At 66.2% G+C, this 55,249-nt stretch carries 56 protein-coding genes and 2 tRNA genes (2 of these 58 cut by a window edge); 35 read left to right on the top strand and 23 right to left on the bottom strand.

The window, feature by feature from the left end:
- From ASF32_RS08845 to ASF32_RS08780, 15 genes are all read left to right on the top strand, one after another.
- Window positions 1–377 carry the 3' portion of a helix-turn-helix transcriptional regulator gene (locus ASF32_RS08845; protein ID WP_056426549.1) on the top strand. 316 nt of this gene lie to the left of the window's left edge, so 377 of the gene's 693 nt are visible here — the last part of the coding sequence; its start codon lies beyond the left edge, outside the window; it ends in the stop codon at window positions 375–377.
- 2 nt (window positions 378–379) lie between these two features.
- Complete coding sequence (locus tag ASF32_RS08840; protein WP_156467736.1) at window positions 380–694, top strand: hypothetical protein; 315 nt, start codon at window positions 380–382, stop codon at window positions 692–694.
- 204 nt (window positions 695–898) lie between these two features.
- Window positions 899–1,243, top strand: coding sequence for a hypothetical protein (locus ASF32_RS08835; RefSeq protein WP_056426542.1), 345 nt, complete (start codon window positions 899–901; stop codon window positions 1,241–1,243).
- Window positions 1,243–1,428 (top strand): hypothetical protein, encoded by a 186-nt coding sequence (locus ASF32_RS08830; RefSeq protein ID WP_056426538.1) that lies wholly within the window; start codon window positions 1,243–1,245, stop codon window positions 1,426–1,428. Before ASF32_RS08835 ends, ASF32_RS08830 begins: the two co-directional genes overlap by 1 nt.
- Entirely contained in the window at window positions 1,428–1,775 is a 348-nt protein-coding gene (locus ASF32_RS08825) for a hypothetical protein (RefSeq protein ID WP_056426535.1), read from the top strand. The genes ASF32_RS08830 and ASF32_RS08825 overlap by 1 nt, the downstream gene beginning before the upstream one ends.
- Before the next feature lie 62 nt (window positions 1,776–1,837).
- Entirely contained in the window at window positions 1,838–2,284 is a 447-nt protein-coding gene (locus tag ASF32_RS08820; protein WP_056426532.1) for a hypothetical protein, read from the top strand.
- Between the two features lie 66 nt (window positions 2,285–2,350).
- Window positions 2,351–2,578, top strand: coding sequence for a hypothetical protein (locus tag ASF32_RS08815; protein WP_056426526.1), 228 nt, complete (start codon window positions 2,351–2,353; stop codon window positions 2,576–2,578).
- Complete coding sequence (locus tag ASF32_RS25220) at window positions 2,575–2,736, top strand: hypothetical protein (protein ID WP_156467735.1); 162 nt, start codon at window positions 2,575–2,577, stop codon at window positions 2,734–2,736. Before ASF32_RS08815 ends, ASF32_RS25220 begins: the two co-directional genes overlap by 4 nt.
- A complete protein-coding gene (locus ASF32_RS08810) occupies window positions 2,733–3,035 on the top strand; it encodes a hypothetical protein (RefSeq protein ID WP_056426522.1) in 303 nt (100 codons plus the stop codon). The genes ASF32_RS25220 and ASF32_RS08810 overlap by 4 nt, the downstream gene beginning before the upstream one ends.
- A gap of 5 nt (window positions 3,036–3,040) precedes the next feature.
- Complete coding sequence (locus ASF32_RS08805) at window positions 3,041–4,015, top strand: PD-(D/E)XK nuclease family protein (protein ID WP_056426519.1); 975 nt, start codon at window positions 3,041–3,043, stop codon at window positions 4,013–4,015.
- Complete coding sequence (locus ASF32_RS08800) at window positions 4,012–4,989, top strand: AAA family ATPase (RefSeq protein WP_056426516.1); 978 nt, start codon at window positions 4,012–4,014, stop codon at window positions 4,987–4,989. Before ASF32_RS08805 ends, ASF32_RS08800 begins: the two co-directional genes overlap by 4 nt.
- A complete protein-coding gene (locus ASF32_RS08795) occupies window positions 4,989–5,396 on the top strand; it encodes a hypothetical protein (protein ID WP_056426513.1) in 408 nt (135 codons plus the stop codon). Before ASF32_RS08800 ends, ASF32_RS08795 begins: the two co-directional genes overlap by 1 nt.
- A 5-nt stretch (window positions 5,397–5,401) precedes the next feature.
- The gene (locus tag ASF32_RS08790) at window positions 5,402–5,683 is read left to right on the top strand and encodes a hypothetical protein (protein WP_156467734.1); all 282 of its coding nucleotides are present in this window, start codon (window positions 5,402–5,404) and stop codon (window positions 5,681–5,683) included.
- Complete coding sequence (locus ASF32_RS08785) at window positions 5,680–5,925, top strand: hypothetical protein (RefSeq protein WP_056426505.1); 246 nt, start codon at window positions 5,680–5,682, stop codon at window positions 5,923–5,925. The genes ASF32_RS08790 and ASF32_RS08785 overlap by 4 nt, the downstream gene beginning before the upstream one ends.
- 10 nt (window positions 5,926–5,935) lie before the next feature.
- A complete protein-coding gene (locus ASF32_RS08780) occupies window positions 5,936–6,949 on the top strand; it encodes a tyrosine-type recombinase/integrase (protein WP_244483610.1) in 1,014 nt (337 codons plus the stop codon).
- Window positions 6,950–7,037: 88 nt separating this feature from the next.
- Here ASF32_RS08780 and ASF32_RS08775 read toward each other — a convergent pair.
- Both ASF32_RS08775 and ASF32_RS08770 read right to left on the bottom strand, forming a co-directional pair.
- Window positions 7,038–7,122: transfer RNA gene (locus ASF32_RS08775), tRNA-Leu, on the bottom strand.
- Between the two features lie 115 nt (window positions 7,123–7,237).
- Entirely contained in the window at window positions 7,238–7,543 is a 306-nt protein-coding gene (locus ASF32_RS08770; protein ID WP_056426499.1) for a FliM/FliN family flagellar motor switch protein, read from the bottom strand.
- A gap of 137 nt (window positions 7,544–7,680) precedes the next feature.
- On the opposite strand from ASF32_RS08770, the gene lipB reads away from it, so the two are divergent.
- Window positions 7,681–8,334, top strand: a complete 654-nt coding sequence (gene lipB / locus ASF32_RS08765; RefSeq protein ID WP_056426704.1) for a lipoyl(octanoyl) transferase LipB — start codon at window positions 7,681–7,683, stop codon at window positions 8,332–8,334.
- A 378-nt stretch (window positions 8,335–8,712) separates the two neighbouring features.
- Complete coding sequence (locus tag ASF32_RS08760; protein ID WP_056426497.1) at window positions 8,713–9,873, top strand: PepSY-associated TM helix domain-containing protein; 1,161 nt, start codon at window positions 8,713–8,715, stop codon at window positions 9,871–9,873.
- Between the two features lie 274 nt (window positions 9,874–10,147).
- Here the strand turns inward: ASF32_RS08760 and ASF32_RS08755 are convergent, their stop codons facing one another.
- The 5 genes from ASF32_RS08755 to ASF32_RS08735 form a co-directional block, all read right to left on the bottom strand.
- A complete protein-coding gene (locus ASF32_RS08755; RefSeq protein WP_056426494.1) occupies window positions 10,148–10,882 on the bottom strand; it encodes a helix-turn-helix transcriptional regulator in 735 nt (244 codons plus the stop codon).
- A 13-nt stretch (window positions 10,883–10,895) separates the two neighbouring features.
- Complete coding sequence (locus ASF32_RS08750; protein WP_056426491.1) at window positions 10,896–11,798, bottom strand: alpha/beta hydrolase; 903 nt, start codon at window positions 11,796–11,798, stop codon at window positions 10,896–10,898.
- A 370-nt stretch (window positions 11,799–12,168) separates the two neighbouring features.
- Window positions 12,169–13,971 (bottom strand): calcium-binding protein, encoded by a 1,803-nt coding sequence (locus tag ASF32_RS08745; RefSeq protein ID WP_056426490.1) that lies wholly within the window; start codon window positions 13,969–13,971, stop codon window positions 12,169–12,171.
- Between the two features lie 143 nt (window positions 13,972–14,114).
- Window positions 14,115–15,002: a cation diffusion facilitator family transporter gene (locus ASF32_RS08740; RefSeq protein ID WP_056426488.1), complete on the bottom strand. Its 888-nt coding sequence runs from the start codon at window positions 15,000–15,002 to the stop codon at window positions 14,115–14,117.
- Window positions 15,003–15,131: 129 nt separating this feature from the next.
- The gene (locus ASF32_RS08735) at window positions 15,132–15,398 is read right to left on the bottom strand and encodes a hypothetical protein (protein WP_056426701.1); all 267 of its coding nucleotides are present in this window, start codon (window positions 15,396–15,398) and stop codon (window positions 15,132–15,134) included.
- A 290-nt stretch (window positions 15,399–15,688) separates the two neighbouring features.
- On the opposite strand from ASF32_RS08735, the gene queA reads away from it, so the two are divergent.
- Entirely contained in the window at window positions 15,689–16,777 is a 1,089-nt protein-coding gene (gene queA, locus ASF32_RS08730; RefSeq protein ID WP_056426485.1) for a tRNA preQ1(34) S-adenosylmethionine ribosyltransferase-isomerase QueA, read from the top strand.
- A gap of 77 nt (window positions 16,778–16,854) precedes the next feature.
- On the opposite strand, the gene ASF32_RS08725 is transcribed toward queA, so the two are convergent.
- A complete protein-coding gene (locus ASF32_RS08725) occupies window positions 16,855–17,649 on the bottom strand; it encodes a DUF4239 domain-containing protein (protein WP_056426483.1) in 795 nt (264 codons plus the stop codon).
- 203 nt (window positions 17,650–17,852) lie between these two features.
- On the opposite strand from ASF32_RS08725, the gene tgt reads away from it, so the two are divergent.
- Both tgt and ASF32_RS08715 read left to right on the top strand, forming a co-directional pair.
- The gene (tgt, locus tag ASF32_RS08720; protein WP_056426480.1) at window positions 17,853–19,031 is read left to right on the top strand and encodes a tRNA guanosine(34) transglycosylase Tgt; all 1,179 of its coding nucleotides are present in this window, start codon (window positions 17,853–17,855) and stop codon (window positions 19,029–19,031) included.
- A gap of 359 nt (window positions 19,032–19,390) precedes the next feature.
- Window positions 19,391–19,466 (top strand) — tRNA-Lys (locus ASF32_RS08715).
- 141 nt (window positions 19,467–19,607) lie between these two features.
- Here the strand turns inward: ASF32_RS08715 and ASF32_RS08710 are convergent.
- From ASF32_RS08710 to ASF32_RS08700, 3 genes are all read right to left on the bottom strand, one after another.
- A complete protein-coding gene (locus ASF32_RS08710; RefSeq protein ID WP_056426476.1) occupies window positions 19,608–20,669 on the bottom strand; it encodes a DUF3445 domain-containing protein in 1,062 nt (353 codons plus the stop codon).
- Window positions 20,670–20,795: 126 nt separating this feature from the next.
- Window positions 20,796–21,749: a PDR/VanB family oxidoreductase gene (locus tag ASF32_RS08705; RefSeq protein WP_056426473.1), complete on the bottom strand. Its 954-nt coding sequence runs from the start codon at window positions 21,747–21,749 to the stop codon at window positions 20,796–20,798.
- The gene (locus tag ASF32_RS08700) at window positions 21,746–22,315 is read right to left on the bottom strand and encodes a dimethylamine monooxygenase subunit DmmA family protein (RefSeq protein WP_056426470.1); all 570 of its coding nucleotides are present in this window, start codon (window positions 22,313–22,315) and stop codon (window positions 21,746–21,748) included. Before ASF32_RS08700 ends, ASF32_RS08705 begins: the two co-directional genes overlap by 4 nt.
- Window positions 22,316–22,506: 191 nt before the next feature.
- On the opposite strand from ASF32_RS08700, the gene ASF32_RS26835 reads away from it, so the two are divergent.
- The 3 genes from ASF32_RS26835 to ASF32_RS08690 all read left to right on the top strand — a co-directional run bounded on the left by ASF32_RS26835 (window position 22,507) and on the right by ASF32_RS08690 (window position 26,553).
- Entirely contained in the window at window positions 22,507–22,629 is a 123-nt protein-coding gene (locus tag ASF32_RS26835; protein WP_280136550.1) for a hypothetical protein, read from the top strand.
- Between the two features lie 838 nt (window positions 22,630–23,467).
- A complete protein-coding gene (locus ASF32_RS08695) occupies window positions 23,468–25,219 on the top strand; it encodes an APC family permease (RefSeq protein WP_056426697.1) in 1,752 nt (583 codons plus the stop codon).
- 200 nt (window positions 25,220–25,419) lie between these two features.
- The gene (locus ASF32_RS08690) at window positions 25,420–26,553 is read left to right on the top strand and encodes an aminomethyltransferase family protein (RefSeq protein WP_056426466.1); all 1,134 of its coding nucleotides are present in this window, start codon (window positions 25,420–25,422) and stop codon (window positions 26,551–26,553) included.
- Window positions 26,554–26,648: 95 nt separating this feature from the next.
- Here the strand turns inward: ASF32_RS08690 and ASF32_RS08685 are convergent, their stop codons facing one another.
- Window positions 26,649–27,707 carry a LuxR C-terminal-related transcriptional regulator gene (locus tag ASF32_RS08685; RefSeq protein WP_056426462.1) on the bottom strand — a complete coding sequence of 353 codons (1,059 nt, stop codon included), beginning with the start codon at window positions 27,705–27,707 and terminating at the stop codon, window positions 26,649–26,651.
- 425 nt (window positions 27,708–28,132) lie between these two features.
- On the opposite strand from ASF32_RS08685, the gene ASF32_RS08680 reads away from it, so the two are divergent.
- From ASF32_RS08680 to ASF32_RS08670, 3 genes are all read left to right on the top strand, one after another.
- Window positions 28,133–29,488, top strand: a complete 1,356-nt coding sequence (locus ASF32_RS08680) for an NAD(P)/FAD-dependent oxidoreductase (RefSeq protein ID WP_056426694.1) — start codon at window positions 28,133–28,135, stop codon at window positions 29,486–29,488.
- Between the two features lie 60 nt (window positions 29,489–29,548).
- A complete protein-coding gene (locus ASF32_RS08675; protein WP_056426458.1) occupies window positions 29,549–31,936 on the top strand; it encodes an aminomethyltransferase family protein in 2,388 nt (795 codons plus the stop codon).
- Between the two features lie 360 nt (window positions 31,937–32,296).
- Entirely contained in the window at window positions 32,297–34,372 is a 2,076-nt protein-coding gene (locus tag ASF32_RS08670) for a methyl-accepting chemotaxis protein (protein WP_056426455.1), read from the top strand.
- Window positions 34,373–34,475: 103 nt separating this feature from the next.
- Here ASF32_RS08670 and urtA read toward each other — a convergent pair whose 3' ends face one another.
- From urtA to ASF32_RS08625, 9 genes are all read right to left on the bottom strand, one after another.
- Window positions 34,476–35,726 (bottom strand): urea ABC transporter substrate-binding protein, encoded by a 1,251-nt coding sequence (gene urtA, locus ASF32_RS08665; RefSeq protein ID WP_056426452.1) that lies wholly within the window; start codon window positions 35,724–35,726, stop codon window positions 34,476–34,478.
- Between the two features lie 236 nt (window positions 35,727–35,962).
- Window positions 35,963–36,823, bottom strand: coding sequence for an urease accessory protein UreD (locus tag ASF32_RS08660; protein ID WP_056426449.1), 861 nt, complete (start codon window positions 36,821–36,823; stop codon window positions 35,963–35,965).
- 5 nt (window positions 36,824–36,828) lie between these two features.
- Window positions 36,829–37,464: an urease accessory protein UreG gene (gene ureG, locus ASF32_RS08655; RefSeq protein ID WP_056426691.1), complete on the bottom strand. Its 636-nt coding sequence runs from the start codon at window positions 37,462–37,464 to the stop codon at window positions 36,829–36,831.
- A gap of 14 nt (window positions 37,465–37,478) precedes the next feature.
- On the bottom strand, window positions 37,479–39,191 hold the full coding sequence (gene ureC / locus ASF32_RS08650) for an urease subunit alpha (protein WP_056426688.1): 1,713 nt from the start codon (window positions 39,189–39,191) through the stop codon (window positions 37,479–37,481).
- A 144-nt stretch (window positions 39,192–39,335) separates the two neighbouring features.
- On the bottom strand, window positions 39,336–40,031 hold the full coding sequence (locus ASF32_RS08645) for an urease subunit beta (protein ID WP_056426446.1): 696 nt from the start codon (window positions 40,029–40,031) through the stop codon (window positions 39,336–39,338).
- Between the two features lie 175 nt (window positions 40,032–40,206).
- Window positions 40,207–40,905, bottom strand: a complete 699-nt coding sequence (locus tag ASF32_RS08640; RefSeq protein ID WP_056426443.1) for an urease accessory UreF family protein — start codon at window positions 40,903–40,905, stop codon at window positions 40,207–40,209.
- Window positions 40,905–41,369: an urease accessory protein UreE gene (ureE, locus tag ASF32_RS08635; RefSeq protein ID WP_056426440.1), complete on the bottom strand. Its 465-nt coding sequence runs from the start codon at window positions 41,367–41,369 to the stop codon at window positions 40,905–40,907. The genes ASF32_RS08640 and ureE overlap by 1 nt, the downstream gene beginning before the upstream one ends.
- A 177-nt stretch (window positions 41,370–41,546) precedes the next feature.
- A complete protein-coding gene (locus ASF32_RS08630) occupies window positions 41,547–41,768 on the bottom strand; it encodes a hypothetical protein (protein ID WP_056426438.1) in 222 nt (73 codons plus the stop codon).
- A 371-nt stretch (window positions 41,769–42,139) separates the two neighbouring features.
- Entirely contained in the window at window positions 42,140–42,835 is a 696-nt protein-coding gene (locus ASF32_RS08625) for a GntR family transcriptional regulator (RefSeq protein ID WP_200919077.1), read from the bottom strand.
- 139 nt (window positions 42,836–42,974) lie between these two features.
- On the opposite strand from ASF32_RS08625, the gene ASF32_RS08620 reads away from it, so the two are divergent.
- Window positions 42,975–43,946: a ribokinase gene (locus ASF32_RS08620; protein ID WP_056426432.1), complete on the top strand. Its 972-nt coding sequence runs from the start codon at window positions 42,975–42,977 to the stop codon at window positions 43,944–43,946.
- A gap of 29 nt (window positions 43,947–43,975) precedes the next feature.
- Here ASF32_RS08620 and ASF32_RS08615 read toward each other — a convergent pair whose 3' ends face one another.
- Together ASF32_RS08615 and ASF32_RS08610 are read right to left on the bottom strand one after the other, a co-directional pair.
- On the bottom strand, window positions 43,976–44,752 hold the full coding sequence (locus ASF32_RS08615) for a hypothetical protein (RefSeq protein WP_156467733.1): 777 nt from the start codon (window positions 44,750–44,752) through the stop codon (window positions 43,976–43,978).
- 196 nt (window positions 44,753–44,948) lie between these two features.
- Complete coding sequence (locus tag ASF32_RS08610; RefSeq protein WP_056426686.1) at window positions 44,949–45,581, bottom strand: response regulator transcription factor; 633 nt, start codon at window positions 45,579–45,581, stop codon at window positions 44,949–44,951.
- Window positions 45,582–45,864: 283 nt separating this feature from the next.
- Between ASF32_RS08610 and ASF32_RS08605 the strand changes: the two genes are divergently transcribed.
- The 8 genes from ASF32_RS08605 to ASF32_RS08570 form a co-directional block, all read left to right on the top strand.
- Window positions 45,865–46,449 carry a hypothetical protein gene (locus tag ASF32_RS08605; RefSeq protein ID WP_056426427.1) on the top strand — a complete coding sequence of 195 codons (585 nt, stop codon included), beginning with the start codon at window positions 45,865–45,867 and terminating at the stop codon, window positions 46,447–46,449.
- 3 nt (window positions 46,450–46,452) lie between these two features.
- The gene (locus ASF32_RS08600) at window positions 46,453–47,547 is read left to right on the top strand and encodes an AAA family ATPase (protein ID WP_056426424.1); all 1,095 of its coding nucleotides are present in this window, start codon (window positions 46,453–46,455) and stop codon (window positions 47,545–47,547) included.
- Window positions 47,548–47,613: 66 nt separating this feature from the next.
- Complete coding sequence (locus tag ASF32_RS08595; protein WP_056426420.1) at window positions 47,614–49,560, top strand: AAA family ATPase; 1,947 nt, start codon at window positions 47,614–47,616, stop codon at window positions 49,558–49,560.
- A gap of 19 nt (window positions 49,561–49,579) precedes the next feature.
- The gene (locus ASF32_RS08590; protein WP_056426415.1) at window positions 49,580–50,959 is read left to right on the top strand and encodes a hypothetical protein; all 1,380 of its coding nucleotides are present in this window, start codon (window positions 49,580–49,582) and stop codon (window positions 50,957–50,959) included.
- Window positions 50,956–52,317 carry a hypothetical protein gene (locus tag ASF32_RS08585; RefSeq protein ID WP_056426412.1) on the top strand — a complete coding sequence of 454 codons (1,362 nt, stop codon included), beginning with the start codon at window positions 50,956–50,958 and terminating at the stop codon, window positions 52,315–52,317. Before ASF32_RS08590 ends, ASF32_RS08585 begins: the two co-directional genes overlap by 4 nt.
- Window positions 52,314–53,681 (top strand): peptidoglycan-binding protein, encoded by a 1,368-nt coding sequence (locus tag ASF32_RS08580; protein ID WP_056426409.1) that lies wholly within the window; start codon window positions 52,314–52,316, stop codon window positions 53,679–53,681. The genes ASF32_RS08585 and ASF32_RS08580 overlap by 4 nt, the downstream gene beginning before the upstream one ends.
- Window positions 53,682–53,690: 9 nt before the next feature.
- Window positions 53,691–55,016 carry a hypothetical protein gene (locus ASF32_RS08575; RefSeq protein ID WP_056426406.1) on the top strand — a complete coding sequence of 442 codons (1,326 nt, stop codon included), beginning with the start codon at window positions 53,691–53,693 and terminating at the stop codon, window positions 55,014–55,016.
- 117 nt (window positions 55,017–55,133) lie between these two features.
- Window positions 55,134–55,249 carry the beginning of a hypothetical protein gene (locus ASF32_RS08570; RefSeq protein ID WP_200919074.1) on the top strand. 619 nt of this gene lie beyond the right edge of the window, so only the first 116 of its 735 coding nucleotides appear in the window; it begins with the start codon at window positions 55,134–55,136; its stop codon lies off the right edge, out of view.

The following is a 55,249-nucleotide window of genomic DNA, read 5'->3' as shown; positions in this document are numbered from 1 at the left end:
AGATTGCTGTGAAGGTCGAAGGCGCGACTGTCGCCTATCAGGTTGTCGGCGAGTCCATGATGCCAGTTTACCGGCCCGATACCGTCGTAATCTGCAGAGCGCACACCCCCAATGTCGACAGCCTCCTCGGCCGAGAACTGGCGGTTGGCACGAAAGAGCATGGTCGCATGCTGAAGACCGTGCATGCCGGATCTAAGCCCGGCCTGTATGATCTGGAGAGCTTTAACGCGAAGCTGATGCGCGACGTTGAGGTCGTCTGGGCAGCGCGCATCGCCGCGATTATCCCGGCCGACGAGTGGCGCATCCTAGAGCGTAAGGCGCAGGTTCGTGAGCAGCTCAAGAAGCCCTCTCAGCGGCAGCGCAGGGCTTCGGTGTAGCGGTGCCGATCCGATTTCGGGCTAGAACACCTGCCGAGAAAGAATGGCGCACCATAAACGGCACCTATCTCGCCATTCTAGGGTCTGGTGCTTTTGTGGACGCTGGTGATCGGGCCGTTCAGATCACAACAACAACGTCGCCCAAGAGCGTTGACGAGTGTCTCTTCCAGGTAGAGTTCACCGTCGAGATGTTTGCAGAAATCGCTCAGTCCATGATGGACGCGGACGCCGAAGGTGCTCGAAAAGCCTTTGGCAAAGCGTTGATGATCGGCCCGCGCGAACCGGTCTATGATACAGACGGACGAGAGTTGGGCTAGGGTTCCCCTCGCTTTCAGAACGCTTCACGAAGGCCCCGTTTCATGCGGGGCCTTTCTTATTTTAGGCTCCCAAAATGGTGTCATCCACAGGGCCAAAGCAAAGCTAAGCTGCATTTTTTGTCACCGATATGGTGACTACTGCTTGACGTGTCACCGGACTGGTGACATTCTCTCTCCACCGCCCCACGGTGATGGAGCCAGAACGTGACCCGCCACACTCCCCTCCGCCGCGAGCTGCCGAACCTCCGCCAGGACGGTTCGATCAAGTTCCGGATCGTCCTCGCCCAGGCCCGCCGCGAGGTTCGCCTCACTGCCGACCTGATCCGCACCGGCCGGATCGCCGCCTATCCCGACCGCGCAGCCTTCCTCCGCGCCGCCATCGCGCCGATGCGGAAGAAGATCGCCCAGGACCGCGCGTTCTGGGCCGTCGCGAACGAGCCGACGTCCACCATCGAGATGCGCCGCATGGAGCACTTCGGTCGCGTCTGGTTCGAGCCCGTCGTCACCGGTCATCTCGCCACGGCCATCGCCTCCCGCGAGGCCGCGTGATGGTTCAGCACATCACCACTCTCGCTGCACTTCGCGCCATCGCCGAAGGTCGCCGAGCCCCACGGCAGAAATATGCGGCCCTGCAGCGGGCCGCCCTGATCCGCGTCATCGGCCACGGACCACGCTCGAAGCCGGTCATCACGGACGCCGGCAGGGCCGCGCTTTCCAATGGGAGGGCTTCGTGATGTCGGTCGCTCCCCGCACCCTCGCCGATACCGGAATCTCCGGGCTCATCGTCGACCGCGAGACCTTCACCTCGCAGGATGTCTTCAACGCCGGCTTCGACGCCCGGCAGGAAGGCATCTCCCTCGGGATGACCATGGCCGCCCTCGATCAGGCGACCCACGCTCACAGCGCTGCAAGCACCGCCGTGAGCCGCATCGTTCGCCACCTGCCGAAGGCCGGTCCGATGGCGGCAGATGCGATCCGAACCCGCGAGATGACCGAGCTCGCTGCTCAGTTCCGCGCCCTCGCTGACGCGCTCGAAGCTGCCGCGAAATCCCCCGCTCCCGCCCTGCGCGAAGCCGCCTGACCGGCGCTCGCCCGCACGTCTCCACCCCCGAGGGCTACGGCCCCAACCGAAAGCGAAAACCCATGTCCCGAGGCGTCAATCTGCTCGAAATTCTGGCATCGGTCGCTGATCCGAACGCCACGATCCAAACAGGCGAGACCAAGCCGAATCCGACCTTGGAAGAGTCTGTCGCGGCTTTGAAGGGGGCGGCCATGCGCTACGCTGCGCCGATCCCGTTCAAGCGTGGCGACCTCGTCACGCCACGAGCCGACAGCACGCTGAAGAATGCCGGTCAGCCAGCAATCGTCCTTACGATCAATCTGGAGCCCGACTTCGACCTGACGCCGAGCGACAAGAACGTACCCGGCTCGCACGATTTCGGCGCCCGCTACGACATGCGTATCGCCCGGATGTGCGACTGCGGCCACGGCGAGATCCTTCCGCATTGGGTCGAGAGCTGGATGTTCGAGCCGTACGTGGCTCCCGAGCAGCCCCAGCCTGACGCCGAGGTTCCCGCCTCCGCTGCTTGAGCCGCCCCGCGGGCCGCTCGCAGCGGGCGGCCCGCACCTTTTAGCCCGAACCTCGCAAGGCCCGCCATGTCGGCCGCACCCATCCTCACCGCTCTTGGTATCGCGGGCATCGTGACCACCGTCGCGGTCGCCTTCATGCCGATCCTCTTCGCCGACATGCGCCGGGCCGTGAAGCGTGGCCTTCGCCACGACGGCAAGACGGACGCCACGGCGCTCACCCTGATGATCTTCGGTCTGTTGCTCATGGGCGCGGCCGGCGTCGGGTCGGTCTGGCTGGGGGCGAACTGGTCATGAGCCGCGCCATCCGCCTCGCGGTCGGTCTGCCGACGCTCGCCACCCTTTGGATCGTCGGCGCCTTCGTGGAGATCGCCGACGACCTCCTCTGCGCCCTTCACCCTCACACGGTCCGCGCCGTTCTGCGCCTCCGCGACTGGATGGATTGCCCCCGATGAGCGCGAACCGAAGCCCTGATCTGTCCGAGATCCTCAGCAGCCTTGCCGGCGACGGTCCGTTCGTGGCCGTCCGGACAGCATCAAACCCGAAGATCGTCGATCGGCATGGCCGGCCCCGTTTCTTCGTCATCCCAGCAGTCGGCGATCCAGCCGAACCGATGGACATGGCCGAGGCCGCCGCGCTCGCGCTGAGCGGTGCCTTTGGCTTTTCGCGTCCGCCCGTCGAGGCCCCGCTCGATCCCCAGCACATCAGGGCCGCCAAGGCGACCGACCGCCCCTATCCGAAAGCCGCGGAGTAACCACCATGCAGATCATCGAGCACACCGAGGGCCTGGTGCCCGGGCCCGGCCTCTACCGGATGGAGGCAAAGGTCTATCACGCGGACCCGGCACCGGCGCCGAGCCTGTCGTCGTCGATCGCCAAGCTGTTCATCACGCACAGCCCCGAACATGCATGGGCCGCGCACCCGCGCCTCGGCAAGCAGCCGGAGGACGAGCGCGACCCGACCCGCACGATGGAGATCGGCAGCGTCTCCCACAAGCTGATCCTCGGGCAGGGCGCCGACATCGTCGTGATCGATTCTGACGATTACCGGACGAAGGACGCCAAGGCCGAGCGCGCTGCGGCCTACCTCAACGGCGAGGCGCCGATCCTGCGCCCCGACTGCGAGAAGGCCGAGCGCCTGGCCAAGCGGTTCGGCGAGCGCCTCGCCTGCATCCCCGGCTGCGAGGGATTCCCCAGCGCCGAGGCCGAGGTCGTCGCCATCGTCCAGGACAAGTCCGGCACGTGGCTCCGGATCATGATGGACAAGGTCGAGATCACCCCGCACGGTATCACGATCTGGGACGTGAAGACGGGCGACGTTTCGGCCGCGCCGCAGGGTCTCGGCCGCCGGGTCGAGCAGATGGGCATGGAGGTGCAAGCCGCCTTCTACGTCCACGTCATGGAGACGCTGTTCCCGCGCCTCGCCGGTCGCGTCCGCTTCCGCTGGGTCTTCATCGAGAACGACGAGCCGCACGGCCTGTCCGTCGCGGAGGCGGATTCGGTGGGCATGGGCATCGGCGCCCGCAAGGCTGCCGCCGCCATCTCGCGCTGGACCAAGTCGCTGAAGCGGGACGAGTGGGCCGGCTACCCGACTGAGATCGTCCGCGTCGAATACCCGACTTGGGCGGCCAACCGCTGGACCGAGCGCGAGGAGTCAGACCCGCAGCTCGCCGACGTTTCATACGACCTCGCGACCAGCCATCAGCGTCCTCTCGACTATGGAGATGCAGCGTGACGTTCGCGTTCTCCCCCGCCGTCAGCTTCAAGGAACGGGTCGGCCTGTTCGTGTCCCTCACCGGCGGCACCAACAGCGGCAAGACGTTCTCAGCCCTGCGCCTTGCCCGCGGCATCGCTGGTCCGGCCGGCAAGATCGCGGTCCTCGATACCGAGGGCGGCCGGACGCTCCACCTTAAGGAGGCGTTCGCCTTCGACGCCAACATCATGGAGCCGCCGTTCACGCCGGATCGGTTCGCCCAGGCCGCGCTTGCGGCCGAGACCGCCCGCTATGACGCCCTGGTGATCGACAGCTTCTCGATGGAGTGGGTTGGCCTCGGCGGCGTCCTCGATTGGCAGGCGGCCGAGCATCAGCGGATGGGCAACAAGGACAGCACCAAGGGCACGTCCTGGATCAAGCCGAAGATGGCTCACAAGGCCATGGTCTATTCGCTCCTGCAGCGCCGCATCCCGATCATCTTCTCGATCCGGGGCGAGGAAACCTTCGTCCCTCCGAATACGAAGGTGTTCAAGTCGATCACCAACAAGCAATTTCCCTTCGAGATGACGGTCGCGTTCCGCCTGGAAAGCGATCGGAAGGGTTACATCGACCTGTCAGACCCGAAGTCGTGGAAGATGGAAGGGGCGCATCGCGAGATCCTGCGCGACGGCGACCTGATTAACGAGCACCACGGCGCCGCCCTGGCAGCGTGGGCGCGTGGCGAGCACCAGCAGCAGGCCGCGCCGCCGCAACCCGCCGCTCCACGGCGCGGCAAGGACGCCCTGTTCGCCGATGGGCGCGCCAAGGCCGACGAGGGCTCGTTCGCGCTCAATGCGTGGAAGGCGGACCTGCCACCGAAGGCGCGCCAAGCGCTTGAGGAGATCGAGCCCGAACTCGACGAGACTGCTGCGGCCGCCGATGCCCGCGACGCCGGCGATTACGGCCTCGACGATCCGGACGAGAGCTTCCCCGGCGACCAGAGCGAGGCCGCGTGATGGTCGCCTACAGCTTCAAGAAGCAGTTTGGCCCGCCGATCCTGGCCGGCACGAAGGCGCAGACGATCCGCGCCGACCGGAAGCGCCAAGCGCGGCCGGGCGAGGAGCTGCAGCTCTACACCGGGATGCGGACGCGGCAGTGCCGGCTCATCGCGCGGGTACCCTGCATCGCCGTCTCCCCCTGCCGGATCGACGTGCAAGCTCACCTCGTCTTCGCGAACGACAATTGGGCCCGCACGGCTCGGGACCTCGATGCCTTTGCGATCCGTGATGGCTTCCGGTCGTGGGACGAGATGGTGGCGTTCTGGCGCGCCCAACATTCCGCCGTCACCGACTTCCGGGGCGTGCTGATCCAGTGGGTGCCGCTCGCCCCGGCCGACGCGCTCGACATCGGAGCCGCAGCATGACGGGCATGAGCGCAGACACTGACCCGAAGCCTGACGGCTGGCACCCCTGGCCGCAAGCCGAAGGGCACACGATGCGTGACGCTCTCTACGTCGGCGGCGGTGCCGTCGCCACCGTGGAGGCATTTTCCGACAACGGTCCCTGGTACGCCAACGCGATCACGCCGGAAGGCGAGATTGTCCGGCGTGGGCCAGGGTCGACGCTTGAAGGTGCCATTGCTTGGGCCGAGCAGATCACCGGATACCGGGTGAAGAGGGTGCCGAGCATCGCAGAGGGGAGGGCGGATTGACCACGCTTCCGATCGGTCTCTCCCCGCGCGGGCTCACACGCGACCAGGCGGCCGAGTACGTCGGCTGCGAGACCGTCGCGGCATTCGACAGCTGGGTTCGGAAGGGTATCGTGCCGCCTCCGATCCAGGGGACGAACCGCTGGGATCGAAAAGCAATCGACAGAGCCCTTGATCGCCGGTCCGGCCTTCTCGACAGTGCCGACCAATCCTTCGAGGAGTGGGCGGCGAGCCATGCGGGTTAAGCTCAAGGGTGTGAACACGGTCACCCACACGGCGGCCGACGGCTCCACGTCGAAATATTACTACCACCGAGCCAGCGGGAAGCGCATCACTGGCGAGCCCGGCTCGGCCGAGTTCCTGGCGTCATTCGAGGAAGCGGGCAGGGCTGTTGCGCAGGAGCGAAGCGCCGGCACCGTGTCGTGGCTGATCCGCCAGTACTGCGACTCGCAGCAGTGGAAGAAGCTCGCCGAATCGACGCGGACGATCGGACGGTTCAATCTCAATGCCGTCGAGGCCAAATGGGGGGCGACGCTGCTTAAGCATGTCGACGACCGCCGCAGCCGCGCACTCTTCCTGAAATGGCACGACCAGCTCGCTGAGACCCAGCCGCGCGCGGCCGACAACAAGCTTGCAGCCCTCGCCCGGGTGTTCTCGTGGGGCTACAATCGCGGGCACCTGATCCATAACCCGATCGCCACGTTCGAGCGGGCCTACGGCAACAGCCGGGCCGAGCTCATCTGGCTACCGAATCACGTTGCTGCCTTCGACGCGGTGGCGAACGCTGAGATGCAGCTTTCGTTGCTGCTCGCGCTCCATACCGGCCAGCGCCAAGGCGACCTGCTCCGCCTGCCGTGGTCGGCCTATGACGGAGAAGCGATCAGCCTGCGCCAGGGGAAGGGCGGCCGGAAGGTCTGGATCCCGTGCACGGAGGCGCTGCGCGTCGCCCTCGATGCCGCGCCGCGTCGTGCGATCACCATACTGACGAAGCCCGACGGCACGCCCTGGACGAAGAACGCCTTTCACAATGCGTGGAAGTCCGCCTTCACGCTCACGCGGATTACCGACGACCTTCACTTCCACGACCTGCGCGGAACAGCCGTCACGATGCTGTCGGAGGCCGGATGCACGCCGCAGGAAATCGCGACGATCACCGGCCACACGCTGGCATCCGTGAATAAGATTTTGGAGCTGTATCTCGCCCGGACGCGGGCCTTGGCGCAGAGCGCGATTGTGAAGCTGAACGCCCACCGCAGAAACGCTAAGTGAACATCGCTTGCAAAAGATTTTGCAAAACATGGGTCGGCCCGAAGGCCTACACCACTCTAACGCAGGGAAAACACCAACAAAATCAAGTTGGTGCGGCCAAGAGGACTCGAACCTCCACCCCTTGCAGGACTAGCACCTCAAGCTAGCGCGTCTACCAATTCCGCCATGGCCGCATCGGTGCCACCCGTTCCGCCGCGCTCTCCGCCGGAGGGCGGTGCGAGGCGTTTCGTGTGGCGCGGCGCAGCGGATAACAGATCGAATCTGCCACGACAAGCGCCGTCATGCGTCTCAGATGAGATCGACCGGTCCATCAAGGATCTGAACCGCCCCATCGCCGATGGTGACGCCCGGAATGCGGACCACGTCCGCCTTGCGGATGAGCTCGGTGATCTCCACCGAAATCCGGTTTCCGGTCACGACGATCTGACCGCGCGCGATCGGGTGGTCGTTGGCGAGAATCTCGACCATATCGGTTTCCGTGGATTCGAGTTCGATCACGGCGCCGCGGCCCATGCGCAGCAGCATATGGAGCGGCATGTGGCTGCGCCCGAGCACCACCGAGAGATCGACCTTGAGGTCTTCGAGAACTGCCACGCGCCACGAACTCCGTCGGCCCGCACCGGGCCTGCCATGCCGGAGTGTTCCTGAGATATGGTGAAGCCTTGGTAAACGAACCCGCCGGCAAAGACCGTCTCTCCGTCTCGACGGTCGATTTTCGGCCGCGTTCCGGCATGCGCCCGGTCCTGTGGCGGATCAGCGACACTCCCGTCCCCTACGAGGAGGCGGTGGCCGCGATGGAAGCGCATGCGGGGCGGATCGCCGGCGGGGAGGCACCGGAGATGGTCTGGCTGCTCGAACACCCGCCGCTTTACACCGCCGGAACCTCGGCGAAGACCGGGGACCTCGTCGAGCCGGACCGGTTCCCGGTCCATGCCACCGGGCGGGGCGGCCAGTACACCTATCACGGGCCGGGCCAGCGGGTGGCCTATGTGATGCTCGATCTCAACCGGCGCAGGCCGGACCTGCGCGCCTACGTCTCCGCCCTGGAGGCCTGGATCATCGCCACGCTCGACGCCTTCAACGTGCGTGGCGAACGGCGCGAGGAGCGCGTCGGCGTCTGGGTGCGCCGCCCCGACAAGGGGGAGGGGGTGGAGGACAAGATCGCGGCGATCGGCATCCGGGTGCGCCGCTGGGTGAGTTTCCACGGCATCAGCCTGAACGTGGAACCCGACCTATCGCATTTCTCCGGCATCGTGCCCTGCGGCATCTCCGGCCACGGCGTGACCAGCCTCGTCGATCTCGGCCAGATCGTCACCCTGCCCGAACTGGACATGGCCCTGCGCGCGGCGTTCGAAGAGATTTTCGGCGAGACACAGGACGAATGAAGGCTGGCGCCGGACGGATATGGCGGCGCGTCATCGCTTCGGCACGAAAGAGTAGACCTATAAATTGGAATTATATATCAATATTCCATGTCTATCTCGAAGGCACAAATCTGAATAAGTAAACATTATTCCGCCATAGCGGTTTATAGTCATTCCAATCTATTCGATGAGATTCATCCATCCGCCATTGAACAATTGACACACCCGGCTTCGCATTCGTAGTTCGGCACTTATCGTCGTTCGACAGAGAGATGGTCTGTCTCACGCAGCACTGCACTTCCCCGAGGGCGCGCATAGTCGGCACATATCTCGACGTTACGGCGGGAGATCCGTTCCGGGCAATCGGGACCGCAGGGTTATTCTGGTAGGCGAGCGCATATGACGACCCGCACCGTTCTGTTCCGCCTGCATTGGCTGCTCGGCCTCACGGCGGGGCTCGTCCTGGCCCTCGTGGGCGTGACGGGCGCGCTGCTGAGCTATGAAGAGGCGCTGACGGAATGGGCGAATGCCGACCGCGCCTTCGTCACCGCGAGCGATGCGCCCCGCCTCTCGCCCGCCGCCCTCAAGGCGCGGGTCGAAGCGCAGCAGCCGGGGAGGGTGGTGAGCTCCCTGGCCCTCTGGGGCGATCCCGAGCGGAGCCCGCGCATCCGGTTCGCCAACGACCCGGCCATGGGCGCGCGGCCGCCGACCCTCTATCTCGACCCCGTCGACGGTCGGACCCTCGGGGAGATGCGCCTCGAAGACACGTTCGCCACCATCCGCAAGCTGCATCGCTGGCTGCTGCTTCCGGGCGACGGCAAGGGCTGGGGCCGCAGCATCACCGGCATCTGCGCCATCGCCCTCCTGGTCTTCCTGGCCACCGGGCTCTACCTGCGCTGGCCCAAACTCCATACGTGGAAGATCTGGCTGAAACCCTCCCTCAAACGGCCCGGACGGCCGCGCTGGTGGTCGCTCCACACCATCGCGGGGACCTGGCTCGTGCCCTTCTACGCCGCCATCGCCCTGACCGGGCTGTGGTGGTCCTTCGACAGCTACAGGAACGCCGCGACCTGGCTCCTCACCGGTGAGACCCGCGCCCCTCGGGCGGCACGCGGCCCCGGCGCGCCGCCTCAGACCACCGGCTCGGCCCTCGATACCGCCTGGGCGACGTTCAGCGCCGGGGAGGGCGCGGGCGCGCACATGGCCCTCATCGCGCTGCCGGGGCCGGAACAGGCGGCGATCCGCATCCGATTCCTCGCCACCGCGTCGGACCTGCCGAAAGCCCGCGACGAGGCGACCTTCGACCCCGCCACCGGCGCCCGCCTCTCGCAGACCCGCTTTGCCGACAAGCCCCTCGGCCGGCAGATGGCCGAGAACATGCTCGAAGTGCATCGCGGCCGCTTCTTCGGCGGGTTCGTCGCCTTCCTGTTCTTCGCCGCCTCCCTGGCGATGCCGCTCTTCGCGGCGACCGGCCTCACCCTCTACGTCCTCCGCCGCGGCGCCCGCCGCCGCAGGCTGATGGCGGCAGCCCCTGCCGGCGCGGGGACGATCCGCGCCTGATCGGGCGTCCGCCCATGATGCTCCTCAGTCAGCGGTGCGCCCAACACCCGGCGATCCAGGCCAGCCCCCGAGTAACGATCTCCTCCGGCGGTCCCGATCTGACGGCTCACTCCGTCTGTTCACGACCCTTGGCAGGCATCGGGAAGGTCCGCTTCGCGGCAGCTGGGCGGACGATGACTACGACTGGGCTGAGGGATTTAGGCCAGTCCGCAATCAGTCAAACAGCAGAAAAAGTAGACTTGATGACGACTTCCGCAATCAAACAATGGGCATATCATCCGCAAGACGTAGAGTACTCGCGCGGCGACATCCCTACGAATCGTCGAAACATGGCTGCAAAAGCACCGGTGGTTTCATAGCCGAGGGCTTGGGCAGTCCCAGTCACGGACTCTCCAGCAATCAGCATCGGCACTGCCGAGAGAATCCGGGCTTGCTGACGCCACGTCGAGAGGGGACAGCCGAGTTCATGATGAGCGAGGCGTCTCAGAGTCCGAACTGATGCGCCGGCGCGACGCGCCAACTCGTCGATCCGGTGCTCTTCTCCAGGCCGGGCCAGTATGCCGGCACAAACGCGCGCTAGGCGGGGGTCTGAGGGCATCGAGAGGGCGACACCTTCCGGGTCGAGATCGGCGAGTTCATCGACCAGCACGGCGGTCAGGCGGCCAATACGTTCTCCATCGCTTGCGGCGCATGGATCGAGCATGCGCAGGATCAACTCCCGTACCAGCGTTGGGACCACGAAGCCGCGAGGCACATCGCCCAAGAGCCGCTGGGCGCAAGCGGTTTCGATGTAGAGCGTCCGGAGCGACACGTCTCCCCGTGCTCGGAGTGCATGCGCCAGGCGCGGCGGGATCCAGAGGGCTCGCCGAGGCGGGACGAGCCACAGGCGCTGAGCCGCCCGGATCTGCATGACGCCGGCGGTGGCATGAATAAGCTGCCCGCCGACATGGCAATGCTCGCCGACGACCGAGCCATCCACATAGTCGCGCGCAATGGCGTGGAGGGACATCGCTGACGGCTCGTCACGCGTGGCCATCGACGAGATGAGTACGGAACCAGTCACGAGCGGCAGTACTGGTTTGCTCGAAGAGCTTGACATAGGGATCGAAATGGCCTCCGGCGAGCAACATCAGATGCTTGGGTGGGAGCGCCCGCTGGTAAGCTTCCAGGCAGAGTTCCGTGGCCGTCAACAGGTCTTGGTCGGCTACGATCATCAAGAGTGGGGTGGGGCTGATACGGGCGATATGGATGGCGGGTTCGTTCTCGCGCGCCAGTTCAGCGCTGCGGAGGGTGAGTGTGTTACGCCAAGTTGGCGCAAAATCTCGGGTCTCGGTGAAGAAGACATAGGCGTCGCTGCCGGCCATCGCACACCCTTCATGCGGATCGTTCGAGACGGCCGGGAAGGTCGCAGGCTCCTCACCCCTGAAACGCGTGGCACGATCTGCGTCGAGCCGGGAGAGCAACGCCGGCACGAGATCAGCACGCGTGCGTCGAAGTGCTGAGCGGTAGCCGCTTATCGTCGGCACTTGACTGACGACACAGCGGACGCGCCGATCGAGGGCAGCAACCTCCAGCACATGGCCTCCGCTGTAACTTGTCCCCCATAGGCCGATGCGGGCGGGATCGACCCAAGCCTGGGTCTCGGCAAAGCTGATCGCATCGCGATATCCGCGTCGCTGCAGGACAGGATCGGCTTCCTGCCGGGGCAGCCCGTCGCTGGAACCGAAGTTGGCGTGATCGTACACCAGCGCGCCGAGACCAGCGGCAGCGAAAACCTCCGCGTAGTGGTCGAGGTATTGCTCCTTCACCCCTGACAGGCCGTGCGCCATGACAATGCAGGGATGGCTCTGCGCCTCGCCTTCTGGTTCGTAGAGCCAGCCGCGCAAGTTACGGCCTTCGGAACGAAACTCGACATCGCGACGCATCTGGGATCCCCATTTGAGAAAGGATCATCTATGCCGCTTCGTCGGATGGCCGGCGTCGCCTGATCGGCCAGAAAGGACGCTGTATCGGCCAACATCATGCTGGACCTATCGTAGCGGCGGATGTCCGCTATCAGGCTCGACAAACAGTATCCTGAACGTCTCCGTCAGGTCGGAGGCGAAACGTCCGCTTCTGGCCGAAAGGCCAGAGTCCGGAAGCTATCCGTTGCGGACGTCTTATCAGGCGCCAAACGTCAGATTTTGACGACAGCGAAGACCAACACATCCCGTCGCCGGGAAGGGCAGGTGGGTCCGCGGCCATACCATGTCCCGGCGGGGGGCATCTCGGCCCCCGCGCCGAAAATTGCCCGGATCAGACCACTAGCAGGTCGGAGGCGGTCAGTTCGGGCTTGCCGAGAAGGGTCGCGAGCAGCACCGCATCGTGGTCGGTGCCGGAGCCGTCCGCGTCGTAGAAGAGATGGCCCTTGGCCGCGTCGTAGAGGATGCGGTGGTCTTCCGTGGTCGCGGCGCCGACGGCGAAGGCCTCGTCCGATAGGGAGCCGGGGGTCAGCGCCGTGAAGACGCTGGCATCGAGGGCGAGCCTGTCTTCGCCGTGGCTGAAATCGACGATCCGGTCCTTCTTGCCGGCGGGAAGCGTATCGAACACGAAGGTGTCGGCACCGGCGTCGCCGCGCAGGACATCCGTTCCCGCGCCGCCTGTCAGGATGTCGTCCCCGGCGCCGCCGAACAGCCGGTCGTCACCCGCGCCGCCGAGGAACTGGTTCGCCTCGGCATCGCCCCGCATGGAATCGGCGAAGGCCGAGCCCTTGACGATCTCGAAGCCGGAGACGCCCCCCGTGCCCGTGGCCCGGCCGGTTTCGAACAGCGCGCGCGCCGATGCGCCGAACTCCGAGTAATCGAGCGTGTCGGTGCCGTCGCCGCCGAGGCTGAGGCCACGGATGGCCGAGCCCGTCTCGATGGCCAGCGTGTTGTCGCCGGAGCCGAACTGGATCGCGGTGCCGCCTGAGCCGATGATGCGGCCGGCATTGACCACCACGTCGTCGAGGGCACTGACGATCTTGATGGCAATGCCCGACCCGCCGTGGATGAGCCCCGCATTGTCGATGCTCGTGAGGAACGGCGCATCCCCCTGCGACGAGTCGTCGATCAGGATTCCGAGGCCGGCGCCGTAGATCCGCGCGCCGGCGTGATTGACGATGTCGCCGCCACCCGCCGCGATGCCTTCGGCGGTGTTGGGCAGCCCGTCGGACCCCGTGCCGCCGGCGCCGAGGCCGCGGATGGTGCCGTGATTCTCGATTGTTGCACGGAAATCGATGTCGATCCCGTCGCCGTCGCCGTCATTGATGCCGTCCGGGCCGCCGCCGTCTTCGGAACCGGGCGTCGCGCCGTTGACATCGGAGCCAGCCGCATCCGCGAAGGTGCCCGTGATGATTCCGTGATTGATTACGGTCGCGGTGCCGTCCGAGCCGATGCCGGAACCGTTGCCGCCGAGGATGCGGGCGCCGGCCTCGTTCGTTACCGTGGCGACGCTGCCCTCGCCCATATTGACGCCGTGGCGGTCGCCGAGGATGGCGCCGCCGGCATCGTTGCGGATCGTCCCGCTCGCCCCGTCCTCGAACTGGATGCCGTCGGCACCCTGAACGTAGCCGGTGGCGGAACCGCCCCGGATGGTGCCGCTATTGACGAGATCCAGCGTCGCGCCGATCCGCACGCCGTCCGAGACCAGGGACAGCAGCGAGCCGGCATTGTCGATCTCGGCGAGGAACCCGCCTGTGGTCGAGGCGAGGTCGAGGGCCTGGCCTGTGCTGGAGACGATGGTCGAGCCGCTATCCGTGGTGATGGTGAGCGTGCCGGCGGCGACGGTGCCGTCCTGGATCTGCACGGCATCGTCCCCGGCGCGGATGGCGCCGCCATTGTCGATCGTCGCGGTCAGGGTCGCGCCGATTTCGCTCTCGAAGCGGATCGCGCGGCCCCCGGCGGTGTTCTCGATCAGGCCGTCATTGTGGATCTCGGCGCCGTCCGGGGCGACCTGGAAGCGCACGGACTGAGCATTGGCGGAGACAGACAGGGTTCCGTCCACCTGCAGCGTGTCGGCGCCCGCCAGGGTGAAGCGAGCGGTCTGCGTCGTGCCGTTCGCGACGGAATAGGCGGTCATGCGGTCTCATCCTCGGCCGGACGCGTCCGCGGACGAGCGGACGTCAAATCACCGGCCGTGGCGGACATTAGGGGGGTCGGATGACGCTCGAACGACGGTGCGCGTGGCGGTGGATTCTCGCGCATTCCGGGGGAGGCGCGCCCCTACACCACCGGCACGCCGCGGCCCTTGGCATGCTCGGCCGGCTCCACATGGATGACGACGACGGCCCCCGCGATGGCGCCTTCGATGGCACTCTCGAGCCGGTCGCAGATGTCGTGCGAGTCCTTCACGGTCATCTCGCCGGGCACCACGAGGTGGAAATCGATGAAGGTCGCCTGCCCGGCATGCCGTGTGCGCACGTCATGCGCCTCCAGCGCCCCCTCGCCATGCTCCGAGATCAGGGCGCGGATCTGGGTCACCATCTCGGCCGGAGCCGCCTTGTCGAGAAGGCCGCTCACGGAATCGCGCACCATGGTCCAGCCCGACCACAGGATGTTGAGGGCGACGAGGCCGGCGATGAGCGGATCGAGGATCAGGGTTCCGGTGAGGGCCACCAGGGCGACGCCGACCAGAACGCCACCGGATGTGAAGACATCCGCCATCACATGGCGGGCATCGGCCACCAGGGCGGGCGAGCGCCAGACCTTGCCGCGACTCAGGAGCGCCATGGACCAGGCGGCGTTGATCGCCGTCCCCACCGCGCTGACGGCAAGGCCCAGCATCGGCGCATCGAGGGGTTTCGGGTCGAGGAGGCCGTAATAGGACTCACGCAGGATGAGGATGGCGGCCACGATGATGAGGGCCCCCTCGATCACCGCCGAGAAATACTCGGCCTTGTGGTGCCCGAACTGGTGGTCCTCGTCGGCGGGCGCGGCAGCCACGCGCAAGGCGATGAAGGCGAAGGCCGCCGCCGCCACGTTGATGATGCTCTCCAGCGCGTCCGAATAGAGCGCGAGACTGCCGGTGAGCCAGTAGGCGGTGAATTTGATCGCCATCACGAGAAGGCCGATTCCGGCGCTCGCGAGGGCGGCTTTCTGTGTGCGGTCCATTTCCGGTGAGAATCCATGACGGGCCCGGCGGATGGCGGGGCAGGGCGTGGCGCGCCCTGCCCATACGATCATCCCCATCGACAAGGCCACGGCAAAGGTTGAACCCGCCGGTGAAGGGTTTAGTCGCTGCTATGTCTGGGGTTCGATCTCTTGCGATGCCGGCGCGGGCCCCACACCGCGATCCGCCTCTCGCTGGGCAGAGCGGGCGCTCTGCGCGCGCGCGCGCTCGGCCTTGCGCGCGTAGCTTCGGGCCATCCAACCCCACCGGGCATTGGCCGCCATGACATCGAGACGCTGGGCCTCCCGGTCCCAGTAGGACATCAACTGCGAGTCCAGCGTGATCCGCCGGCGAGGAACCTTGGCCTTGGGGAGAGCGGTCTTGAAGGTGTCAGTCATCGCACGAACCGAATCTGAGCCAATTTGGCCGGCCACAACGCAGACTCGCGCTGACGCGGTCAAGGTTGTTTTCAACGTAGACCTGTAACCGTGCGGCCCGGTGGAGAAAGGCGGGTACATGAAAAGTGGCGATGATATGGGTTTCGCCCGTCAGGCCTTTCCGGCGACTTGGCCGTCATCTGCATGTCTATGTCCCGCATCCACAATGCGCGACAGCCGCTTCCCGCTTTTTCCAGACGGCGATCCGCCGGCCATTGATCCCGAGCCCTGAACCGTGCTGTTGGCGCCCGATGCGCGTCGACCTCTTCGATTTCGATCTGCCCGAATCCAGCATCGCTCTCAGGCCACCCCAGCCCCGCGATGCCGGGCGAATGCTGGTGGTCCGGCCGGGCGAGGCCCTGGAGGACCGCGCGGTACGCGATCTCGCCGACCTGCTGCGGCCGGGCGACGCCCTCGTCTTCAACGACACCCGCGTGATCCCGGCCCGCCTTCACGGCATCCGTCACCGCTCGGGATCGCCGGGGCTGCGGATGGAGGCCATGCTGCACCTCCGCGAGGCAACCGACCGATGGCGCGCCTTTGCCCGGCCGGGCAAGCGTCTCGCCATCGGTGACAGGGTGAGCTTCGGGCGGAGCGGGCAGGGCGCCGCCTGCTCCCTCGGCGTTCTCGATGCCACCATCACGGAGAAGGGGGAGGGCGGCGAGATCGTCCTGCGCTTCGATCTCTCCGCCCCCGCCCTCGACGAGGCCATCGTGCTGGCCGGCGAACTGCCGCTCCCGCCCTACATCGCGGGCAAGCGCAGCACTGACGCGCAGGACGCGGTGGATTACCAGACGGTCTATGCCCGGCAGGCCGGCGCCGTTGCCGCCCCCACCGCGGGCCTGCATTTCTCCGACGAGCTCCTGGCACGGATCGACGCCGCCGGCATCCTGCGCCATTGCGTGACGCTGCATGTGGGGGCGGGCACATTCCTGCCGGTCAAGGCCGACGATACCGACCACCATCGCATGCATGCCGAGATCGGCTTTCTCGATGAGGAAACCGCGGATGCTCTCAACCGGACGCGAGACGGGGGAGGCCGCATCGTCGCGGTGGGGACCACGGCGCTGCGCCTGCTCGAGAGCGCGGCGGACGAGAATGGTAGGCTTCATGCCTTCTCCGGTCCGACCGAGATCTTCATCACGCCTGGCACCCGCATCCGCGCGGTGGACGCCTTGATGACCAATTTCCACCTGCCGCGTTCGACCCTCTTCATGCTGGTCTCCGCCTTTTCCGGGCTGGAGACCATGCGGGCGGCCTACGCACATGCCATCGCGGCCGGCTATCGCTTCTATTCGTACGGGGATTCGAGCCTGCTGTTCCCAGCCCGATCCGAGTGACGCGATAATCCCCCCTCTCGGGCGCCCGCAGTGTCACGCTCGCGAAGCGGGACGGCGGCGCGGCCCCGGCAGGCCGGTCATTCCTGGTGTGTCGTCATCATGCTTTTAGCCCGCTCGAACGCTTCGGGCCCGATGGCGAAGGGACCATCGAAGGGCCGCTCGTGGAGCGCGATGACACAGAGCGTTCCCACCATCGCCGTGGAGAAGATGGCGAGCGTGATCACCTGGGCGCGCGGCTTGTCCACATGGACGATACCGATGGAGATCAGCGTCAGCGTGCAGAGGAACAGCAACGTCAGCCATTTCGAATCGTCGTTCTTGCTGGCGCTCAGGGCGAGCCGCTCACCGCGAGCTTCGCGAAGGTTCATGATCGTGGTCATCAGCGCGGTGTGAGCGACGGCACCGGACGCCGTGGTGTGCACCGGGTCGGCGACCATCTTCATGAGCGCGCTGAGGGCCGCGCCCGCCTGGCTGGAATACGCCGTCCCCGTTCCCATCTTCGGAAATTCGTCGGTGATCACCGCATTCGCATAGGCGAGGAGCGCCTTCTGGATGTCCGACATGTCCGAGACGGTGGCCTCGCTGAGGTCGTAGGCGGCGATCAGGTTCGCCCGCTCGGTCTGGACGATCCGCGATGCCTTGCCCTGCCGCTCCCAGGCATCGTTCGCCACGAAGCCGGTGAGCAGGGCGAGCAGGATGCCGATCGAACTGAAGAACGACGCGACGATGCCGCCGACATTGTTCAACAGATGCGCCCGCGTGGCGGGCACGTTCGTCAGGACGATCAAGACGATCGAGATGCCGGCGAACAGGCTTGCGAGTATGCCGATGATCAGTGCTAGTGGCTGATCGAGCCAGATCCCCATGAGCATCGCTATCCCTCGCGGTCGTTTGGTGAGTCGGCCGGGACGGACAAATCCCGCTCGGAATCTCCGGATCATGGGGGGATGCGATAGCGCCGGTCGGCAGTGGCGACCAGAGGCGCGGTCAGCTTCCGGACTGTGCTGATGACCGACCGCCTGTAGGAGGCTCGCATGTTTCCGTTTTGCGGCGCGGAGCTTTAAAGACCTGGCCCATGTCCGACACTGCCTCCCTCCGAAACGCTACATCTGACCACTTCGGCTTCCGCGTCGACGCCACCGACGGACAGGCCCGCACCGGTGCAATCTCGATGCCGAGGGGGACGATCCGTACCCCGGCCTTCATGCCCGTGGGGACCGCGGCGACGGTCAAGGCGATGTATCCGGGCCAGGTCCGGGATCTCGGCGCCGACATGGTGCTCGGCAACACCTATCACCTGATGCTGCGTCCCGGCCCGGAGCGGATGGAGCGGCTCGGCGGCCTCCACCGTTTCATGAACTGGCCGCACCCGATCCTCACCGATTCGGGCGGTTTCCAGGTGATGTCGCTCTCCGCCCTGAGAAAGCTCGACGAGCAGGGCGTGACCTTCCGCTCGCATGTGGACGGGTCGAGCCACCATATGAGCCCGGAGCGCTCCATCGAGATCCAGGGGCTGCTCGGCTCCGACATCCAGATGCAGCTCGACGAATGCGTTCGGCTTCCCGCAGAGCGAGCGGCCATCGAGAGCGCCATGCGCCTCTCCCTACGCTGGGCCGAGCGTTGCCGGATCGCCTTCGGCGAACAGCCGGGCAAGGCAATGTTCGGCATCGTCCAGGGCGGCGACCTGCCCGACCTGCGGGTGGAGAGCGCCAGGGCCCTGGCCGATCTCGATCTCAAGGGCTACGCCATCGGTGGCCTGGCGGTGGGCGAGCCGCAGGCCGTGATGCTGGCCATGATCGAGACGGTGGAGCCGCATCTCCCGGTTGGCAAGCCGCGCTACCTCATGGGAGTCGGCACGCCCGACGACCTGATGCGCTCGGTGATGCGCGGCATCGACATGTTCGACTGCGTGATGCCCACCCGCGCCGGCCGCCATGGCCTAGCCTATACACGCCATGGCCGGATAAACCTGCGCAACGCCCGGCACGGCGAGGATACGCGACCGCTGGACGAAACGTCGTCATGCCCCGCCGCGAGGGACTATTCCCGTGCCTATCTCCACCACCTCGTCCGCACCGACGAGATCCTGGGCATGATGCTGCTGACATGGAACAACCTGTCCTATTACCAGGACTTGATGGCAGGGATGCGTGCGGCGATCGCCGCGGGTCGTCTCGCCGATTTCTGCGATGAGACCCGCGAGGGCTGGGCGCGCGCCGAGGCCGAGCGCGCCGACGAAACCGTCTCCCGCTGATATCACCTTCAAGGGTGTCGGCACGCGGTTTGGTAGGGCCCGGACGAAGTCGACACCATTTTCGCGGGAGTGACGGGACGGTCGCCATCGAGGGCGGCAGGACGCCCTCGACCGCGCTGTCGGTTTACCAGACTGCCGAGAGGATCATGACACGGGCATCCCCGCGTTCAGGTCTATCCAAGAATGAAGGCCTACCCAGCAAAAGCCAAACACCCCTCCGGCGCAGCCCGAGCCAAACCGTCGCGATGACATTGCCAAGCGCGGCACCGGTTGACCCCTCCACTCCAACCCCCTATTGCGAGCCACGCTTGCACCAACGGGCAGCCCGATCCCCATCGGGACCGGCCCACCGAGCAAGCGAGCGCGTAGCTCAGCTGGTAGAGCAACGGACTTTTAATCTGTAGGTCCTGGGTTCGAGTCCCAGCGCGCTCACCACTTACTTTATTGATTAAACCAGCGGTTGCCGGTCTTTGCGGCATCATCAGCAAATCTGCAACTGCCATTTCCAAGGCCTCCGACCCTCGATAGTTCGGGCGGCCCGCCTCTACACCACCGCCTCAAAATCTTACAGGCAGCTCAGGCCGGCAACTGGGTCTGGTCGGGCTGGATGCCGAGGGACAGGGGTGTGCCGTCGTCCATAGCGGCCAGACGGGACACCAGCAGGTCGTAGAAGCGGATCAGGCCCTTGTACTCCACGAGTTCGGGCGGGAGCGTCGCCAGTACGCGATGGAGGCGCTTGTGCCACTTTTTCACCCGCTCGATATCCTGCAGGCTGATTAGGTAGCAGCGGATACCGAACAGGATCGCGTTGGAGCGGGGCAGGCGGAACAGGGTCTGTAACTCGACGCGCAGGTGAAGCTTGCCCGCGATGTTCTCCGCCGTGAGGGTGGTGCGGTCGGGGCCCCAGTCGGGATAATTCTCGGGCGAGGTATCGAGACGGGGGTTGATCGTCATCGTCCAGTTCAACCGGCGGACGGGATGCCCGTATTGCAGACGCAGGAGATATTGCAGCGCCCGGTCGAATACGCCGATCTCATGTGCCAGCGGTACCGGCCCGTGCCATTCGTGAAAGCTCATCCCGATATCGAATTCCAGCGACCAATCCGCCTGCGTCGTGACCATACCGCCATCGACGTAGAGATTGTTGTCCCGCTGATCCTGAAGGGTGAAATCGCCTTGCGCCTGACGGGTGATGTATTCGAACGGTTCGCAGGGCAGCGTGGACGCGTCGCCGAAGACGAAGCGTTGGTCGAGATTCAGGGGACGGTTGATCCAATGCCACGCGGTCCCGTCCCGCGTCAGGCTGAAATGCTCGGGGTAATCCGTGGACAGGCTCTCCATCAAAAGTTCGAGCGTGTCCCATTGCGCGGGCATCATGTGCGGCAGCACCTGACACCGTTTCGGATCGTGATCGAGGACGATCGCGCGCTCCCTGCATTCCGCGACGTAATGTTCGTCCACATCGAACGCGTGTTCGAAGGCAGGCGACGGGCCTGCTTTCACATGAGGCTCGATATTGACCGAGTACCTGTATGTGTCTTCGCCGAACGGAAACGGAAAGCGCAGAACCGCAGCGTCGCTGTTCCGATAGGAGAAGTCGTCCCGGAACGTCTCGTCCGTCTTGAAGTGAATACCCATTTCAGCCACCTTTTCCCAAGCGGCACTGATCCCGACCGATGGCCGGTCTCAGCGCGTTAGGCGGACGCCCGCCGCCGCGCGGTCGCATCAACAAACGCGATCGGTTCTCCTCGTCGTCGACTAATCTTAGAAATCGAGCACGAGGGTCTCGGATCTGGCCCGGGAGACGCAGGTCGCGATGAGGCGTCCCTCCGACTTCTCGGCATCGGACAGGACGTGATCGCGATGGTCGGGGAGGCCCTCCACCACGGGAAGGAGGCAGACGCCGCAGGCGCCCCCCCTGCAGAGGCAGGGGGCCTCGATGCCAGCCCCCTCCAGCGCCTCGAGAAGAGTCTGCGACGCCCCGACCTCGATCGACCGGCCGGACCGCGCCAGGGTGACGACGAACGGCTCGCCGCCCTTGGCCCCGCCGAAACTCTCGCGATGGATCGCGTGCGGCGTCCATCCGAGGCCGCGCGCAGTCTCCTCGACCGCATCCATGAGGCCCTCCGGCCCGCAGGTATAGACATGCGTGCCCAGAGGCTGGTCGGCGAGGAGGGCGGCGAGATCCGGTCGCGCACCCAGGCCCGCACTGTGGACGTGAACGCCCGCCGCATCGGTTCCGAGCAGGTCCCGAAAGGTCTCGACCTCGTCGCCGGCGCAGAATTGATGCAGTTCATAATTGGCGCCACGAAGCGCGAGGACCGGCAAGTAGGACAGGAACGGCGTCACACCGATGCCGCCGGAGATCAGGATATGCTTTCGGGCCCGGGACGCGATGGGGAACAGGCTCGCAGGTACGCCGAGTTCCACGGCATCACCAGCCTTGAGCATGTCATGCAGGAAGTGCGAGCCGCCGCGCGATTCCACAACACGGCGGACGATGATCGCGTAGTGATCACGTTGATCGGGTGGTGTCACTAGCGAATAGGCGTTCTGCCAGACACGGTCCGTATCCCGCAGAGTGACGAGCACATGCGCCCCTGGCGGTGAGGTGGGGAATGTTCCGCCGCCTTCCGGAACGAAGCGGAAGCGCTTCAGGGTCGGGTTCAGGAGTTCGATCTCGGCGACGCGCGCCGACAGCTTGCCTTCGACGATCATGAATAGGCCTGCTCTGCGGGAGGAACGTCGCCGGCGACTTCGGCATCGACCTTGACCCCCATGAAAGCCGAGAGGCGCCGGGAGAAATGATCCCGGACGAAAAGGTTCGCGCCGCAGCCCTCGCATCGGACGATGGTGGTCGTCACTGCGTGGTTGAAGGTCCGGCAATGGACGCAGGCGACGCGACGCGCCTTGGTGCCGGAATGACACTGGAAGATCTCCTGCTTGTTCATTCCGGCGCGTTGCGCCGTGTTGAAGACGTCCCAAAGGAAATCCTCGGTCCCGCTTGCATAGAGCCGCAGCCCCATGCGCTCCCGCGCGAGACGGTGGTCGAGGCGATCGATGAGGTGCCGTGGCGAACGAAAGCATCGCCCACCACCGGCCTCGGGCGGTCTCGTACGGCCCTCCTGGTCAGGGGCCGCGACGAACCAGATCTCCGCTTCCTGTCCGGGCAATGCCGCGAAGCTGAAGGCCGGAGAGTCTGAAACCAGCAGGTGTCGTAATCCGGAGGAATCCACCGCCAGCGACTGATAGACCGGCCGGCTCTTGATGAACTGATCTGACATCGGCCTCATCTCGACAACGGACGATATGGTAATCGCCCGGCTCATCATTCCCATTCACGGTCTCAGTCGTCGGCACGGACCGTGCGAACCCTCGGAGCAGGATTTGATTCAAGGAGCATGACTCTCCGTGCCCCAACCATAGGGCGATAACCGCTCTCCAAGAGAATTTAACTTTCTCCAAGAGAATAAAAATGTCAATCGCCGATTTCGTCCGGCACGTTGGCCCGATGTCGATCAGGCAAGTGCCGGACGATCGTTTCATCGACTGCCTTCGTCAAATTCTCGAAAAAGCAGGGGCGATCCTGATAAATTGAAAGTGCCCAGCAGAGCCAAAGCCCATGAATCCACGGTTGATTCGGGCATCCTCGGCGATTGATCCCCTCAGGGCAACACAGTGTGCGGGCCATGAAGGATGTCAGCGCGTTGCGATCATCGGCAGCGAATGATTCTGCCTGAGCAGATTGCTTATATACTGAGCATGAGTGGATAAAAACGGCCAATTGCGGTGCATTTCAGTTCAATTTCCGTCCTTACTCGGCGGTGACCTGCAATAGCGCTTGACAGCCCTTAGCCCAAGGGGAAATGATTGTTCCCGTAGAGAACCCAGGCGATCGTCGACGGTCTCGCTCACGTGATTTACCGGTCACTCCTGCCCGGCACGGCCCGACCGTCCGGCTGACATCCATCAGCCGGACAACACCAAACAGATCTTCATCCCGTGTGCCGACAGGACCTTTGTAGCAGCCACCAAACATCAGGGTAGCGACGATACCGGCATTTCACCCAAAATTTTGGCCCTCGCGCCAATTCGACGGTGACATGTCCAAAGCAAGTCCATCGACAACCCCGCCAACCTAAATAAATAGCGAACAACAAACTACTAAAGGTACGCTTCTCACCATCATAGACGGCGGTGAGCAAGCTGGTCTTTTCTGATCAAACGATAAGATATCTCGAAGACATGTCTCTCAGCGCTTCTCACTGGCGTGGCGAGTGCGCACGGGAGCGTGCCTCATGGAAAAGACGAGGCTCCGGGTGCTCCTCGGTTCTTCCCAAACCTCATCGAAACGAACGGCCCTGGGATCGCAACTCCGCGGAGGGCACGTCTCGATCCGAACTGATCCCTCGCCAAGACAAATGGAGCATTCAACCATGAGCACCGGACTGACATCCGCGGCAAAGCCTCTGGCGGGCTACACTTCCCCCGCCATCGAAGCCGCCGGAGACGGCAAACTCCATCGCAGCATCAACTGGACGGGCGCGTTCTGGGTCGCGAGCGGCGTGCCCGCCCTCGTCCTGTTCTCGGTGGGCGGCATTGCCGGCAATACGGGCAAGCTCGCCTTCCTGATCTGGACGCTCTCCATGATCATGGGCTTCATCCAGTCCTTCACCTATGCGGAGATCGCCGGCCTGTTCCCGAACAAGTCGGGGGGCGCGTCGGTCTACGGGGCCGCGGCCTGGGTCCGCTACACCAAGCTGGTGGCGCCCCTCTCGGTCTGGTGCAACTGGTTCGCCTGGTCGCCGGTCCTGTCGCTGGGCTGTTCCATCGCGGCCTCCTACATCATCAACGCGGTGGCGCCGCAGCCGACGGCCACGTCGCCGGCCGTGGTGCAATGGCTCGCCACCAACGGTGCCGCCCTGCAGATGGCCGATGCCGACAAGGTGACGGCGGCCATCGCGGCCGTGGCGCCCGGCATCCGCAGCTGGACCCTGTTCACCACCACCCTCGGCCCGGTCTCGCTCTCCCTCAACCTGGCCTTCTTCATCGGCGCCGCCCTCATGCTCGCGGTCTTCGCCGTGCAGCACCGCGGTATCCTTGGAACGGCGAACGTCCAGAAGTATATCGGCCTCCTCGTCATCATCCCGATGTTCATCGTCGGCGTGGTCCCGCTACTGATCCACGGCGTGAACTGGGAGAACTTCTCTCCGCTCGTCCCCCTCGCGGCGCCGGCCGCTCCCGCGCCGGGCGCCTGGAACATCACGGGCTGGACACTGGTCCTCGGCAGCATGTTCATCGCGGCCTGGTCGACCTACGGGTTCGAGACGGCGATCTGCTACACCAGCGAGTTCCGTGATCCCGCCAAGGATACGTTCAAGGCGATCTTCTATTCGGGCCTGCTCTGCCTCCTGCTGTTCACCCTCGTGCCCTTCACCTTCCAGAGCATGCTCGGCGTCGAGGGGATGCTGGAGGCCTCCATCGTGGACGGGTCGGGTGTGGCGGCAGCACTCGCGCACATGGTCGGCGGCGGTCCCATCGTCGAGAACTTCCTCGTCATGCTGATGATCCTGGCCCTCGTGCTCTGCATCATGACGGCGATGGCGGGGTCCTCGCGCACCCTTTACCAGGGCTCGGCCGACGGTTGGCTGCCGCGCTACCTCAGCCATGTGAACGAGCACGGCGCGCCGACGCGGGCGATGTGGACCGATCTCGTCTTCAATCTCGCGATCCTGGCGATCGCCTGTGCCGATGCGACGAGCTTCTTCTTCATCCTGGCCGTGTCGAATTGCGGCTACATCATCTTCAACTTCCTCAACCTCAACTCGGCCTGGATCCACCGCATCGACTCGGCGCATATCCCGCGCCCCTACCGCGCACCGACTGTCATCCTGGTGCTCGGCGGCGTCTTCGCCTTCGTGAACGTGATCTTCATGGGCGCGGGCGCAAAGGTCTGGAACCCGGTCGCCCTCTGGGCCGGCCTGATCACCGCCGCCCTGATCATCCCGGTCTTCTGCTACCGCCACTATGTCCAGGACGGCGGCAAGTTCCCGGCCGAGATGTACGAGGACCTGCATGTCGGCCCCGACGGTGCGGTAAGCCGCCGCCGGGCTGGAATCCTGCCCTACCTGACGCTCGCCGCTGGCGTCGTGGTGCTCCTCCTCTCGAACTGGTTCTTCCAGCTCTGATCGAACCGGGCTGCCGGGGCCGTCGGCTCCGGCAGCCCGCGCGCGGGACGAGACAGAGCCCGCCCAATCAAAAAACGGAACGCTAGAGCTGCGCCCGACCACGTTGGGTCGGGGCACATCTCTAGGCCTTTGTTTTGCCGCGCTCTTTTTCGCCGAACCGGCATCCACTTCGGCGGAGAGCGCTCTAAGGGACAGCCGCCATGAGCTACAAAGACCTTCCCCGCCAGTCGGCCCTCAACGAACGCCACCTGGCCCTGGGCTCGTCACTCGACGCCGAGTGGAACGGGATGCCCATCCCCCAATCCTACAGCACCGACCGCTACGAGGAGACCACCATCGTCCGCTCGCGGGCGGGCCTGTTCGACGTCTCCGGCCTTCGCATCGTCAACGTCTCCGGTCCGGACGCGGAAGCGATGCTGAACGCGATGCTCACCAGCGACGTCGGCAAGATCGCGCAAGGTAAGTCGGCCATCAGCAACATCGTCGACGAGAACGGCTCCCTGATCGACGACGTGCTGGTCTACCGCGACGGGCCGCAGGCCTTCCGCGTCTCGCATGGCGGCGGCAGCCTCGAAGACGTTCTTCCCGAATTCACCGAAGGCCGCGCCGTGGAAGCGGCCCGCGACGACGACGTCCACATTCTGTCGCTGCAGGGACCGCTGGCCCTCGCGATCCTCGCGCCGCACACGCCCTTCGATCTGGCGACTCTGAAGTATTTCGAGCATGTCCGCACGACGCTGTTCGGCCGCGATGTGTCCCTGGCGCGGGGCGGCTACTCGGCCGAGCGCGGCTACGAGGTGTTTTGCGCCGCCAAGGACGCCGTCGCCCTCTGGGACGCGATCATGCAGGCGGGCGAACCCTTCGGCATCGTGGCGGCCTCCTGGGACTGCCTCGACATCGTGCGCGTGGAGGGCGGCCTGCTGTTCTTCCCCTTCGACATGCCGAAGCCCGACACCACGCCGTGGGAAATGGGCCTGGCCTGGACCGTCGACCTCGACAAGGCGGATTTTCGCGGCAAGGCCGCCCTGCTGGCGAGGAGGGGCAGCGAGCGTTTCAGCCAGGTCGGCCTCGAGATCCTGCACCATGAGGCGGTGACGCCCGGCGCCAAGATCTTCAAGGATGGAATCGAGGTCGGCACCGTCAACAGCACCACCTACAGCCGCCACCTGATGAAGTCCCTCGGCCTCGCCCACCTGCCACCGGAGCTCTCCGCCCTCGGAACCGAGGTCGAGGTCCAAACCGAGACCGGCCCGCTGATCGCCAACGTGGTGCGGACGCCCTTCTACGACCCGATGCGCCTGCGCACCCATCCGGCCGACGAACGGACCGCCTGATACCAGACCGCGAGCCGGCGGCATGCCGCCGGGCCCCGGTGAGACCGGCCTGCGGGTCGGCCTCACTGGGAAGCCGCGGAGCTATGCGGCCCGTGTCAGGCCGAGGGAAAGAACGGACTGAACTTCTTGATGAGATCCCGTTCCGACGTGACATCCACCTTGCGATAGATTCGGATCTTGCAGTTCTTGATCGTGCCCTTGCTGATCTTCAGAATCTGCGCGATGTCGCCCGTGGCCTGGCCTTTCATGGTCAGGGTCAGGATGTCCCGCTCCCGCGGCGTCAGGGCTGTCAGGATGTCCGCCGCAGCCTGATAACTGGCCAGATCGTCCTGCGCCGAGACTTTCGGACCCAGCATGAAGATCCGGCCGCCGGGCGCCAGGGCGAAGTCGCGATCGAAGGTCTCCGACGTGATCACATGATCCCGCGCGTGGACGGTCTGGATGGCGTCCGCGCGAGCCAGCGTCTCCAGCATCGGTTCGATGGAGACATCAGCCAGGACCGCCTGCTTCCAGGTCTCGTTGGCAAACACCTCCACGTCGTGGCGGTCTCGGATCAGGGTCGGGCGGTTGAGCAATCCCTCCGCCTGCTTCCCGTTCGTATAGCGCAGATTGCTGAAAAGGTGGCCGAGATGACTCCGGTGACATCCCTCTAGGGCCGGAAAGATCAGTTCCGCCCTACGGACATCCTCCTGCGAGAACTCCCCCCGCTCGCGTTCGAGGAACAAGCCGAAGCAGCAATGCCCCACCGTCGAGAAGAACATCCCCAATTCGTCGGAAATATTGGCGGCGGGGCGGAAGATCTTCGCATAGAGGATCGATTCTGGGCTGGTATGCCCGATCTCCGACAATGTCAGGATGCCCGGCTTGCCGAACGTCTTCCAATAGAGGGAGAACGGATCGATCCGAAGGCATTTCCTGTTGTAGAAATCCACGATCTCGCTTGGAACCCCGGTGGTGTAGAGCACGTCCGGCGGGGCCACACGCGAGTAACGGATGATCCATCCCGAATCGCTCTCGATGGAAAGAGCGAACAGGGACAGTAAGTTCCGGTGAAAACCCTCGGTTCCGATCGAAGCCGCGACCTCGCCGAACCGTCTGTACCATTCGGCGTCGGTCAACCCGATGCCACCGTTCCGGATCGGTTCGTCACTCATCCTAAAACGGTCATCTCGGAAACGGTGCCATCCACTGCATCTCACGCGCTCGTCGCGAGACGGCCGGCCTCGCTCATGCGCGCGTCCCGCACAGTATCGTCGGCAGCCCCACCACCCAAGGCCTTCTTTACCCCCCGGGTCCTTCTTCCACGGTCGTACAGAGAGAATGCGAATGCAAGGTAATGGCACATTATCTGCTCGAAACGACCATTTGGCACGATCCTCGCAAACCCAGACGCCCTTCGTTTTTTCAATGCAGAGGCTGACCCACACAGTAGTGCCAACAGTCACTATTGCATCGTCATTTCACCCCGGCATAAAATTTTCCCAGGAAGAATGAACGCGCGGGGCGATCCTCGCTGTCGGAGCGGATGGCTCAATCGGGGGCCGTCTCGCCTCACACGATGTTTCTCGGAGATCTCATCATGCGGAAACGGGTTGCGATCATCGGCGCGGGTCCGAGCGGATTGGCTCAGTTGCGGGCCTTCGAGTCCGCGCGACGCCGAGGCGAGGAGATCCCCGAACTCGTCTGTTTCGAGAAGCAATCCGATTGGGGCGGCCAGTGGAATTATTCCTGGCGCACCGGCCTCGACGGAAACGGCGAACCCGTCCACAGCAGCATGTATCGCTACCTCTGGTCGAACGGCCCGAAGGAATGCCTCGAATTCGCGGATTACTCCTTCGAGGAGCATTTTGGCCGCCCGATTCCGTCCTATCCACCGCGGGCGGTGCTGCACGATTACATCGCCGGCCGCGTCGAGCGCAGCGATGTTCGCAAGTATATCCGCTTCTGCACGCCCGTCCGCTGGGTCAGCTATTCGGAGGAAACCGGCAGGTTCACCGTGACGGCGAAGGATCTGATCGCCGATGAGCATCAGGTCGAAGAGTTCGATTACGTGGTCGTGGCCAACGGGCACTTCTCTGTGCCCAACGTCCCGAGTTTCGAGGGACTGGAGCAGTTCCCAGGCCGTGTGATGCACGCCCACGACTTCCGCGTCGCCGACGAGTTCGCCGGCAAGCATCTCCTGATGATCGGCGCAAGCTATTCCGCAGAAGACATTGGCACCCAGTGCATCAAGTACGGCGCGAAATCGATCACCTTCAGCTACCGCACCAAGCCGATGGGCTTCGATTGGCCCGAAGGCTTTGTGGAGAAACCGCTTCTACTGAAACTCTCGGGGAAGACAGCGCATTTCAAGGACGGCAGCACCAAGGAAGTGGATGCGATCATCCTGTGCACGGGCTATCAGCACACCTATCCGTTCCTGCCGGACGAGCTGCGCCTCAAGTCACACAATTGTCTGTATCCGGCCGGGATCTACAAGGGTATCTTCTGGCAGTCGAACCCGAAGCTAATCTATATCGGGATGCAGGATCAGTATTACACCTTCAACATGTTCGATGCCCAGGCCTGGTATGCCCGCGACTACATGATGGGCAAGCTCACCCTGCCCGGCGCGGAAGAGCGGAACGCCGACATCACCAAGTGGCTGGCCTATCAGGACACGCTCACCAACCCGTTCGAGGCGATCGACTTTCAGACGGAGTATGTCCGCGAGCTCCTGGCGGCGACCGACTATCCTCCCCTCGACGTCGACAAAGTTGCCGAGCTGTTCAAGGAATGGGAGCACCACAAGATGGAGGGCATCCTCACCTATCGCGACAGATCCTACCGCTCGACCATCACCGGCACGCTCTCACCGGCCCATCACACCACATGGATGAAGGCGATGGACGACTCGCTAGATGCCTTTATGGGCCTGCCCCAAGCCGCGGAATGATCGCGTAACACTCTCGCGTCGGCCCGGCCGCATCGCGGCCAGTTCACCAGGGATCGCCGAATGAACCAGATTTGGATGCAGCCCGAGCCCGCGCGGGGGGCAACGTCGCCGCGCACGCTCTCGTTCTCGGCGAGGGGTGGAGCCTCAGCCTTCTTCGAGGTCGAGGCCGGGGATCGTCTGCGCATCGTCGATCCGGAAGGGTGCCAGCCTGCCTTTCTCTATGCTCGCCCCGATGCGTTCGGAGCGGCGGCCGCGGACGGGCGCGTCGCCTCGAATGTGGGGGATCTCTTGCGCCGGCGGGGCGAGGGGATGGGCGGAGAGGCGGAAAGCGCCGCTCTCGCGCGGCATGGCCTCGCAGCGTCCGATCTCGAAGCGCACGCGCTGTTTCACGGCGAGTCCCAACCGGGCTCGGCCTTCGAGGTGACGGCGGCCGCCGCCTCGGTCTGCGTGCTCATCGTCCCCGGCGGCCCGATGGAGCCGGACGCGCAGGATCCGCCGACCGATCTGCGGGTGGAGATCGAGCCTGCGACGTCCCTCGAGGGGAGGGCGCCGCCGCCCCTCGCTCCGCCCCTTCTCGACCTGCGCGTGAGGGCCGCGACGGCGGAGGCCTTCACGGTCAAGGCCGGTCAGTACATCCAGATCATCGACGTGGACGGGCGCCAATGCGCGGATTTCCTCGCCTTCGATGCCGTGGCCCTCGAAGCGGGTGATGAATACGGCCTCGACGCCACCACCACGCATACCCTGATGGGATCGACGGCGCCGAAACCCGGCCTGCTGTCGAAGTATTTCGACGCGCGCATGGTCCCCCTGGTCGAGATCGTGCAGGACACGGTCGGGCGCCACGATACGTTCATGCTCGCCTGCTCGGCCAAGTATTATGAGGATATGGGGTATCCCGGTCATTCGAACTGCACCGACAACTTCAATGCTGTCCTGCGACCGCATGGGGTTCAGCCGAAGAAGGGTTGGCCGGCGATCAATTTCTTCTACAACACCGTCGCCGGGCCGGACGATAAGATCACCATGGACGAGCCCTGGTCACGCGCGGGCGATTACGTTCTGTTGCGGGCGCTGACCGACCTCGTCTGCGCCACCTCGTCCTGCGCCGACGACATCGATCCCGCCAATGGCTGGTGCCCCACCGACATCCACGTCCGGGTCTATGATTCTGAGAGCGCCTTCTCCAAGGGTATGAGCCACCGCATGACCCCCGATGCCGAACCGCGCCTCACCCGCGAATCCGGGTTTCACCCACGCACCGCCGCCTTGACACGGAAGATGGAAGATTATCGCGGGTTCTGGGTGCCGACCTGCTTCAACGCGGCGGGCCCGCTGGAGGAATACTGGGCCTGCCGCGAGCGGGCCACGATCATGGACCTCTCGGTGCTGCGCAAGTTCGAGGTGATCGGGCCCGATGCCGAGGACCTGATGCATTTGGCGGTGACCCGCAACGTGCGCAAGCTCGCCGTCAACCAGATCGTCTATACCGCCATGTGCAACCCGCATGGCGGTATGATCGACGACGGCACGCTGTTCCGTCTCGGCCAGAACAATTTCCGCTGGATCTGCGGGGACGAATATTCCGGCATCTGGCTGCGTAGGCTCGCCGAGGACCACAAGCTGAAGGTCTGGGTGAAGAGCTCCACCGACCAGCTCCACAACGTCTCCGTCCAGGGGCCGAGATCGCGGGCGATCCTGTCCGGCCTCGTGGTCAGCCCGCCCCAGGAACCCACGATCGATGAGTTGAAATGGTTCCGCTTCACCGTCGGGCGCATCGACGGCGTGCCGGTCCTGGTGTCGCGGACGGGCTATACCGGCGAGCTCGGCTACGAGGTCTGGTGCCACCCGAGCCAGGCGACCGCGATCTGGGACTCGATCGTGACGGCCGGCGAGCCGCAGGGTCTCACGCCGATGGGGCTCGCCGCCCTCGACATGCTGCGGATCGAGGCCGGCCTCGTCTTCGCCGGTTACGATTTCTGCGACCAGACCGACCCGTTCGAGGCGGGCATCGGCTTCACGGTGCCCAAGGACAAGCCGGACGCCTATATCGGGTCGGAGGCCGTGGCGCGGCGGCGGGACAACCCGCACAAGCGGATGGTCGGCCTCGACCTCACGGGCAACGAGCCCGTCGGGCACGGAGATCCCGTCTATGACGGCCGGACCCAGGTCGGGATCGTCACCAGCGCCACGAAATCGCCGATCCTCGGCAAGACCATCGCCCTGGCGCGCCTCGACGTCTCGGCGGCGGCCATCGGTGGGTCGGTGGAGATCGGCAAGCTCGACGGCCATCAGAAGCGGCTTCCCGCGACCATCGTGGCCTTTCCCCACTTCGATCCCAAGAAGACCCGCGTCCGGGCGGAAGCGCCCACACGCGGCGATCTGGGACAGGCCAGCCTCGCCGAGCCCTCGCCGGAGAGCGTGGCAACGGCCGGAATCCCCGCTTGAAGTGCCTCACACAACTCCCGATCACGGTCGGTTCCCGCTCCGAGCATGACGGTGCAGCAGGAGTTTTGTGAGAGACACTTAATGCGCGAGAGACTACGGCGAGGCTTCACCGCCACCGCCGCTTCAACAAAAATCGACGAGACAACCAATCGCAAGACGTCGGAGCTTACCGAGACACGAGAGAAGCGCGTGAACTCCGCACCCCGTCTTCGTTAGACCACTCACCAAATTTCGCTCCGTACATTCCAGAGTCCGTTCCGAGGATACGGATATATAAAGCAAGCTATTGCTAGGACTTTTGTTAACCTGTCGATTAGATATTGCCGACCAGCATATCTTCCAGGCGGAACCGATCCTGCAATGGCCACACTCTCCTTCAAGGCCGCGAGTGCCGGCAGCGCGTCGCTGGCGGCGATCTTCGCCGTCGGAACGGACTTTCTGACCAGGCAGATCGGCGACTCGTTCGCCACCCAGGCCGAGGCGTTGCAGCGGGAGACGCTGTCGAACGAGGCGCGCGCCGTGCGCGGTAGCCTGGACGAGCTCGCCCAGATCGCCAAGAACATCGCCTTGGTCGCTGGCGCCATGCGGAGCAACGGCGTCACGGATCGTGCAGCTTACGATGCGGCGCTCAAGCGGCTGCTGGAGGAGAACCCCGCCATCCTCGGCACGTGGACCGGGTGGGAGGCCAACGCCCTCGACGCGCGCGACACCGACTTCGCCGGTGGTTCCACCTCCGACGCCACCGGGCGCTTCCTGCCGTACTGGAACCGTGGAAGCGGCGCCATCGTGCGCGAAGTGCTGACCGGCTACGAGGACCCCGTGGAAGGGGCCTATTATCAGCAGCCCAAATCGCTGAGCCGGCCCGCCGCCATCGAACCGTACATCTACCCCGTGGCGGGGAAGGACACGATGATCATGTCCTTCGGGGCACCGATCACGGTGGACGGCAAGTTCCTCGGCGTCGGAGGGATCGACATCGATCTGTCCGCCATGAGCCAAGCCGTGGCATCGGTCCGGCCCTTCGGCACCGGCTACGTCACCCTCGTCTCTGCTCGGGGCGGAGCGGTGGCGTATCCGGATGCGAAGGCCGTCGGCAAATCCCTCGACAAGCTGGATCCCGCGGCCGCCATGGCGGCGCGACGGGCGATCGAGACCGGGGAGCGCGTGCAGGAGGTCGTGATCGGACCCGATTCCCGATCCTGGCGCTACATGGCCGAGCCGATCCAGGCCGGGGCGACGAAGGATCGCTGGGCGATCGTCACTGCCGTTCCCGTGGCGACGCTGACGGCCGCGGCCGACAGGGCGCAATGGATCCTCATCGGCATCTCGGCCCTGTGCGTCCTGGCGAGCTCCGCCATTCTCTTCGCCCTCATCCGGCGTCTCGTCGGCGTGCCGATCCGGGCGCTCGGCACCACCATCGGCGACATGGCCGCGGGCGATTACAATGCGCCTGTGCCGCAGGCGGACCGCCGGGACGAAGTGGGGCTCGTGGGCAAGGCCGTCGTCGGGCTGCGCGATTCCCTGCGGCAGAGCGCGGAGGCGGAGGAGCGCCGGAAGGAAGCGGCCCGGGTGATGGCGGACGAGCAGCGCCGGGCCGGCACGCGGGGCCTGGCCGATGGGTTCGAGAACGCCGTGGGCGGCATCGTCGGCCTCGTCGCCTCGGCCGCCACAGAATTGCAGGCCACCGCGCGCGAGATGGCCGACACCGCCGCCCGCACGGCCGGCCAGTCCGACACGGTCGCCAACGCGGCCCGTGACGCGGCGGCGAACGTGACCGCCGTCGCAACGGCGGTGGAGGAACTGGGGAGCTCCGTACAGGAGATCGCCCGGCAGGTGAGCGGTTCGAGCCAACTGGCGCAGGAGGCCGTCGACGAAGCCCTGCAGACCTTCGGTTTCGTGGAGGCCCTGAGCGGGGCAGTGGCGAAGATCGGCGACATGGTGACGATGATCAACGCCATCGCCGCGCAAACCAACCTGCTCGCCCTCAACGCGACCATCGAGGCGGCGCGCGCCGGCGATGCCGGCCGCGGATTCGCCGTGGTCGCCTCGGAGGTCAAGGAACTCGCCAATCAGACCGCGCGCGTCACCCAGGACATCGCGGGCCAGATCGCCGTGATCCAGGGCTCCACCGACCAAGCCGTGACGGCGATAGGCACCATCACCAACCGCATCAAGGAGATCAGCACGGTGGCGACCACGATCGCGGTGGCCGTGGAGCAGCAGGGTGCGGCGACGCAGGAGATCGTCCGCAACGTCTCCCTGGCGGCTGTCGGCACCGGTGAGGTGACCTCGAACGTTACGGGTGTGGCCGATGCCGCCGTGCATACCGGCGCCGCGGCGGATCAGGTGCTGATCTCGGCATCGGAACTGTCACGCCAGTCGGAACATCTCGGTTCCGAAGTACGGCAATTCCTGGCCAATGTCCGGGCCGCATAAATCCCTTGTGAAGGACTGCCGTCTCATCCGTTCACGGGTGGACGGCAGTCCTGTCGATCGACACGACACGGCGGTCCGGGCTTCGGACCGCCTTCGACAGAGTCTACTGATACCCTTTAGGGAATGGGTCCGGCTTGATCAGTTCGGGGCTCGTATAGACGATCTCGAACTGGCCATCGGCCTTGGCCTTGCCGACGCGGGTCTTGGACCAGAGGTGGTGGTTCGGATCGACGCGCACATAGCCTTCCGGCGCGTCCTTGAATTCCAGGCCCGGGGACGCCGCGACCACTTTGTCGACATCGAACGAGCCAGCCTTCTCGCAGGCCATCTTCCACAGGAACGGGCCGAGATAGGCGGCCTGGGTCACGTCGCCGATGACGGTCTTCTCGCCCCACATCTTGTGAAAGGCGCCGACGAAGGCCTTGTTGCTCTCGTTCTCGATGGACTGGAAGTACTTCATGCAGGAGTAGGCGCCCGCGATGTTGTCGCCGCCGATGCCCTCGACCTCGTCCTCCGTGACGGACAGGGTGAGCAGGGTCTGTTTCGACAGGTCGATGCCGGAGGCCTTGAGTTGCTTGTAGAACGCCACGTTCGAGCCGCCGACGACGGTGACGAAAATCACCTTCGGCTTGGTAAGCTTGATCTTGTTAATCACCGAGTTGAACTGGGTGTGGCCGAAGGGGAAGTACTCCTCGCCGACGACCTTGCCCTTGAGCACGCTCTCGATGTGCTTGCGGGCGATCTTGTTCGAGGTGCGCGGCCAGATGTAATCCGAGCCGATGAAAAAGAAGCTGTCGCCGCCCTTCTCCTTGTGGACCCAGTCGAGGCTGGCGAGGATCTGCTGCGTGGCTTCCTGGCCGGTATAGATGACGTTCTTGGACTGCTCCAGGCCCTCGTAGAAAGTCGGGTAGTAGAGCAGGCCGTTATACTGCTCGATCACCGGCAGCGCCGCCTTGCGCGAAGCCGAGGTGAAGCAGCCGAAGATCGCCGCGCAATGGTCGTTGACGAGGAGCTTCTTGGCCTTTTCGGCGAAGGTCGGCCAGTCGGAAGCGCCGTCCTCCTGGATCACCTTGATCTTGCGGCCGAGGATGCCGCCGGAGGCGTTGATCTGCTCGAAGGCGAGCTTTTCGGCCTGCGTGGCACCGGTCTCGGAGATCGCCATCGTGCCGGTGACGGAGTGGAGGATGCCGACGGTCACTTCGGTGTCGGTGACGGCGAGGCCCGTGGTGTTCACGGTATCGGCCGCAAAGACGGACGAGCTTCTCGTAGCGGCAATGATGGGGGCTGCTGCCAGGCCGAGTAACAACCGGCGACGAAGCTGAAGATAAGCGGTGCCTTCGTCTTTCGACGCCATCGGTTCGTTCCCCACTTTTCATTGCGGAGGACATGCCTTTGTCCACCCACGGTTGCTCCCTGGAGCAGGATCACTCCAACTCAACCGAGGCACACTGTCGGTAAGAAACTTCGTTTCTTAAAGGGTAAATTGGCTGCATGGTGCATCATTGCTGGGCAGGCTGAGCGCCTTTCCTTCACGACCGTTGAGCGGAGCCCGCGCCCGCCGATCCAGTCCAGTCCCGTCCCGTCCCGTCCTCATTTACGGCGGCGCGCGGGGGCGACACCGAACAGCGCGGCGAAAGTGACCGCGAAGACCGCATCCATGCCCGTCGACAGCGCGCCGCCATTGCGCGCGAGGACCCGCACGGCCAATCCGGCGGCGTTCGGAAGCGGGCTCGCTCCGCACAGGCAGCCGATTCCTTCGGCGGCGACCTGGAGCACGCCGATATCGGGACGGCAATCGACGCTCCCGAGGATCACCATCGAACCATAGGCCGCGTAGGCGCCCATGGGGGAGGCGGGGCTTGCCAGGGTCGCGCCGTCGAGGGTGGAGCGCTCGTTGACGAGGATGCGTCCATCCTCGGTCTCGACCCGTAGGGACAGGGCAATCCGGGAGAAGGGCCGGCCCATGCCGGTCGGATCGTGGCTGGCGAAGCCTTCGCTGACGATTACGCGGGCATCCGGGCCGACGACGATGCGGGTGTCGAGATCCAGCGCCGAGTCGGGAAACAGGATCATCGGATCGGGATGGAGCGCCAGGCTCGCGTCGCTGGCGATGGCCAGACGCGTGTCCTGGCGTGCCGCGAAGGCGCCGGTATCATGCACGACGGTGGCCGATTGGGTGGTGACATGGGCCCGGCTCCCGGGCCTCGCCGTGATGTCGAGGCCGAGGCGGTCGGCCCGGTAGAGCCCGCCGGAGGCCGATTGGAGATACAGCGTCGCGATGTCGGGATGGTCCGGATACATCCGGAACGGCCGGGTGATGTGGAACGGATAGGGCACGACCTGCCGCGACAGCACCGTGGTGCCGCCGCCGCGCACGAAGACGAGTCGCGCCTGAGAATGGCGCGAGCGGCCCGCTCCCTCCGGCGAGGCGCCCCGGACCTCCTCTCCCACGTCACTCAAGGCGCGAAGAGCACGGCGCGGCAGATCGCATCCGCCACGGCGTCGATTCCGTCACCCGAGCGTGCATTGGTGGCGATCATCGCCTTGCCGCCGCGCACGGCAGTGGCCTCGCTGAGCATGGCGGGGAGGTCTATTCCCACATGGGGGGCGAGATCGGTCTTGTTCACCACGAGAAGGTCGCAACGCAGCACGCCGGGGCCACGCTTCCTCGGGATATCGTCGCCCCCCGCCACGTCGATGACGAAGATCCACCAATCCACCAGATCGAGGGAGAAGGTGGAGGCGAGGTTGTCGCCCCCGGATTCGAAGATCAGGAGGTCGAGGCCGGGAAAGGCCGCCTCCAGGGCGTCGCCGGCGGCGATGTTGAGGGTCGGGTCCTCGCGGATCACCGTGTGCGGGCAGGCGCCGGCCTCCACGGCCGAGACCCGGGCCGGGTCGATCAGCCCGGACCGGCGCAGGCGCTCCGCGTCCTCCTTGGTGACGAGGTCGTTGGTGACGATGGCGAGATCGACGCCGCGCCCCGCCAGGACCGGGATCAGACGCTCGATCAACGCCGTCTTCCCCGAGCCGACCGGTCCGCCGATGCCGATCCGCGCGGCACTGGCGCGGGCAGGAGATGGGGTGAGAGTCATTGCGGTCTTGAGCATCAGCGCAGCATGTAGCGTTGGGCGAGGGGGAGGACCTTGGCCGGTTCGCAGGTCGCGATGGCCCCGTCGACGAAGACGTCGAAGGTCTGGGGATCGACGCGGATATCGGGGCAGGCGTCGTTCCAGAGCATATCGGCCTTGCTGAGCGTCCGGGTGCCATGGGCCGGCAGCAGCGCCTTGCGCAGGCCAAGTTCGTCGCGCAGGCCCCGCTCGATCGCCAGCGGATGGACGAAACAGGCCGAGAGCCCTTGCTTGGCGAGGCCGAACGCGCCCCATTGCGGGCGCAGCAGCATCGGTTCGCAGGTCATCAGCGACGCAGCGGAATCGCCCATGGCGCCCCAGGCGATGAAGCCGCCCTTGATGACGAGTTCGGGCTTGATGCCGAAGAAGGCGGGCCGCCACAGAACGATGTCGGCCATCTTGCCTTCTTCGAGAGAGCCGATGTGATCGGCAATACCGAAGGTGCGCGCCGCATTGATCGTGTATTTGGCGATGTAGCGCTTGATCCGGGCATTGTCGCCGAAGCCGGCCCGGTCCTCGGGCAGGCTGCCGCGCTGGTCCTTCATCTTGGAAGCGAGCTGCCAAGTCCGGCAGATCACCTCGTGGATGCGGCCCATGCCCTGGCTGTCGGAGCCGAGCATCGAGATCGCGCCGATATCGTGCAGCACGTCCTCGGCGGCGATGGTCTGGGCGCGGATGCGGCTCTCGGCGAAGGCCACGTCCTCCGGCAGGGCCGGGTTGAGGTGGTGGCACACCATCGTCATGTCGAGATGCTCGTCGAACGTGTTCACCGTGTAGGGATTGGTGGGGTTCGTCGACGAGGGCAGGCAATGGGGCAGGCCGGCGACGCGGATGATGTCCGGCGCGTGCCCGCCGCCGGCCCCTTCCGTGTGATACATGTGGATCACCCGGCCGCCGATGGCGGCGAGCGTGTCCTCGACGAAGCCGGATTCGTTGAGCGTGTCGGTGTGGAGCTGGACCTGGAAATCGTGCTCGTCGGCGAATCCCAGGCAGGCATCGATGGCCGAGGGCATCGCCCCCCAATCCTCGTGGATCTTCAGGCCGAGCACACCGGTCTCCAACTGCTCCTTGAGGGCCGCCGGCTTGTGGGTGTTGCCACGGCCAAGGAAGCCGAAATTCACCGGCCAATGCTCGGCCGCCTGGAGCATCTTGCCCGTGTTGAACGGCCCCCCGGAATCGATGCCCACGGTGATCGGCCCGAGCGAGCCGCCGAGCAGGGTGGTGATGCCCGACGCGATGGCGTGGTCAGGCAAGCCCGCGGAATCGAAATGGACATGGACGTCGATGGCGCCCGGCGTCGCGATCAGCCCCTCGCAATCGCGCACCGTGGTGCCGGCGGACACGATGAGCCGCGGATCGACCCCGTCCATGATCGCCGGGTTGCCGGCCTTGCCGATGCCGACGATCTTGCCGTGGCGGATGCCGAGATCGCCCTTCACGATGCCGAGCACGGGATCGATGACGAGGACGTTGCAGAGCAGAAAATCGAGGGCGCCCTCGGCCGAGGTGATGCCGGGCGCCATGCCGATCCCGTCGCGCAGGGTCTTGCCGCCGCCATGCAGGCATTCGTCGCCGTAGACGGCGTAATCCTTCTCCACGACGGCGACGAGGGAGGTGTCGGCGAGGCGCACGCCGTCCCCCGTGGTGGGACCGTAGAGGGCGGCGTAGTCGCGGCGGGGGATCGTCACCATGATCGTCTCCTTGATACCAAGCGGCACTGATCTTGACCGATGGCCGGGATCAGTGCGTTCGGCGGACGCCCGCCGCCGCGCCGTCGCGCGGGCAGACGACGATGAGGTCTCCTCATCGTCGTCCGGTCTGACACGCCCGGACTTCTAGGCACCCTTGAAGCCGCCGGCTTTGGCCCGCGCCAGGGCGGCGGCGCGGTCCGCCGGCGTATCGATCGTCCCCTGGGTCAGGTCGTTCAGCCCGGTGAGCCGGCGTTCGCCGCCGAACCCCACCAGGGTCACGGTCTTGCGCTGGCCCGGCTCGAACCGCACCGCAGTGCCGGCCGGGATATCGAGGCGCAGGCCGAGCGCCGCTTCACGATCGAAGTCGAGGGCGCGGTTGACCTCGAAGAAGTGGTAATGCGACCCGATCTGCACCGGACGGTCGCCGGTATTGACCACCTCGATAGTCGTGCGGGGACGCCCTGCGGACAGCTCGATCTCCCCCTCGGCGGGCAGGATGGCGCCGGGCTCCAGCGTATCGGCCGGCGCCCCTTCGGCGGGCCGGATCGGCTCGTGCACGGTGACGAGCTTGGTCCCGTCGGGGAACACGCCCTCGACCTGCAGGATCGGCAGCATGGCGGCGATGCCGGGCATGACATCCCCGGTGGTCAGGATGGTCGAGCCCCACCCGATCAGATCGGCGACGCTGCGCCCGTCGCGGGCGCCTTCGAGGATCTCGTCGGTGATGATGGCGACAGCCTCCGGATAATTGAGCTTGAGGCCGCGCGCGCGACGCTTCCGTGCCAGTTCCGCCGCCGTGAAGATGGTCAGCCGTTCGAGTTCGGTCGGTGTCAGCAGCATGGGCAATCCTCAACGCATGACGCGGCAGAAGGAGGCGGGTCTTCCGAGCCGCCATGCGGCAAGACGTGAATCAAGAAACCGCGGATCAAAAGACCGCGGGTCGGCAAACCACAGATCGATCGGGGCGCTGCGGGCTCGAAGGTGACAATCGGGGCCCGCCTTCCGGAACCGCACCTCAATTCGCGAACAAGCGCAGATCGGCCCGCGCATGGCGCATGGTGGCGATCTCGATCAGCGGTGTGAAGGCAACGAGCATGATGTCCGGGCTTTCCCTGTCGTCACGGGCCGCTCCCTGCATAGGTTGGGCCGCAATCTCCGCCAGAACCGGCATCAGGGCGGTCAGGATGCGCTGAGCCTCGATGGCGCCGACCAGCCCGAGCCTGACGGACGCGGTGACGAGGGCAGTGGCACATTGGTAGCCGGCGATCTCGGTGATCGCCGTTTCGTCCAGACCGAGGGATCGCCACAGCGCGCCCTGCATCACCGCCAGATGCCCGAGAAGGCGGCCGTCGCGCACGGCGCGTTGCAACCCGTCGGCCCCCGCCGTCCCGATGCGGGTATGGGCGGCGAGCAGCGCACCACCGTTGCGGCGGCTGCCCGTGCGCATCGGCTCGGGCAGGCAGGCCGCCTCCATGGCGGCATCGATCTGGGCGAGCCGCGCGAGATCCCCCGCCGCCCGGTGCGCCAGAACCAAGGCGACCCGGTCGCTGCCGGCCCAGCGGTGACGTAGAACGGCCTCGACCGCATGGCCCAGTTCGGCCCCGCCGAGGCCGTCGAGTAGCGCCGCAAGCCCCTCGATCCCATTCGAGAAAGCGAAGCTACCGCTTGGAAAGGCCGAATCCGCCTGCTGCAGGGCAATGAGCCGCTGCAGCATCAGGCGGCCTCGTTCCGAGCGTCGAGTCCATGCGTCACGCGTCCGCCAGAGACGAGATCGCCGAGGCGCGCCAGATAATCTTCCGGAGGACCTTCGAGCGCGACGAGAAGATCGTCACCATCGAACCGGACGCGCCAATGCAGGTTGCCGGCGTGGTAGCCAAGTTCGAGGGCGGCGATCTTGTCCCTGGGCGCGAGCCGAAGCCAGCGTTCCGCCCCGACCCGCACCACCACGGCGCGGTCCGCATCCAGGATAAGAACGGCGCCGTCGAACAGGGTTTCCTCGCGGGGCAGGGCGATGGCGATCTCCTCACCGCCCCTCGTCGTCGCCCGTAACCGCCGCCGGGCCATGTCGGCGCTGTCGATCGCCAGGATGTCGACGGCATGGCGGTGATCGAGATGATGCAGGCGGTGCGCGATCTCTGGATCGAGCCTGCTGCCTACGATACGGTCGATGACGCGCATTCGGTATCCGCTTCCCCGCAAGGTCCGGGAGACGAGATCAGGCTCAGTCGTTCCGGGCCGCCAGCTTTCGGGCGAACGTATATCGAAACGCGTCCACTGCAATCGCTTGCAGCCATCTTTCCCCATTCAAGCGGTAAGACGCAGGACGGGCCCTGATGCCGGGGCGAACTCGTCGCGCTACGGCGCCGCTGCCCCCGCGGTCAGGGGAGGGCGGTAGAAGGCTCCGATTTCGCGGATCAGATCGCGCCGCTGCTCCTCCACCAGATCCGCGAGGATGTCATCGTGATCCCGGCTGATGACCGAGAGCAGACGCACATTCGGATACTTGCCTTCGAAAACAACGAACACTTCCGCCTCCCCAGAAGGGTCGAGGGGATCGAGGCAGTAATGGTTAGCCATACCGAAACTCCGAGCCATCGCGACAAGAACTGGATTTCATCGAAACCCTTCCGACAAGGCGGCAACCAAACAATCACTCGTCGTTTCTAATCTTCCGAAACCTGTATCTCTCGGAAAATGACCTGTTCGGCCACTCAGCATTTCCAAGTTGCACATAGCGATGAAGACGATCACGCCCATGCCTTGGGGACATCGGCCTCGAATCGGCTGCTCCGATTGCCTCCACGGCTATCACGCAAAAGTAATGGCCGCTACCAAAATGGGTCCAAAAGCAGCAATTCCACAGTATTCACATATTTTGGAAAGAGAATGGTACCCTTGACTGGTACCAAAACGGGAGATGCCCGTCGGTCCGGCCGTTGCCTTCGTCCTTATGTGCGCAGGCGCAGCCGGTAGGCGTAGGCATCGCCGCGGAAGAGCCCTTCGACATACTCGATCAAGCGGGAATCGGTGCCGTAGGAGCGGCGCTTGATCAGCAGGCAGGGAAGCGGCTCGGAAAAGCCGAAGATCGCGCATTCCTGCGCCTCGGGGGAGGCGGCCTCGATGGTCTGCTCGCAATCGACCAGGGGAACGCCGCACTCGGCGAGGCGGGCATAGATGGACCCCGACAGGTCGACCTCGGCGAGGCCGGGCGCGAGACCGAGATCGTACCAGGCCTTCTCCACGGAGAGGGGAATGCCGTCCCCCATGCGCACACGCACGAGTCGGAGGAACCGGGCCGTGGACGAGAGACCGAAGATCGAGGCGATGGAGCGGTCCTCGCCGATCGTCCGTTCGAGAATGCGGGAAGAGGGGACGCGACCCAACTCGTGCATCTCCTCGGTGAAGCCCTTGAGGCGCTCCATCCCGGGCTTGATGCGCCGGAAACCGTCTTCCACGATGTAGCCGTTGCGGCCATGCGCGCTCACCAGCCGCTGCTGGCGCAGAGCGTCGTAGCATTGCTGGACGGTCTTCCTGCTGATGCCGAGATCCTGCGCAAGCTTCCGTTCGGCTGGCAGCGTGGCTCCGGGACCAAGAACACCGTCCGTAATCATGGCCCGGAACTGGTGCTCCAGCTGCCGATACATCGGAAGAGCCGTGTCGTTCTGGATGCGGAGGTTCGCGAAAACGCTTGGTGTTTTGGTCAATGCGGCGGCATCGTGCGAAGAGCGTGCGGGCAGCGTGTCACTGTCCCTTCCTTACAGGATCTTGCGGCGGGCTCGCTACATGGGAAGCGCCTTCGTGCTCGGGAGTTTCGTCGCGGCCGGCACGTTCCGGGTCGACCGGCTTCCCCATCCCGGCGAATCCCTCCTGGCCTCCGCCGTCGCCTGGGAGCCAGGAGGCAAGGGGTTCAATGTCGCCGCCGGCCTGCGCAGGCTCGGCGTGGAGGTCGATGGGCTGATCCCGGTGGGTACGGACCATCTCGCGGCGCTGGCGGATCCCGCGCTTCGGCGGATGGGCCTGCCCGCCGCCATGATACGGCACCATCCAGGCTCCACCGGCATCGGCGTTGGTTTCGTCGGGGCCGATGGCGAGAATTGCCTCGCAGTCCATCCCGGCGCCAACCTGCTCCTGTCGCGGGAGACCGTGCGCTCGGCGGCGGCGAGCCTCACCTCCTCCGCGATGGTGATCGCGCAGTTCGAGATCGGCGACGACGCCATCGCCGAAGCCTTCGTGACGGCGCGCGTGGCCGGCGTCCCGACCCTGCTCAATCCGTCGCCGTTCCGAATGACGCAGCCGGAGATCTTGTCGGGGATTCTGGCATCCACCACGATCCTCGTGGTGAACCAGACCGAGGCGGAGGCTCTCCTCGGATTCCTGTACCCCGGGCGGGCCGGCAGCAACGACCTGCGCGCCGTGGCCGGGAAGCTCGCGGAGGCGCTGCATGCACGTGGCGTGGAGGCGCTGGTGATCACCTTCGGCGCGGCCGGCGCGCGGATCGTCCTCGGCGGCTCGACCGTCCTGGACCAGCCGGCCTTCCCGGTGACGGCGATCGACACGATCGGTGCCGGCGACGCCTTCATCGCAGGCTTGGCGACGGGCCTCCTGACGGGCAGATCCTGGAGTGAGTGCGGACGGATGGCAGCCGCCTGCGGCGCCCTCGCGGTGACACGAAGCGGCGTCCTCGATGCACTGCCCGATCCAGGTGAGGTAGCGGAATTCCTCTGCGCCTACCCACCCCCGATGGAGGCCCCATGACCCGGCCGGGTTGGGGATGGCGGCCCGCCTCAGCGATAAGTGCCGCTGACTTCGTCGAACGCGTAGGCCCGGGCATCTCGGCCCGTCGCAGGGCGCACCTTTCCATCCTCGCCACGGACCGTGCCGGTGAGGGTCACCCGGATGGGAGGCCATGCGAGGGGCTTGAACGAATCCTCCGCTAGGATCTCGAGCTGACCCAGGCTCTTGCCCATCCCGCAGGGTTGCCCGTCATCGGAATCACAGGCGGCGGTGTCGTCGGACCCGGCGGGGACCTCGCCGACCACCCTCCAGCGAAGCGGCACCTTGCTGAAATGCAGCAGGAGGAAGCTGAGGCTGTGCGCGCCCGCCGCTCCATAGGATGTCAGGCGCAGGCCCATCACCAGACGAATCCGGTTCACCGGCCTCGTCGCGGCGCCGAGCGCCTCATCCACTTGAGGAGCGTCCCCGTTGCGGTTGCCGGTCCCGATCTGCCCGATATCGGCCTGCACGCCCTTGAGGCGCCAGTGCATTTCCTCCAGGGCGAAGGTTGCGGCGGCGATAGTCCGCCGGTTGGGCGTCTCTGCATTTTCCCCTGGCGCCGCCATCGTCGCAAAGCCTGTGAACCAAGTTCCGGTCGGGGTGGAGATCGTTGTCCCGTACCAGAACTCCGCCGGGCGGCCGTCCTTCATCAGGCAGGTTCCGGTCTCGGCGCGCGCTGGAATCCCGCAGATCGCCGCCAGAACGGTCTCCTTCGGCGGCTGAACGACGTCCGGATCGGCCGAGGCGGGCGAGAGTCCGCCGACAACCGAACCGGCCAGGACCAACATCGCCCACACTCTCACGCGCCTCGAACACCCATGACGATCACTGGATCTCTTCACGGGGCCAGACCGGGGATGGCCCCCACGGGGCCGATACGGGATGGAACACATGGACGGTGAAGCCTCGCCGGCATCCGGCATGCCGGACAGTGAGAGATCGGCCCCAGAGGGCAATGCCCGAGCACCACCCCGGCAATCCGGATCATTCGAACACACCGGCATTGGCCGCCTTCGCAGCAGCGGCGGAGCGGGAGGTGACGTCGAGGGCCCGCAGAAGCGCCGAGACGTGGATCCGGACCGTGAACGGGGAGATGTCCAGTTCCCGGGCGATCTCCTTGTTGGTGTGCCCCATGGCGACGAGACGCAGGACGTCGCGCTGGCGCTGCGTGAGCGGCGGAAGGGTGAGGCGCGGGGTGGCGAGGCCCGAGGCGGTGCTTCGCCTCATCACGCTCTCGCCATCGCGCAGCGCCGCGATCGCCTGCGAGATCTCCTTCGCGGGCAGGGATTTCCCGATGAACCCGTCGGCGCCCTCGGCCAAGACGGCGCGGATCACGGCTTCGTCCTCGATTCTGGAGACGACGATGATCGAGGCCTTCCGGAATTCCTCGCGCAGCGCACCGATGGAGCGATGGGGATCGATCCCGGGAAAATCCGGATCGAGGAGAAAGGTCTGCGGTGGCGGCCCGGCTCGCGACAGTGCCAGAACCTGCTCCATCGAGGCGGCTTCTCGAACGAGGGCTTCCGGGTAGAGCCGTTCGGCGATGTGGATCATCCCCGCGCGGAACAGCGGATGGTCATCGGCGACGATGATCGTCTCTTTCAACGTCCCGATCACTCCACTCCCGACCAGGGCATCGGATTCATCCCGCATGGGACCGAGCTGGCGGCTTACTGCCTGGACAGAGACAGGAAAGGTCAAGGCGGACGCCATAGGTCATGTGTACTAGTAGACCGATTTTTAACAGGTGCATAGAAGCTTGACCGATTAAGGAACGAGAAATTGCCAGGATTTTTTAGAATAATTTTAATATTTAACGTGCGGGATAATATTTATTAATAAAAATGTCGACTTATACTAGGATTTTCAATTATTTTAGCCAGAATATGGAGCTGGAAAGATGTCGAATACTGAGCATCAAACGCAAGCTCAGGACAGGAGCGCCGATCTCAAAGCGGCTCCTGCGGGACCGGTTCAGGCAAAGCCGGCCGTTTCACCGAGCATCATCGCCCTGGCGGGTGGCATCGTGGCGGCGGGCGCTATCGCGGCCTTCCTGCTCATGGGTGGCGGAGAGATGGCGGGGACGGCCGAACGCCCGGCCCTGAACCTCGTCAAGACGAGCGAGATCGACAAGGCCGCCGAGACCCTGGTGCCGGAGGAGAAGGAGAAGCTCGTCACGCAGGCCAAGGCCTGCACCGCGCCCCTCGGCAACATGCGCCTGTCGAAGATGACGGCGAATGCCGGCGGCGTGGTGCGTATCCGGGCGGGCAACTACCTCTCGCCGGCCTTCAACGTCGCCGAAGGGCCGATCAACATCGCGGTCCCGTTCCCCGCCCCCTACGAGGTCGGCAGGGGAGAGATCGTCGTCGAGGGCGCGGCCAAGGACGTCTTCTTCGAGCTGACGCCGGGCCTGAAGATCGACACGACGGGCGGCGTCCAGCGGATCCCCGTCATCTGGAACACCAGCAAGCCCTGCGGAGGCTGACCGATGTCGAAATCCGCCATCATCCCGTTCGTCATCTCGGGACTTCTCGTCGCGATCCTGACGCCTTTGCTGATGAGCACGGAATACGGGCCGGTGGCATGGTGGAACGCCGCCGGAAGCGAGTTGCGGTGGCAGGCCGCCATCGGGTCGGCCGCCGCCCTCTTCGCCGCCCTCGGCCTCGTGGTGACGGCCACGGCCGCGCGGCGGGCCGAGGCGGGCCTGGGGCAACCGGCCGGGGGCTTGAGCCTGCCGCGCCTGCTCTTCGCCCCGCGCCGCATCGTCGAGGCACGTTCACCCGACGAGGTCATCGCCACGCTCGAGGGCATGGTCGGCCTCGCGCCGGTCAAGCGCGAGGTCAACGCCCTCATCGCCCGGCTCGAACTGGAGCAGCGCCGCCGCGCGGAAGGTCTACCGGTCTCGGCGATCAGCCAGCACATGATCTTTACCGGCCCGCCCGGCGTCGGCAAGACCGAGGTGGCGCGGGCGATCGGCGAGATCTTCCGCGCCCTGAACGTCCTGCGTCGAGGCCATCTCGTGGAGGTCGACCGCGCCGGGCTGGTGGCGGGCTATGTCGGGCAGACCGCCGCCAAGACCCTGGAGAAGTGCCAGGAGGCCCTCGACGGGGTGCTCTTCATCGACGAGGCCTACACCCTCGCGGGCGGGTCCGGCGGCGGCGATTTCGGCAAGGAGGCGATCGACACCCTGCTGAAGTTCATGGAGGACAACCGCGACCGGATCATCGTGATCGTGGCCGGCTACACCAACGACATGCGCAGGTTCATCGACACCAATCCGGGGCTCGCCGGGCGCTTCACCAAGACCATCGAGTTCCCGCCCTACAAGCCGAAGGAGCTGTGCGAGATCCTCCGGCGCATGGCCGCCCGCCAGCAATTCACGCTGCCCGAGGGGTTCGAGGCGGCGCTGACCCCATGGCTCGCCCAGCGCTCCCGTTCCGACGACTGGTCGAACGCCCGCGAGATGCGCACCCTCCTGGAGAAGGCCCGCGAAGCGCAGGCCGCCCGCGTCGCCCTGGAGGGCGGCGACATGCGCCGCTTGGAGATCGTCGACCTGCTCTTCGCGATCGGCGAGGACGCCTGAGGGCCAGCGCCCCTTCCGGACCGCGACACGCACCGCGCCCGACCCGCATCAAGGCACGTCACATCCATGGAACGCCTCGACAAGCATCCCGCCGCCCTCTTCCTGGCCATCGTGCTCGGCGCGACCGCCCTGGTGGTCGCCCTGCGGCCGGACGTGCTCGCCCCCCTGGCGGCGACACCCTCGGCCCTGCTGCGCAACGTCCTGATCCTGGGGGGAATCGTCGGCGGCCTGCTCGCCGCCACCTACATTCCGGCGCGGATCGCCGGCATGCGGCGCGCGATGGATCAGGAGAGGGCGAACCGGAAGATCCGCCCGATCCAGTTCGAGGATGACGGCGCGGCGGTGGAGAAGAAGGACCTCCTCGCCACGGCGCTGGCGACCCTGGACGGCATGGTCGGCCTCGCGCCGGTGAAAGCGGAGGTGAAGGGCGTCATCGCCCGGATGCAGGTGGAGCAGCAGCGCCGCGCCCAGAACCTGCCCGTGGCGGCCATGAGCCAGCACATGGTCTTCACCGGCCCTCCCGGCGTCGGCAAGACCGAGGTGGCGCGGGTGCTCGGCAGCGTCTTCAAGGCGCTGAAGGTGCTGCGCAAGGGACATCTCGTCGAGGTCGACCGGGCCGGGCTGGTGGCCGGCTATGCCGGCCAGACCGCGATCAAGACCCTGGAGCGTTGCAAGGAGGCCCTCGACGGCATCCTGTTCATCGACGAAGCCTACGCGCTGGCACCCGGCGGGGCCGGCGGCGGCGATTTCGGCAAGGAAGCGATCGACACCCTGCTGAAGTTCATGGAGGACAACCGCGACCGGATCATCGTGATCGTGGCCGGCTACACCAACGACATGCGTCGGTTCATCGACACCAATCCGGGTCTCGCCAGCCGTTTCACCAAGACGATCGAGTTCCCGCCCTACAGCCCGCCGGAACTCGCCGAGATCCTGCAGCGCATGGCGGCCAACCAGGGCTTCGTCCTGCCGGAGGGCTTCCAGAAGGAGCTGATCCCCTATGTGAGCGCCCGCTCCCGCGCCGAGGATTGGGCCAATGCCCGCGAGATGCGCACGGTGCTGGAGAAGGCCCGCCAGGCCCAGGCGATGCGGCTCTCTGCCCATCCCGGCGGCGACATCAACCGGTTCGAACCCTCGGACATCGCCGCCGCCCTCGGCAGCCAGGGCGCAGGCGCGATCGACATGGAGGAGGCGCGCAGGGTCATCGGCCGCCTCGAGGCGATGATCGGGCTCGCCCCGGTCAAGCAGCAGGTGAAGACCGTGGTGGCGCGGGTCCTGGTGGATGCCAAGCGGCGCGCGGAGGGCATCGAGGTCGGCGCGGTGAGCCAGCACATGGTGTTCACCGGTCCTCCCGGCGTCGGCAAGACCGAGGTGGCGCGCATCATGGGCGACATCTTCAAGGCTTTGGGCGTCCTGCGGAAGGGCCATGTGGTGGAGGTCGACCGCGCCGGGCTAGTGGCGGGCTATGTCGGGCAGACCGCGGCGCGGACCCTGGAGCGCTGCAAGGAGGCCCTGGACGGCATCCTGTTCATCGACGAGGCCTACACGCTGGCCGCAGGCGGCGGTAGCGATTTCGGCAAGGAGGCGATCGACACCCTGCTGAAGTTCATGGAGGACAACCGCGACCGGATCATCGTCATCGTGGCCGGCTACACCGAGGACATGAGCCGGTTCATCGACACCAATCCGGGGCTTGCCGGCCGCTTCACCAAGACGATCGAGTTCCCGGCCTACGATCCCTACGATCTCCTCGAAATCCTGCGCCTGATGGCGACCCGGCAATCGTTCCGGCTGCCGGCCCGGTTCGAGACCGTGCTGCTCCCGTGGATCGAGCGGCGCGCGCAAGGCCGCGACTGGGCGAACGCGCGCGAGATGCGCACGCTCCTCGAGCGCCTGCGCGAGGCCCAGGCCCTGCGGCTCTCGGCCGATCCGCTCGGCGATCACGGCCAGTTCGAACTCGTCGACGTGGAGCGCGCCATCGGGGGCGCGGCGCCCTCCGCCACGGCGTCGTGACCGCATGAGATCCGGCACGATGACCGCGCGCGCCGCCGTCCATGGCAGCCTGTGGTACGAGGATCCCTGGTACCGGCTGGCCTGGCTCGCCCTGCCGCAGGCCGGCACCGTTCTGCTCGCCAACCTGCTCTTCGCCCTCGTGGCGCAGGGCGAATGGGGTCGGCCCGCCACCGGGTCCCGGCAGCGCGCCGCCGAACTCGAAATCCTGCGCGACCGCGCGGGCGGGGAGGGCGACGCCGCCGCGCTGAACCAGCTCGCGGCCGGAGCCAAGGCGGGGGAGATCGACGCCGCGACCCGGCTGGCGACCCTCTACGATCCCCTCGTCGCCGGACGATTCCCGCGCAAGACCGTGCCGAGCGATCGTGGGCGCGCAACCGAGCTTTACCGGGCCGGCAGCGATGCCGGGGATCCCGCCGCCATGGCGCGCCTCGCCGACCTGCTGCTCGAGGATTTCAACCCGGGCGACGACCGGACACGGGGATGCCGCCTGGCCAAGGCCTGGCTCGACCATCCGGCGACGACGCGGGACATGCTCCGCGGGGAGGAGCGCCTGGCCGAGAAGCTCGCCCGCTGCCTCGTCGATGCCGAGAGCGGCATTCCCCAGGATCCGCGGCGGGCCGGCGACCTCATCGTCGACACACTCCGGCTGAAATACGAACCGTCGATCCGCGCCTATGTGCGCGGCCTTGGGCTGCACAAGCCCGCGCTGATCCGCGCGCTGCAGGAGGCGATGGCGGCGCGGACCGTCGGCCGCTACACCGGTCCGGTAGACGGGCTCGTCCACCCCGAGACGATCGCGGCGTTGGAACGGGAGGCGGGCCTGCGCCCGTTCCTGCCGGAGCCCGCCCCGGAGCGCCGCGCCGAGACCGGCACCGGCCTGACGGCGGAGGAGTTCCGCAGCCTCGCCCAGGCGGCGACCCGGGATCTCGCCGCCCTGGCGCGGGTCCAGGCCATCGCCGACCGGGGGAATGCCACCGCGCTGGCGACCCTCGGCTACCTCTACAGCCCGTTCCTCAACAAGGGTGAGGTCTTCGCGCCGGACGCCCGGCGGTCCGCCGCCAATTTCGAGCGGGCCGCAGCGGCCGGCGCCCGCGACGCCGCCGCCCAGGCGGCGGGTCTCTACGACAAGGGCGCGGGCGCCCTGGAGAAGGACCCGGACCGGGCGGCCTCCCTCATCCTTCGCCAGCTCGAGCTCGATCCGGGCTACCAGGTCTTTCTGACGGACCCGGTCTTCGGCGCGACCTGGAGCCCCGCCTTCTGGGGAGCGCTCCAGCGGGCGCTGGCGGCGCGAGGCATCTACACCAACCCGGTCGAGAGCCGCCGCAACGACGCGGTCATCGCCGCGATCCGACGCTTCGCCCAGGCGAACGGGACGGCCCGGAGCCCATCGAGACCATGAGCAACGCGCGAGACGAGTGGCTGCGCGCGCACGCGGCCCTATGGTACGGCGATGCCCGCTACCGCCTGGCCTGGTTCGGCCTGCCGCAGGTGGTGACGCTGGGGCTGGCGGGGCTGTGCCTGTCCCTGGCCGCGCAGGGGGAATGGGGCCAGCCGGCCACCGCCTCGAAGGCGCGGGTGGCCGAGCTGACGACCTTGCGCGACCGGGCCGGCAAGGAGGGCGACCTCAAGGCGTTCCAGGAACTCACCGCCGCGGCCACGCGCAACCAGATCGACGCCGCGACCAAGCTCGGCACGCTCTACGACCCGCTGACCGCCGCCTATTTCCCGAAGAAGCCGTCGCCCAACGACTTCTCCCGGGCCGCCGCCCTCTATGCTCCCGGCGCCGCGGCGGGCGACCTCCTGGCGATCACGCGCCTGGCCGACGTGCTCCTCGATCCGGCCAATCCCAATGGTGACCTCAAGCGCGGCTGCCGCCTCGCCCAGACCTGGATGGACGACCCGGAGACGCTCAACCGCACGATTACGGGCGAGGAGCGCGTCACCGTCAAGCTCGCCAAATGCTATGTCGAGCCCGAGAGCGGCCTGCCGCAGGATCCCGTCAGGGCGGGCGAGCTGGTGACCGCGGTGCTGTGGCGCAAGCACCAGCCGACCATCGACGCCTTCGTCAACAATCTCGGCATGCAGAGCCCGGCCCTGGTGGCGGGGATCCAGCGCCATCTCGCCAAGTCCGGGCGCTATATCGGCCTCGTGGACGGGCGCGCCAATCCCGCCATCGTCACCGCCCTCCAGGTGGAGGCCGGGATCCGGAACACCGTCGCGGCCCCGCGGCCCGAGCCGCGCAAGGTGGCGCCGAGCGGGCCGGACCCGGAAGTCACGGCCCTGGCGGGCGCCGCCATGGCGGGAGACCGGGGCAAGATGGCTCAGCTCAAGAGCCGGGCCGATTCCGGCGACGCGGACGCGCAGATCGCCTATGCGCGCCTGTTCAACCCGGTGCGGAACAAGGGGCAGGTCTTCGCGCCGGATGCGCAGGTCGCCGTCGCGTATTACGAGCGGGCAGCCGCCGCCGGCAACGTCATGGCGGCGGGGGAGGCCGCCTCGATCTACGATCAAGGCTGGGGCAACGTCGCCAAGGATCCGAAGAAGGCGGCCGCCCTCGCCCTGCGCGGCGTCGACCTCAAGGACGACCAAGTCACCTTCTGGCTGCTGTTCGAGGAAGCGGGCAGTTGGAGCGGCCCGTTCTGGGGCGCCCTCCAGGCCGAATTGACCGCCCGCGGCTTCTACACGCTCCCCGTCGAGAACAAGCGCAACCCCGCCGTCATCACGGCCCTGCGCGCCTACATGAAGGCGAAGTCGTGAGCGGGACCGACCGGCTCGGCGCGCACGCGGCGCTCTGGTACGCGGATGCGCGCTACCGTTCCGCCTGGCTCGTCCTGCCCCAGGCCGCCATCGCCCTCGTGGCCGGCCTCGCGCTGCTCTTGCTGAAACCCACGGCGGATTGGGGCAAACCCGCCGACAGCAAGGACAGCGAGAAGATCTATCTCGACCTCCTCGACAAGGCCGGCAAGGATGGCGACAAGGCCGCCTTCGAGAAACTGAAGGCCGCGGCGGATGCCGGCGACATCTCCGCCCGCTCCTTCATGGGCGCCCTCCACAATCCCGAATGGGCCGGGATCTACGTCAAGAACCCCGTCAAGCCCGATGCCGCCACCGCCCTGAACTATTATCAGAAGCCCGCCGATCTCGGTTATCCGGGGGCCCAGCGGGGCATGACCGATCTCCTGCTCAACCGCGGGCGCGGCCAGTACGACCTCAAGCGCGGCTGTCGCTACGGGCTCGCCTTTCAGGCGAACCCGGTCGCGATCCGGAACAACTATCTGAACTCCTGGTCGACGCTCTTCTGGTTCGCCGGCTGCTACGCCGACGCGGAGAGCGGCGTGCCGAAAGACCCTCAGAAGGCCGCCGACATCTACATGGACACGGTGGCGGCCAAGCTGCCGCTGGCCATCGGCACCTTCACCGACGATCTCGGCCGCCAGCCCTCCGATCTCGTGGCCGCGATCCAGCGCAATCTCACCCGGCGCGGCTTCTATTCCGGACCGGCCGACGGGGCGGCGACGCCCCAGACCCAGGCGGCCATCCGTGCCCTGTCCGGCACCGCCGCCGCTCCGCAGGCTCGGCCCACCGATCCGGGCCAGCCGCCGCCCCAGGCGCGCCCCACGGCGCCGGCGCCGAGCACCGACGAGATGATGGCGCTCTTCAAGAGCGCGACCACCGACGCCGCCGCCGAGGGGAAGCTTCGCGCCCTGGCGGAGAACGGCGTATCGGTGGCGCAGTATCTCTACGCACTCCTCCTGTCCCCGGCCAACACCAACAAGCAGCGGATCACCGCGCCCGACGCCGCCCTGGCGAGCCGCTATCTCGACCGCCTTGTGGCGGAGCGGTCCTTCGCGCCAGCGGCCGCGGCGGCGGCCTTCCTCTACGATATCGGCGGCTCCAATCTCCCCCGCGCGCCCGGAAAGGCGGCGGACATGACGATCCGCGCCCTCGAATTGAAGTCAACGGACATCATTCAGAATCTCAGCGAGGACCGGTGGGGCGCCGGCTTCTGGGCGGCGCTGCAGCAGCGACTGGTCGACCGGAATCTTTATCACGGCCGTATCGTCGATCAGCGTAACGACCGGACCATCCAGGCGGCGCGCCGCCTCCTCGGCAACCCTTAGGAGATGCCCGTGGCGGCGGATCGCGGTTCGAATTCCCTGGCGTACCCGGTGCGGCTGGCCCGGTGCTGCCTCGCCCTCCTGGCGGGGATCGTCGGGCTCGGCCTCGTCCTGCCCGGCGCCGCCGAGGCGCAGATCAAGGTCCGCAAGGCCGATTGCTACGTCGAGGCCGATGGCAGGATCGCCATCAACGGCGTCTGCGAGTTCCTGACCGACGCGCACAGCTACGGGACGGGCGGGTTCCGTCTCGCCAGTTACGAGAACGGCTACCTCCGCTACGGGGTGGTGGTGGCGGTGACGAGCCCCGGAAGCGGCACGGCGACATGGAACGAGACGCCCGGCGGCAAGCCCGACGAGGGTCCCTCCGAAGCCGTCACCTCCGGCGGGGCCTGCTGGACCGGGCCACGCACCCGGACCTGCGCCTGGAAGATCGGCGAGGGCCGTCCCGGTTTCGCCGGGGGCGGCGTCGCGCCGGCACCCGGGATCGGCGCGCCCCGCACCGCCGATTGCCTCATCGAGGTCGGGGGCGCGGCGCGGATCGACGGCCCCTGCCAGTTCCGGGCGGATGCCGGACAGGACGGGGCGGGCGGATTCGAGGTCCGGTCCTATGCCAGGGGAGGGCTGGACTTCATCGCGCGGCTCACCCGCGATCCACGGGACCCGCAGAAGGCCACCGCCTCGTGGAACGAGCGCCCCGGCGCACCGCAGGCGACGGCTCCCCTCGGCACCCTGGCGCCCAAGGGGCCGTGCTGGGAGGGTGCGGGCGCGCGTCTCTGTGTCTGGCAGGCCGGACAATCTCGCGACGCGTCGGACCGGCCCGCCGCCGGTACCGATCCGGGCCGCGTGCCGCCGACCGAGACCGCGCGCCCGGCCTCGCCGCCCGTGCCCCGGGACAATGCGGGGACGGGGGCGGAGACGGGGGAGACACCGCCGGGGATGGTCCTGAAGTTGACCTTCAAGGGCCGCTGCGAATCGCTGGTGATCGATGGCGAGGACATCACCGCGTCCTGCGCCCCCACCGCCAGGAATTCCTCCACCACCGGGTCGGCGCGTGCCGAGTTCGTGTTCGGAACCTCCGACGACCGGGAGGTCAGCTTCCTCGCATCGGCGAAGGGATGGGTCGAGAGCGGCACCCTGCGTCAGCCCATCGACGAAGTGATGTACGAGGAGCGCGGCCAGAGCCTCCTCGTGAAGGCCAAGGGCGTCTGCGAGATGCCCAACCCCATGGGCGGCCCCGTGGTGATCACGTGCAGCGCCCAGACGTCCAACAGCACCTACACCGTCCGCTTCCGCACGGATGGCGGCAAGCCGGTCCTGGAGCGGTCCAGCCCCGGCTGAGCGCCAGCCACGACTCGCCCGTTCCATCCCGAAGCCGAGGAGAAGCCCATGACACACCGCCTCCCGAACGCGGCCCTCCGGTCCACCGCGCCGCTGCGATGCTCGGATTTCCGATCCTTGACCCTCCGATCCTTGGCGCTCGCCGGCCTCCTCGGGCATGGCCTCGTGCTGCCGGCGCTCGCGGAGACGGAGAACAAGACCGCCCGTCCGGGCCAGCGGATCTTCCTCCAGGG

Source organism: Methylobacterium sp. Leaf91, assembly GCF_001422815.1.
Classification (GTDB): domain Bacteria; phylum Pseudomonadota; class Alphaproteobacteria; order Rhizobiales; family Beijerinckiaceae; genus Methylobacterium.
This window is presented reverse-complemented; position numbering and strand designations above follow the sequence as displayed.

Bases quoted from the DNA above. Each gene is read 5' to 3' on its own strand.
- ASF32_RS08825 (WP_056426535.1), top strand. From the start codon at position 1,428: ATGTCGGTCGCTCCCCGCACCCTCGCCGATACCGGAATCTCCGGGCTC.
- ureC (WP_056426688.1), bottom strand. From the start codon at position 39,191: ATGGTGACGATCCCCCGCCGCGACTACGCCGCCCTCTACGGTCCCACC.
- ASF32_RS08670 (WP_056426455.1), top strand. From the start codon at position 32,297: ATGGCCACACTCTCCTTCAAGGCCGCGAGTGCCGGCAGCGCGTCGCTG.
- ASF32_RS08795 (WP_056426513.1), top strand. From the start codon at position 4,989: ATGGTCGCCTACAGCTTCAAGAAGCAGTTTGGCCCGCCGATCCTGGCC.
- ASF32_RS26835 (WP_280136550.1), top strand. From the start codon at position 22,507: ATGTCAATCGCCGATTTCGTCCGGCACGTTGGCCCGATGTCGATCAGG.
- ureE (WP_056426440.1), bottom strand. From the start codon at position 41,369: ATGCGCGTCATCGACCGTATCGTAGGCAGCAGGCTCGATCCAGAGATC.
- ureG (WP_056426691.1), bottom strand. From the start codon at position 37,464: ATGACTCTCACCCCATCTCCTGCCCGCGCCAGTGCCGCGCGGATCGGC.
- ASF32_RS08695 (WP_056426697.1), top strand. From the start codon at position 23,468: ATGAGCACCGGACTGACATCCGCGGCAAAGCCTCTGGCGGGCTACACT.
- ASF32_RS08745 (WP_056426490.1), bottom strand. From the start codon at position 13,971: ATGACCGCCTATTCCGTCGCGAACGGCACGACGCAGACCGCTCGCTTC.
- ASF32_RS08585 (WP_056426412.1), top strand. From the start codon at position 50,956: ATGAGCAACGCGCGAGACGAGTGGCTGCGCGCGCACGCGGCCCTATGG.
- ASF32_RS08625 (WP_200919077.1), bottom strand. From the start codon at position 42,835: ATGTATCGGCAGCTGGAGCACCAGTTCCGGGCCATGATTACGGACGGT.
- lipB (WP_056426704.1), top strand. From the start codon at position 7,681: ATGCGCCCGGTCCTGTGGCGGATCAGCGACACTCCCGTCCCCTACGAG.
- ASF32_RS08595 (WP_056426420.1), top strand. From the start codon at position 47,614: ATGGAACGCCTCGACAAGCATCCCGCCGCCCTCTTCCTGGCCATCGTG.
- ASF32_RS08830 (WP_056426538.1), top strand. From the start codon at position 1,243: ATGGTTCAGCACATCACCACTCTCGCTGCACTTCGCGCCATCGCCGAA.
- ASF32_RS08760 (WP_056426497.1), top strand. From the start codon at position 8,713: ATGACGACCCGCACCGTTCTGTTCCGCCTGCATTGGCTGCTCGGCCTC.
- ASF32_RS08725 (WP_056426483.1), bottom strand. From the start codon at position 17,649: ATGCTCATGGGGATCTGGCTCGATCAGCCACTAGCACTGATCATCGGC.
- ASF32_RS08630 (WP_056426438.1), bottom strand. From the start codon at position 41,768: ATGGCTAACCATTACTGCCTCGATCCCCTCGACCCTTCTGGGGAGGCG.
- ASF32_RS08645 (WP_056426446.1), bottom strand. From the start codon at position 40,031: ATGCTGCTGACACCGACCGAACTCGAACGGCTGACCATCTTCACGGCG.
- ASF32_RS08615 (WP_156467733.1), bottom strand. From the start codon at position 44,752: ATGTTGGTCCTGGCCGGTTCGGTTGTCGGCGGACTCTCGCCCGCCTCG.
- ASF32_RS08700 (WP_056426470.1), bottom strand. From the start codon at position 22,315: ATGTCAGATCAGTTCATCAAGAGCCGGCCGGTCTATCAGTCGCTGGCG.
- ASF32_RS08675 (WP_056426458.1), top strand. From the start codon at position 29,549: ATGAACCAGATTTGGATGCAGCCCGAGCCCGCGCGGGGGGCAACGTCG.
- ASF32_RS08750 (WP_056426491.1), bottom strand. From the start codon at position 11,798: ATGCGTCGCGATGTCGAGTTTCGTTCCGAAGGCCGTAACTTGCGCGGC.
- ASF32_RS08680 (WP_056426694.1), top strand. From the start codon at position 28,133: ATGCGGAAACGGGTTGCGATCATCGGCGCGGGTCCGAGCGGATTGGCT.
- ASF32_RS08805 (WP_056426519.1), top strand. From the start codon at position 3,041: ATGCAGATCATCGAGCACACCGAGGGCCTGGTGCCCGGGCCCGGCCTC.
- queA (WP_056426485.1), top strand. From the start codon at position 15,689: ATGCGCGTCGACCTCTTCGATTTCGATCTGCCCGAATCCAGCATCGCT.
- ASF32_RS08815 (WP_056426526.1), top strand. From the start codon at position 2,351: ATGTCGGCCGCACCCATCCTCACCGCTCTTGGTATCGCGGGCATCGTG.
- ASF32_RS08690 (WP_056426466.1), top strand. From the start codon at position 25,420: ATGAGCTACAAAGACCTTCCCCGCCAGTCGGCCCTCAACGAACGCCAC.
- ASF32_RS08705 (WP_056426473.1), bottom strand. From the start codon at position 21,749: ATGATCGTCGAAGGCAAGCTGTCGGCGCGCGTCGCCGAGATCGAACTC.
- ASF32_RS08820 (WP_056426532.1), top strand. From the start codon at position 1,838: ATGTCCCGAGGCGTCAATCTGCTCGAAATTCTGGCATCGGTCGCTGAT.
- ASF32_RS08600 (WP_056426424.1), top strand. From the start codon at position 46,453: ATGTCGAAATCCGCCATCATCCCGTTCGTCATCTCGGGACTTCTCGTC.
- ASF32_RS08605 (WP_056426427.1), top strand. From the start codon at position 45,865: ATGTCGAATACTGAGCATCAAACGCAAGCTCAGGACAGGAGCGCCGAT.
- ASF32_RS08640 (WP_056426443.1), bottom strand. From the start codon at position 40,905: ATGCTGCAGCGGCTCATTGCCCTGCAGCAGGCGGATTCGGCCTTTCCA.
- ASF32_RS08685 (WP_056426462.1), bottom strand. From the start codon at position 27,707: ATGAGTGACGAACCGATCCGGAACGGTGGCATCGGGTTGACCGACGCC.
- ASF32_RS08810 (WP_056426522.1), top strand. From the start codon at position 2,733: ATGAGCGCGAACCGAAGCCCTGATCTGTCCGAGATCCTCAGCAGCCTT.
- ASF32_RS08710 (WP_056426476.1), bottom strand. From the start codon at position 20,669: ATGGGTATTCACTTCAAGACGGACGAGACGTTCCGGGACGACTTCTCC.
- ASF32_RS25220 (WP_156467735.1), top strand. From the start codon at position 2,575: ATGAGCCGCGCCATCCGCCTCGCGGTCGGTCTGCCGACGCTCGCCACC.
- ASF32_RS08620 (WP_056426432.1), top strand. From the start codon at position 42,975: ATGGGAAGCGCCTTCGTGCTCGGGAGTTTCGTCGCGGCCGGCACGTTC.
- ASF32_RS08735 (WP_056426701.1), bottom strand. From the start codon at position 15,398: ATGACTGACACCTTCAAGACCGCTCTCCCCAAGGCCAAGGTTCCTCGC.
- ASF32_RS08755 (WP_056426494.1), bottom strand. From the start codon at position 10,882: ATGTCCCTCCACGCCATTGCGCGCGACTATGTGGATGGCTCGGTCGTC.
- ASF32_RS08790 (WP_156467734.1), top strand. From the start codon at position 5,402: ATGAGCGCAGACACTGACCCGAAGCCTGACGGCTGGCACCCCTGGCCG.
- ASF32_RS08590 (WP_056426415.1), top strand. From the start codon at position 49,580: ATGACCGCGCGCGCCGCCGTCCATGGCAGCCTGTGGTACGAGGATCCC.
- ASF32_RS08740 (WP_056426488.1), bottom strand. From the start codon at position 15,002: ATGGACCGCACACAGAAAGCCGCCCTCGCGAGCGCCGGAATCGGCCTT.
- tgt (WP_056426480.1), top strand. From the start codon at position 17,853: ATGTCCGACACTGCCTCCCTCCGAAACGCTACATCTGACCACTTCGGC.
- urtA (WP_056426452.1), bottom strand. From the start codon at position 35,726: ATGGCGTCGAAAGACGAAGGCACCGCTTATCTTCAGCTTCGTCGCCGG.